The 57,671-nt window shown below is 71.1% G+C and carries 45 protein-coding genes, 2 tRNA genes, 2 pseudogenes and 1 riboswitch (1 of these 50 running past the window's edge); of the genes and pseudogenes, 31 read left to right on the top strand and 18 right to left on the bottom strand.

The window, feature by feature from the left end; genetic code table 11:
- The 4 genes from LN251_RS10755 to LN251_RS10740 all read right to left on the bottom strand — a co-directional run.
- Window positions 1–31 carry the 5' portion of a ribose-phosphate diphosphokinase gene (locus LN251_RS10755; RefSeq protein ID WP_458244230.1) on the bottom strand. It extends 950 nt beyond the left edge of the window, so only the first 31 of its 981 coding nucleotides appear in the window; it begins with the start codon at window positions 29–31; its stop codon lies beyond the left edge, outside the window.
- Window positions 32–106: 75 nt separating this feature from the next.
- Entirely contained in the window at window positions 107–1,555 is a 1,449-nt protein-coding gene (gene glmU, locus LN251_RS10750) for a bifunctional UDP-N-acetylglucosamine diphosphorylase/glucosamine-1-phosphate N-acetyltransferase GlmU (RefSeq protein ID WP_458244229.1), read from the bottom strand.
- 122 nt (window positions 1,556–1,677) lie between these two features.
- A tRNA-Gln gene (locus tag LN251_RS10745) sits at window positions 1,678–1,753 on the bottom strand.
- A 14-nt stretch (window positions 1,754–1,767) separates the two neighbouring features.
- Window positions 1,768–2,628 carry a hypothetical protein gene (locus LN251_RS10740; RefSeq protein ID WP_458244228.1) on the bottom strand — a complete coding sequence of 287 codons (861 nt, stop codon included), beginning with the start codon at window positions 2,626–2,628 and terminating at the stop codon, window positions 1,768–1,770.
- Window positions 2,629–2,795: 167 nt separating this feature from the next.
- Between LN251_RS10740 and LN251_RS10735 the strand changes: the two genes are divergently transcribed.
- On the top strand, window positions 2,796–4,115 hold the full coding sequence (locus tag LN251_RS10735) for a sensor histidine kinase (protein WP_458244227.1): 1,320 nt from the start codon (window positions 2,796–2,798) through the stop codon (window positions 4,113–4,115).
- 38 nt (window positions 4,116–4,153) lie between these two features.
- Here the strand turns inward: LN251_RS10735 and LN251_RS10730 are convergent, their stop codons facing one another.
- Both LN251_RS10730 and LN251_RS10725 read right to left on the bottom strand, forming a co-directional pair.
- Entirely contained in the window at window positions 4,154–4,648 is a 495-nt protein-coding gene (locus tag LN251_RS10730) for an SUKH-3 domain-containing protein (RefSeq protein WP_458246696.1), read from the bottom strand.
- A 94-nt stretch (window positions 4,649–4,742) separates the two neighbouring features.
- Window positions 4,743–5,291, bottom strand: coding sequence for a YwqJ-related putative deaminase (locus LN251_RS10725; protein WP_458244226.1), 549 nt, complete (start codon window positions 5,289–5,291; stop codon window positions 4,743–4,745).
- A 309-nt stretch (window positions 5,292–5,600) separates the two neighbouring features.
- Here LN251_RS10725 and LN251_RS10720 point away from each other — a divergent pair, with 309 nt between their 5' ends.
- The 3 genes from LN251_RS10720 (at window position 5,601) to LN251_RS10710 (ending at window position 10,755) form a co-directional block, all read left to right on the top strand.
- Window positions 5,601–6,644, top strand: coding sequence for an SMI1/KNR4 family protein (locus LN251_RS10720; protein WP_458244225.1), 1,044 nt, complete (start codon window positions 5,601–5,603; stop codon window positions 6,642–6,644).
- Between the two features lie 8 nt (window positions 6,645–6,652).
- The gene (locus LN251_RS10715) at window positions 6,653–9,598 is read left to right on the top strand and encodes an SUKH-4 family immunity protein (RefSeq protein ID WP_458244224.1); all 2,946 of its coding nucleotides are present in this window, start codon (window positions 6,653–6,655) and stop codon (window positions 9,596–9,598) included.
- Window positions 9,599–9,867: 269 nt separating this feature from the next.
- Window positions 9,868–10,755 carry a cellulose-binding protein gene (locus LN251_RS10710; protein WP_458244223.1) on the top strand — a complete coding sequence of 296 codons (888 nt, stop codon included), beginning with the start codon at window positions 9,868–9,870 and terminating at the stop codon, window positions 10,753–10,755.
- A gap of 66 nt (window positions 10,756–10,821) precedes the next feature.
- On the opposite strand, the gene LN251_RS10705 is transcribed toward LN251_RS10710, so the two are convergent.
- From LN251_RS10705 to LN251_RS10695, 3 genes are all read right to left on the bottom strand, one after another.
- Entirely contained in the window at window positions 10,822–12,435 is a 1,614-nt protein-coding gene (locus tag LN251_RS10705; RefSeq protein WP_249839852.1) for a sodium/solute symporter, read from the bottom strand.
- Window positions 12,432–12,866 carry a DUF485 domain-containing protein gene (locus tag LN251_RS10700; RefSeq protein ID WP_458244222.1) on the bottom strand — a complete coding sequence of 145 codons (435 nt, stop codon included), beginning with the start codon at window positions 12,864–12,866 and terminating at the stop codon, window positions 12,432–12,434. The genes LN251_RS10705 and LN251_RS10700 overlap by 4 nt, the downstream gene beginning before the upstream one ends.
- Before the next feature lie 208 nt (window positions 12,867–13,074).
- Complete coding sequence (locus LN251_RS10695) at window positions 13,075–14,580, bottom strand: MFS transporter (protein WP_458244221.1); 1,506 nt, start codon at window positions 14,578–14,580, stop codon at window positions 13,075–13,077.
- Between the two features lie 412 nt (window positions 14,581–14,992).
- Between LN251_RS10695 and LN251_RS10690 the strand changes: the two genes are divergently transcribed.
- From LN251_RS10690 to mfd, 3 genes are all read left to right on the top strand, one after another.
- Complete coding sequence (locus LN251_RS10690; RefSeq protein ID WP_058924873.1) at window positions 14,993–15,781, top strand: ABC transporter ATP-binding protein; 789 nt, start codon at window positions 14,993–14,995, stop codon at window positions 15,779–15,781.
- The gene (locus tag LN251_RS10685; RefSeq protein ID WP_458244220.1) at window positions 15,778–18,357 is read left to right on the top strand and encodes an ABC transporter permease; all 2,580 of its coding nucleotides are present in this window, start codon (window positions 15,778–15,780) and stop codon (window positions 18,355–18,357) included. The genes LN251_RS10690 and LN251_RS10685 overlap by 4 nt, the downstream gene beginning before the upstream one ends.
- Before the next feature lie 244 nt (window positions 18,358–18,601).
- Window positions 18,602–22,132 (top strand): transcription-repair coupling factor, encoded by a 3,531-nt coding sequence (gene mfd, locus LN251_RS10680; RefSeq protein WP_458244219.1) that lies wholly within the window; start codon window positions 18,602–18,604, stop codon window positions 22,130–22,132.
- Between the two features lie 106 nt (window positions 22,133–22,238).
- Here mfd and LN251_RS10675 read toward each other — a convergent pair whose 3' ends face one another.
- Window positions 22,239–22,430, bottom strand: coding sequence for an antitoxin (locus LN251_RS10675; protein ID WP_458244218.1), 192 nt, complete (start codon window positions 22,428–22,430; stop codon window positions 22,239–22,241).
- A 244-nt stretch (window positions 22,431–22,674) separates the two neighbouring features.
- On the opposite strand from LN251_RS10675, the gene LN251_RS10670 reads away from it, so the two are divergent.
- Window positions 22,675–23,349 (top strand): HNH endonuclease family protein, encoded by a 675-nt coding sequence (locus tag LN251_RS10670; RefSeq protein WP_458246695.1) that lies wholly within the window; start codon window positions 22,675–22,677, stop codon window positions 23,347–23,349.
- A gap of 116 nt (window positions 23,350–23,465) precedes the next feature.
- Here the strand turns inward: LN251_RS10670 and LN251_RS10665 are convergent, their stop codons facing one another.
- Together LN251_RS10665 and LN251_RS10660 are read right to left on the bottom strand one after the other, a co-directional pair.
- On the bottom strand, window positions 23,466–24,194 hold the full coding sequence (locus tag LN251_RS10665; RefSeq protein WP_458244217.1) for a hypothetical protein: 729 nt from the start codon (window positions 24,192–24,194) through the stop codon (window positions 23,466–23,468).
- A gap of 127 nt (window positions 24,195–24,321) precedes the next feature.
- Window positions 24,322–25,020 (bottom strand): hypothetical protein, encoded by a 699-nt coding sequence (locus tag LN251_RS10660; RefSeq protein ID WP_458244216.1) that lies wholly within the window; start codon window positions 25,018–25,020, stop codon window positions 24,322–24,324.
- A 208-nt stretch (window positions 25,021–25,228) separates the two neighbouring features.
- Here LN251_RS10660 and LN251_RS10655 point away from each other — a divergent pair, with 208 nt between their 5' ends.
- The 15 genes and pseudogenes from LN251_RS10655 to LN251_RS10585 form a co-directional block, all read left to right on the top strand.
- Window positions 25,229–27,418 (top strand): N-6 DNA methylase, encoded by a 2,190-nt coding sequence (locus LN251_RS10655; protein WP_458244215.1) that lies wholly within the window; start codon window positions 25,229–25,231, stop codon window positions 27,416–27,418.
- Window positions 27,419–27,558: 140 nt separating this feature from the next.
- A complete protein-coding gene (locus tag LN251_RS10650; RefSeq protein WP_458244214.1) occupies window positions 27,559–28,302 on the top strand; it encodes a hypothetical protein in 744 nt (247 codons plus the stop codon).
- A 38-nt stretch (window positions 28,303–28,340) separates the two neighbouring features.
- Entirely contained in the window at window positions 28,341–29,837 is a 1,497-nt protein-coding gene (locus LN251_RS10645) for a protein kinase domain-containing protein (RefSeq protein ID WP_458246694.1), read from the top strand.
- A 141-nt stretch (window positions 29,838–29,978) separates the two neighbouring features.
- Window positions 29,979–30,806 (top strand): glycoside hydrolase domain-containing protein, encoded by an 828-nt coding sequence (locus LN251_RS10640; protein WP_458244213.1) that lies wholly within the window; start codon window positions 29,979–29,981, stop codon window positions 30,804–30,806.
- 158 nt (window positions 30,807–30,964) lie between these two features.
- Complete coding sequence (locus tag LN251_RS10635) at window positions 30,965–31,612, top strand: SurA N-terminal domain-containing protein (protein ID WP_458244212.1); 648 nt, start codon at window positions 30,965–30,967, stop codon at window positions 31,610–31,612.
- A gap of 252 nt (window positions 31,613–31,864) precedes the next feature.
- On the top strand, window positions 31,865–32,884 hold the full coding sequence (locus tag LN251_RS10630) for a nucleoside triphosphate pyrophosphohydrolase (protein WP_458244211.1): 1,020 nt from the start codon (window positions 31,865–31,867) through the stop codon (window positions 32,882–32,884).
- 133 nt (window positions 32,885–33,017) lie between these two features.
- Complete coding sequence (locus LN251_RS10625; protein WP_458246693.1) at window positions 33,018–34,283, top strand: cytochrome P450 family protein; 1,266 nt, start codon at window positions 33,018–33,020, stop codon at window positions 34,281–34,283.
- Between the two features lie 155 nt (window positions 34,284–34,438).
- Window positions 34,439–35,410 (top strand): transglycosylase family protein, encoded by a 972-nt coding sequence (locus tag LN251_RS10620; protein WP_458244210.1) that lies wholly within the window; start codon window positions 34,439–34,441, stop codon window positions 35,408–35,410.
- Between the two features lie 195 nt (window positions 35,411–35,605).
- A riboswitch (cyclic di-AMP (ydaO/yuaA leader) is annotated at window positions 35,606–35,776 on the top strand.
- A gap of 3 nt (window positions 35,777–35,779) precedes the next feature.
- Complete coding sequence (locus LN251_RS10615) at window positions 35,780–36,460, top strand: transglycosylase family protein (protein WP_458244209.1); 681 nt, start codon at window positions 35,780–35,782, stop codon at window positions 36,458–36,460.
- A 399-nt stretch (window positions 36,461–36,859) separates the two neighbouring features.
- Complete coding sequence (gene eno / locus LN251_RS10610; RefSeq protein WP_058924887.1) at window positions 36,860–38,146, top strand: phosphopyruvate hydratase; 1,287 nt, start codon at window positions 36,860–36,862, stop codon at window positions 38,144–38,146.
- 108 nt (window positions 38,147–38,254) lie between these two features.
- Complete coding sequence (locus tag LN251_RS10605; RefSeq protein ID WP_458244208.1) at window positions 38,255–38,731, top strand: FtsB family cell division protein; 477 nt, start codon at window positions 38,255–38,257, stop codon at window positions 38,729–38,731.
- 23 nt (window positions 38,732–38,754) lie between these two features.
- A pseudogene (locus LN251_RS10600) lies at window positions 38,755–39,204 on the top strand (DUF501 domain-containing protein); the annotation flags it as partial.
- 153 nt (window positions 39,205–39,357) lie between these two features.
- Window positions 39,358–40,314, top strand: coding sequence for a Ppx/GppA phosphatase family protein (locus tag LN251_RS10595; protein ID WP_458246692.1), 957 nt, complete (start codon window positions 39,358–39,360; stop codon window positions 40,312–40,314).
- Between the two features lie 444 nt (window positions 40,315–40,758).
- Window positions 40,759–42,138, top strand: a complete 1,380-nt coding sequence (locus tag LN251_RS10590; protein ID WP_458244207.1) for an NAD(P)/FAD-dependent oxidoreductase — start codon at window positions 40,759–40,761, stop codon at window positions 42,136–42,138.
- Window positions 42,139–42,365: 227 nt separating this feature from the next.
- Window positions 42,366–43,652, top strand: a pseudogene (locus LN251_RS10585) (class I SAM-dependent methyltransferase); the annotation flags it as partial.
- A gap of 21 nt (window positions 43,653–43,673) precedes the next feature.
- Here LN251_RS10585 and LN251_RS10580 read toward each other — a convergent pair.
- Window positions 43,674–46,202: an ABC transporter permease gene (locus tag LN251_RS10580; protein ID WP_458244206.1), complete on the bottom strand. Its 2,529-nt coding sequence runs from the start codon at window positions 46,200–46,202 to the stop codon at window positions 43,674–43,676.
- Complete coding sequence (locus tag LN251_RS10575; RefSeq protein WP_362995751.1) at window positions 46,202–46,975, bottom strand: ABC transporter ATP-binding protein; 774 nt, start codon at window positions 46,973–46,975, stop codon at window positions 46,202–46,204. The genes LN251_RS10580 and LN251_RS10575 overlap by 1 nt, the downstream gene beginning before the upstream one ends.
- 416 nt (window positions 46,976–47,391) lie before the next feature.
- Here LN251_RS10575 and LN251_RS10570 point away from each other — a divergent pair.
- Window positions 47,392–47,475: transfer RNA gene (locus LN251_RS10570), tRNA-Leu, on the top strand.
- Window positions 47,476–47,622: 147 nt separating this feature from the next.
- On the opposite strand, the gene LN251_RS10565 is transcribed toward LN251_RS10570, so the two are convergent.
- Window positions 47,623–47,871 carry a hypothetical protein gene (locus tag LN251_RS10565; protein WP_458244205.1) on the bottom strand — a complete coding sequence of 83 codons (249 nt, stop codon included), beginning with the start codon at window positions 47,869–47,871 and terminating at the stop codon, window positions 47,623–47,625.
- An 856-nt stretch (window positions 47,872–48,727) separates the two neighbouring features.
- On the opposite strand from LN251_RS10565, the gene LN251_RS10560 reads away from it, so the two are divergent.
- The 6 genes from LN251_RS10560 (at window position 48,728) to LN251_RS10535 (ending at window position 54,667) form a co-directional block, all read left to right on the top strand.
- Entirely contained in the window at window positions 48,728–48,943 is a 216-nt protein-coding gene (locus LN251_RS10560; RefSeq protein WP_203237716.1) for a hypothetical protein, read from the top strand.
- A gap of 52 nt (window positions 48,944–48,995) precedes the next feature.
- Entirely contained in the window at window positions 48,996–49,214 is a 219-nt protein-coding gene (locus tag LN251_RS10555) for a hypothetical protein (RefSeq protein ID WP_058924895.1), read from the top strand.
- A 152-nt stretch (window positions 49,215–49,366) separates the two neighbouring features.
- Window positions 49,367–51,277, top strand: a complete 1,911-nt coding sequence (locus LN251_RS10550) for a hypothetical protein (RefSeq protein ID WP_458244204.1) — start codon at window positions 49,367–49,369, stop codon at window positions 51,275–51,277.
- Between the two features lie 319 nt (window positions 51,278–51,596).
- Window positions 51,597–52,274: a hypothetical protein gene (locus tag LN251_RS10545; protein ID WP_458244203.1), complete on the top strand. Its 678-nt coding sequence runs from the start codon at window positions 51,597–51,599 to the stop codon at window positions 52,272–52,274.
- A 167-nt stretch (window positions 52,275–52,441) separates the two neighbouring features.
- A complete protein-coding gene (locus LN251_RS10540) occupies window positions 52,442–53,662 on the top strand; it encodes a 4-hydroxybenzoate 3-monooxygenase (RefSeq protein ID WP_458244202.1) in 1,221 nt (406 codons plus the stop codon).
- A gap of 111 nt (window positions 53,663–53,773) precedes the next feature.
- Window positions 53,774–54,667, top strand: coding sequence for a Bax inhibitor-1/YccA family protein (locus LN251_RS10535; protein WP_458244201.1), 894 nt, complete (start codon window positions 53,774–53,776; stop codon window positions 54,665–54,667).
- A 71-nt stretch (window positions 54,668–54,738) separates the two neighbouring features.
- Here LN251_RS10535 and LN251_RS10530 read toward each other — a convergent pair whose 3' ends face one another.
- Window positions 54,739–54,969 (bottom strand): DUF4287 domain-containing protein, encoded by a 231-nt coding sequence (locus LN251_RS10530; protein WP_058924900.1) that lies wholly within the window; start codon window positions 54,967–54,969, stop codon window positions 54,739–54,741.
- A gap of 104 nt (window positions 54,970–55,073) precedes the next feature.
- Here LN251_RS10530 and LN251_RS10525 point away from each other — a divergent pair, with 104 nt between their 5' ends.
- Window positions 55,074–55,385, top strand: coding sequence for a hypothetical protein (locus tag LN251_RS10525; RefSeq protein WP_458244200.1), 312 nt, complete (start codon window positions 55,074–55,076; stop codon window positions 55,383–55,385).
- 3 nt (window positions 55,386–55,388) lie between these two features.
- Here LN251_RS10525 and LN251_RS10520 read toward each other — a convergent pair whose 3' ends face one another.
- Window positions 55,389–56,165, bottom strand: coding sequence for a hypothetical protein (locus tag LN251_RS10520; RefSeq protein ID WP_203237857.1), 777 nt, complete (start codon window positions 56,163–56,165; stop codon window positions 55,389–55,391).
- A gap of 279 nt (window positions 56,166–56,444) precedes the next feature.
- Window positions 56,445–57,665, bottom strand: a complete 1,221-nt coding sequence (locus tag LN251_RS10515) for an acetyl-CoA C-acetyltransferase (protein WP_458244199.1) — start codon at window positions 57,663–57,665, stop codon at window positions 56,445–56,447.
- Window positions 57,666–57,671 lie beyond the last annotated feature (6 nt).

Genomic DNA, 57,671 nt, shown 5'->3' with positions numbered 1-57,671 from the left:
TCTTCTCGCCGGTCGTCTTGATCCCGGTCACAGCTGTCTCCTCAGAGGTATCTCAACTGGGTGTGCACTTATCACGGTACGCCGTGTCGAAGGCGTCCGTTTCCGGTCAGTCTTCGCTCTCGACCTGCCGAGACGCCGCCTCGGCCGCCTTCGCCGCCGCGCTGCCCGGACGCTTACGAGCCACCCAACCCTCGATATTCCGCTGCTGACCACGGGCCACGGCCAGCGAACCGGGCGGCACATCCTTCGTGATCACGGACCCGGCGGCGGTGTACGCACCGTCCCCGACCGTGACAGGAGCCACAAACATATTGTCCGAGCCGGTACGACAATGCGACCCGACGGTGGTGTGGTGCTTCTCCTGCCCGTCGTAGTTCACGAACACGCTGGCAGCACCGATGTTCGTGTACTCACCGATCGTCGCGTCGCCCACGTACGAGAGGTGAGGCACCTTCGTACCCTCACCGATCACGGCGTTCTTGGTCTCCACATACGTACCGATCTTGCCCTTCGCACCCAGCCGCGTCCCCGGCCGCAGATACGCGAACGGCCCCACGGTCGCCTCCGGCCCCACCTCCGCACCGTCCGCCACCGTGTTGTCCACCCGCGCCCCGGCACCCACCCGCGTGTCCCGCAGCCGGCTGTTCGGCCCCACCTCCGCGCCCTCGCCCAGATGCGTGGAACCGTGCAACTGCGTCCCCGGATGCACCACCGCGTCCTGCTCGAACGTCACGGTGACATCCACCCACGTCGTCGCCGGATCGACCACCGTCACACCGGCCAGCATCGCCCGCGTCAGCAGCCGGTCGTTCAGGATCCGCCGCGCCTCGCTCAGCTGCACACGGTTGTTGATGCCCGCGATCTCCCGGTGATCGCCCGCCACACAGGCCCCCACCCGGTGACCCGCCTCCCGCAGGATGCCGAGCACGTCCGTCAGATACTCCTCGCCCTGACTGTTGTCCGTACGGACCTTCTTCAGCGCGCCGAAGAGCAGCTGACCGTCGAACGCGAAGACACCCGAGTTGATCTCACGGATCGCCCGCTGGCCCTCGGAGGCGTCCTTGTGCTCCACGATCCCGGTGACGGCACCCGTGGCCGCGTCCCGCACGATCCGGCCGTAACCGCTCGCGTCCGGCACCTCGGCGGTCAGCACCGTCACCGCGTTGCCGTCGGCGGCATGCGTCGCGGCGAGCCGCCGCAACGTCTCACCGCTCAGCAGCGGAGTGTCCCCGCACACGACGACCACCGTGCCGTCCACACCGCCGCCGAGCGACTCCAGCGCGATCCGCACGGCGTGACCGGTGCCGTTCTGCTCCGCCTGCACCGCGGTGCGTACGCCGGGGTCGATCTCGCCGAGGTGCGCGGCCACCTTCTCCCGCGCGTGCCCGACGACGACCACCAGGTTCTCGGGGTCCAACTCACGGGCGGCGGCGAGCACATGGCCGACGAGGCTGCGGCCGCAGATCTCGTGCAGGACCTTCGGTGTGGCCGACTTCATACGGGTGCCCTCACCCGCTGCGAGAACGACGACGGCTGCCGGGCGAATGGCGCTCACGGGGTGGCCCTTCGGCTGTGGAGGAGGTGGGGACATCCGAAGGATACCGGGGCGTTTCCTGGGTGACATGAGAGCGGGCCCTGGCGGTGCTGTCAGGGCCCGAACCTAGGTCTTGTGTGCTGTGGCTCCCCCGCAAGGATTCGAACCTTGTCCTGCTGGTACCAAAAACCAGTGTGCTGCCAGTTACACCACGGGGGACAGCGACTCAGACCTTACCGGAGACGCGCTGCGCTGCCAGCAACTATCCCTTTCCACCAGCCTTCGATGCGGCAGTACAGCTCCGCTCCGCGCAGGACCCGAACGACGAGGCAGCCGCGGTAGTCGTCGCCGATGTTCTTGCGCACGGTTTTGGGGTTGTGCTTCTTCAGCGTCGTCTTCTGCAGAGCGGATGGATCGACGCCGACGACGCCGGCCCAGTACCTCTCGGCACCCTCCACGTCAGCGCTCTCGTGGATCATGACCCGATACACGAGGCGCTCACGAGGCACGCCGAGCAGATCGAGCCAGGCGAGGAAGACTTCGATCACGGCCGGATCGCTGTTGACGAAGTTGACCACCTCGCGGCGCTGGTACGGCTTGCTCTTCTGCCCCTCGGCCCAGTAGAGCGCGACGCCCGCCATGAAAAGGTCCCGGTCGGAGAGCTCCCCGACCTCTTGCCTCGCCTCGTCCTTGACGCGTCTGCGTTCCTCGTCCTGCACCTCGCGCAGCCGGGTCAGCCCGGCATGCATCAGCTCCCGCTGTTCCTCGGGTGTGTACCGGGGCTCCGGTTTCGGCAAGTCCCGTACCCAGAGTGAGACGGAACTCCTGGAGCACCCGAGCTCGGCCTCGATTCGGTCGTACGTCCAGCCCTGGAGGCGGAGTTCGCGGGCTCTGGCTCGTAGGTCGTCCTTGGCGTTGGGGCGTTTCGTCCAGGCGGGCGGGGGCTCGCCCTGCAGGAGGCGGTTGAGGATGTCGTTGTTGTGGACGTGGAGCCGGTCGCGGATCTGGCGTCGGCTGAGGCCCTCGCGGCGAAGCGCCAGCGCTTGTTGCCGGAGTCCCTCGAAGTCGGCGTACTTGCCGCAGGAATGTGCCATACGCATACCGTCCGGGCGGAATGATTGCTTCCGGTGTCGAACGGTGAGCGATTCAGCAGTTCGAGGGAAAGCGGGTCGATTCGTGCTCGTCCGGTCACGGAATGTGGTGTAGGCCAGTCGTGGAAACTCGCCGGAAAACCGGCCGGGAACGCCCGTAGGCTGGAGGCATGACCACGACGGGGGAAGACCACGCCGCGGCCCGGGGAGGGCCGTGGTGGTGGGCGAGGTGGCGCAGCGCGGCGTTGGATGTGGGGCTGGCGCTGGCGTCGGCGTTGGAGTGCGCGTTCGAAGGTGTGCGGTTCGCTCGGGATGCGGGGATTCCGGTGGCGGCGGGGGTCGTCTTCGGGGTGCTGGCCGGTTCGGCGCTGTTGGTGCGCCGGCAGTGGCCGATCGCCGTGGTGCTGGTGTCGATCGCCATCACGCCCGCCCAGATGGGTTACCTGATGGGCATCGTCGGGCTGTACACGCTCGCCGCCTCGGAGTTGCCGCGCCGCATCATCGGTTCCCTGGCCGGTATGTCGCTGGTCGGCATGCTGATCGTGATGTTCGTGCGGGTGCGGCAGGACATGGCGCGGGGGACGTGGGACCTGGGTGACTGGTTCGTGCCGTTCGCGGCGATCACGACGGCGATCGGGATGACGGCGCCGCCGTTGCTGCTGGGTCTGTACGTGGGGGCGCGGCGTCGGCTGATGGAGAGCCTGCGGGAGCGTGCGGACAGCCTGGAGCGGGAGTTGATGTTGCTCGCGGAGCGTGCGGAGGAGCGCGCGGAGTGGGCGCGGAACGAGGAGCGGACGCGGATCGCCCGGGAGATGCACGACGTGGTCGCGCATCGGGTGAGTCTGATGGTGGTGCATGCCGCCGCGTTGCAGGCGGTCGCCCGGAAGGATCCCGAGAAGGCGGTGAAGAACGCCGTTCTGGTGGGGGACATGGGGCGGCAGGCGTTGACGGAGTTGCGGGAGATGCTCGGGGTGCTGCGCAGCGGGGACGGTGCCGGGGCGCGGCGGGGTGAGCCGTCGGTGCCGTTGGCGGCGGTGGGGGTGGCGGCCGCGGTGGCGGCTTCGCGGGTCGTGGAGGAGGGGGAGGGGCCTTGCCTCTCCGAGTTGGAGGAGTTGATCGGGCAGTCGGCGGCCGCGGGGATGGTCGTGGATCTGTCGGTGGAGGGGGATGTGCGGTCGTACGCGGCGGAGATCGAGCAGACGGCGTACCGGGTGGTGCAGGAGGCGTTGACGAACGTCCACAAGCATGCGGCGGGGGCGAAGACGCATGTGCGGTTGGCGCATCGGGGGTCGGAGATCGCGATGCAGGTGGAGAACGAGCCGCCGCCGGAGGTGGGGTCGGCGTCGGCGCGGTTGCCGTCTGGGGGGAACGGGCTGGTGGGGATGAAGGAGCGGGTGGCCGCGCTGGGCGGGGTGTTCGTGTCGGGGCCGACGGATGCGGGGGGTTTCCGGGTGTCGGCGGTGATTCCGGCGGTGGTCGCGGCGGTGTGAGGTCCTTGGTCGTCGCGGCGCTGTTGCCGGCTGGTGGGTCAGCCTGCGGTGAGGCGGACGGGTTCGATGCCGGAGACGAGGCCGGCGAGGGCTTGGTCGATGTCGGGGCCGAGGTACCAGTCGCCGGTGTGGTCGAGGGCGTAGACGCGGCCTTCGGCGTCGATGGCGAGGAGGGCGTCGGTGTCGGTCTCGGTGCCGAGGGGGCTGACCTCGGTGTCGAGGGCGCGGCCGAGGTCGCCGAGGGTGCGGGCCATGTGGAGGCCGTGCAACGGGTCGAGGTGGATCGCGGTGGGGGCGATCTGGCGGCCGGGTCCGGTGGGGGCGAGGTGGAGGCCGCCGAATTCGGCCCAGGCTTCGACGGCGGCGGGGAAGAGGGCGTGCCGGTGGCCGGCGGGCGACTGGTGCTCCCGCAGGGTGTCGGCCCAGATCTCGGCCTGCTTTATGTCCCAGCGTCCGGGTTGCCAGCCGGCGGCGCGCAGGGCGGCGTCGACGGGTACGGGGAAGCGCGTGGTGGAGGTGCGGTCGGGGTGCATCTGCCCTTCGATCGTCGAGGTCATGGACCGGCCGCGGGGGCCGTCTTGCGGGTGTGGGGTGGGGGGTGGCCGTCTGTCGCCGTGGGCGGCGGGGTCAGTCGCCGGTCGCCGTGGGGTCGACGATGCGTACGCCGAAGTGGGCGCTGAGGGCGGTACAGGCGCGGCAGGGGGTGGCGAAGCTGCCGTGGAGGGGGTCGCCGTCCTCGCGGATGCGGCGGGCGGTGAGTTTGGCCTGCTTGAGGGCTTTGCGTGCCTCGCCGTTGGTCATGGGTTTGCGGGCGGCGCGTTTGCTGCGGGCGGCGTCGGTGGTGGCGATGTGGCGGGAGATGAGGATCGTCTCGGCGCAGCGGCCGGTGAAGCGGTCGCGTTGGTCGCTGGTGAGGGTGTCGAGGAAGTCCTGGACGAGGGGGTGCAGTGCGGGGGGTTCCTCGCCGCGGGCGGCGGTGCCGGTGAGGGTGGTGCCGCGGACGGAGAGGGCGGCGGCGACGGTGGGGAGTATGCCGTCGCGGCGGTGGTGGAGGGTGGGCGCGGGTGCGGTGTCGGTGGCGCTCCAGCCGATGCGGGGGTCGCCGGAGCGGCCCGTGTGTGCTGCGGTGTGCGGTGCCGTGTGCGGTCCCGTCTGCGTCGCGTTCATGATCGTCATCCCCTCCCGAGCGTCCCCTCGGAAGGGACAGAGTGCCAAACTCCGTTGCCGCTGCGGTAGCTGGGGCGGTGCGACACGCCCGGGTTTGGGCGGTGTGTAAGGGCGGGGTGACGGCTGGTCACGGAAGCGGAGGGCGGCTGACCGGTGCCCGGTGACCGGTGTCGTCGTACCGCATAGGCTGTCGCCACCGCGTTCCATGCGGCTGCCGCGTGCCGTGCGGTTGACGCGTGGAGACAGTCAGACATACGGGGTGTGGTGGCCGGAGGTGGCCACCAGGGTCCGTACAGAACGCCGCAGGGGGCAACCGCCATGACGACAGGTCGGCTCGGGGCACCGCCCAGCCGCCAGGCTGGGCAACAAGCCGCGCCGCCGAACGCGGCCTATGCCGGGCAGGTCGTGCATTTCCCGGATCCGGTCCGGGCGGCGCGTCACCCGAGAGGGGTACGTGTCGATGAGCACGGTTACCCCGACTTCTCCCCTTATGCGCGTGCCGCCGCGGAGATCGCGGAGCCGCCGGAGGGTTTCGGTGTCGACGAGCTAAGGCTGACGGACTACGTCTCGGCGAACGCGGTCCTGGCGGCTTCCGGGCACGACCTGTGGGACACGGTGGCGTCGGTGGCGACGCCGCACGGCTGGACGTGGCATCACGTGGTGGGGTCGCGGCGGCTGGAGTTGGTGCCGGTCGAGGTGAAGGCGTTGCTGCGGCATCACGGCGGGATCGCGACGGCGGCGGTGGACCACGGTAAGCGGGGCACGCGGCCGTTGCAGGAGACGCGGCCGGCGCACTTCGGGCTGCCGAAGTCGGGTGTGGCGGTGACGGAGGCGCAGGTGCAGGGGGTCGAGGAGGACCTCGGGTACCGGCTGCCGGGTGCGTACCGTTCGTTCCTCAAGGCGGCGGGCGGGTGCGCGCCGGTGGGGACCGCGCTGGACGCGGAGTTGGGTCTGCTGATCGACCAGCCGTTCTTCACGGTGCGCGACGAGGCGGCCGTGAACGATCTGGTTTACGTCAACAAGTGTCTGCGTGACCACCTGACGAAGGATTACCTGGGGGTCGCGTTCGTGCAGGGCGGGTTGCTCGCGGTGAAGGTGAAGGGCGAGCGGATCGGCTCGGTGTGGTTCTGCGCGTACGACGACGCGCGGGACGTGGATCCCTCGTGGGCGCCGTCTGACCGGGTGGAGCGGCTGCTGCTGCCGTGCGGTGAGGACTTCGACGCGTTCCTGTCCCGACTGGCGGGTTCTCCGCCGGAGTTGGAGACGGTGGCGAATCTGATGGTGGACGGCGGTTTCGCGCGTGCGGTGCCGGTGTCCTCGTCGTCTTCGTCGTCTTCGTCGTCCGCGGTTGTGGGGGAGTGAGCTTCGCGATGGTGACGTTCGCGCAGGCGCAGGAGCGCGCGGAAGAGTGGATCAACGGTGACGTGCCGTCGTACCAGCATCGTGAGGTGCGGGTACGGGAGTTCGAACTGGGCTTCGTGGTGTGGGCGGAGGACCGTGCCGACGGTCCGCGCTCGGACGGTGGCGCGCAGCGGCTGGTGATCGCCCGGGACAGCGGCGAGGCGACGCTGTGGCCGTCTTTGCCGGTGGGCGAGGTGATTCGCCGGTACGAGGAGGAGTACGGCCGTCCGGAGGTCGATCCCGAACCGGCGCCGGCGTCGGCTGCTTCGGCGCGGGTGGATCTGAACCAGACGTCGTTCCTGCTGAGTCCGCCGGAGTGGTTGCAGGACGCGGCGGACAGGCTGGGGATCGCGGATCGGCGGGATGAGGCGGGGGCCGGTGCTGGTGCTGGTGCCCGTGCTGGTGCCGGGTCCGATGTCGAGGATGAGGTTCGTGCTGCTGCTCCTGGCGGTGGGGCGTTGGCCGAGACGCTGCCCGGGCCGGGTGCGGCGCCTGTTCCCGAGGGGGCGACTCCCTGGGCCGGGACCGACACCAACGCCGATGCCGGTGAGGACCGTTCGGTGCCGTTGCCGGCGACCGTCTTCGCTCCTCCCTTGAACGAGGCCGGGGACGACACGCCGCCGGACGCGGTGACCGAGCTGATGTCGAGGGGCAGCGCGCTTCCGCCGACGGTGGAGGGGGCGGCGGTGGGTGCTCCGGGTGCTCCGGGTGCTCCGGGTGCTCCGGGTGTTCCGGGTGCGCCGAGTTCTTCGGGGGTGCCGGGTTTTCCGGGTTCTCCGGGGGTGCCTTCCTACGGTTACCCGCAGGGCGCGGGCAGCACTGCCGCGCCGGCCCCGCCTGTGCCTGGTGCGCCTGCGCCTGCGCCTGTGCCGGGTGCGGTGCCGCCGCCTCCGCCCGGTGCCCCCTCCTACGGCTATCCGCAGGGCCCCGGCGTCGCGCCGGGTGCGCCCCAGCCGCCCGGCGCTCCGGGTGCGCCGGGAGTTCCGGGCGCCCCTGGGCGCTCGCTCGCGCCGAACGCCGGCGACATCGCCGACGCTGCGACCAGCAAGGCGGGACCTCCGCCGCGCCGGGCTACGACGCCGCCTCCGCCGCCCCCGCCGGGTGTCCCCGGGGCTCCGGGCGCGCGGGAGGGAAGCGCGCCGCCGCCTCCGCCCGGGCCGGGCGCGGGCGGGTATGTGCCCACGCAGCTCGTGTCGGCGCTCGGTCCCGTCGGACCGGAGGATGCCGTCGGACCGCACGCCCCGGGCACGCCGCCTCCGCCCAGCGCGCCGCAGCCTCCGGGCGCCCCCCAGCCGCCCGGTGCGCCGAACATGCCCGGCGGCACGCCTCCGGGCGGTGTCCACCACGCCGCCACGATGCTTGCCGACCCCAGCGCGATGGGGCCGGGTGGGGGCGCGCCGCAGCCTCCGGGCGCCCCTGGTGTTCCGAGTGCGCCCGGCGCACCCTCGGCTCCTGGCGCCCCGGGCGTACCGAACGCGCCTGGCGCATCCGGAGGGCCGGTCGCCCCGGGTATGCCGGGAGCGCCGGGCGCGTCCCAGCTTCCGAGCGCCCCGGGCATGCCGGGTGCCCCCGGCGCACCTCAGCCTCCGAGCGCCCCGGGCGCACCTGGTGCCCCCGGCGCGCAGGGCCCTTCCGGGGGCGCGCGAGGTGCCGTTCACCACGCGGAGACCGTGCTGGCCGCGCCGCCGGTGGGTGGCCCGGGCGCACCCCCGATGGGCCCGCCCGGCGCACCCCAGCCGCCGCAAGCCCCGGGCGAGCCGCCCATTCCGGGCGCACTCGGTACCCCGGGCGCCCCCGGCATGGCACCGCCCGCTCCCCAGCCGTCGATGCCCCCGGCCCCCGGCACCATGCCTCCGCCGGGGCAGCCCCTGCCCGGCCAGCAGCCGCCCGTGCCCGGGCAGCAGCCGGCGTACGGCTACCCGCAGCCTCAGCCCCAGGGGCAGCCGACGGTCGGCCCCGGCTATCAGGCCGTGTTGCGCTACCGCGCGCAGGACGGTTCGGAGCAGCAGTTGATCCGGCGTTCGGCGCCGGGCATGCCGCATCCGGAGTGGCAGATCTTCCACGAGCTGCGCGGTATGAACGTGCCGCCGGACCAGGTGCTGGAGCTGCACACCGAGTTGGAGTCGTGCGAGCTGCCGGGCGCGTACTGCGCGCGGATGATCCGGGAGCAGTGGCCGCAGGCGCGGATCACGAGCATCGCGCCGTACGGCACGGATCATGCGAGCCGGCAGCAGGGCATGCAGCAACTGCTGGCGCATCAGGGTGAGTTGCACCAGGTGGCGGACGGGCCCGCGCGGCCGGCGCCGGTGCGGGCGCCGTTGCCGCCGGTGCAGTCGGCTCCGCCCGTGCCGCCCGAGGCGATCGCGCAGGAGCTGGGCGGGGCGTTCGGGCCGGGGATCTTCCGGTTCGAGCAGCAGGCCGTGTCCCGGCAGGGCGTGCCGCCGATCGTGGCGCAGTCGCTGGTGGTGGCGGGGCTGCCGATGGACATGGGTCCGTTCTTCTGGGCGCAGGCCCAGCCGGGGCGGCCGGTGCCGACACTCGCCGAGCTGGCGCAGGAGCGCGGTGTGCAGCCTGCCTCGGACGCGGGCTCCTACCTCGTCATGGGCAGCGACTTTGGCAAGGCGATCTGTGTGCAGTACGGCTCGGCGAACATCGTCGCTGTGCCGGTGGAGGCGGGGCCCGGTGGGGCGCCGGTGCCGCCGCAGTTCGTGAACACCGGACTGCCCGAGTTCCAGCGCTGCCTGGCGCTGCTCGGGCGGATGTGGCGGCTGCGGTTCGGGCTGAACCAGGAGCAGGCGGGCCGCTGGACCGTCGACTTCCAGGCGCAGCTCGCCTCGCTGGACCCGGCGGCGTTGGGATCGCCGGAGAGCTGGTGGTCGGTGCTACTGGAGGAGATGTGGGACGGCCTGCTGTGACGTCCTGCTGACGCCCGCGTGAGCGGATACCTGCGTGAGCTGACGCCCGCGTGAGCGGACTTTCGGGCCGGGCCCGGTCGTTGTGACCGGGCCCGGCCCTTCTGCGTACCCACAGGCACGCCGATGCCGATGTGCGGTCATGCGCGTACGTGTCCGCGCCTGACCGTGACCCCTGGGCGGAGTGTCGCGTTATGAACACTTCCGTCCTATACCTCAAGATGTGCGCGCAATCATCTTTTCGTGTCCGTTCGGCGCAGAGGGGTTCCAGGATGAGCAGCGCATCGGTCTCGCCCCACGGCTTCGGGGTCGTACGGGGGCGCGGTTACCGGCCCGATCAGGTCGACGCCTACGCCGCCGCCCTCTCCCACGACCGGGACGCCGCCTGGGAGCGGGCCGCCCGTCTCACCGTGCTCGCCCGGGAGATGGAGGAGGAGGTGGCGCGGTTGCGGGAGGCGGTGGCGCGGCTCGGGCCGCAGGCTTACGAGTCGCTCGGGGAGGGCGCGCGGCACCTGTTCGAGCTCGCTCGGCAGGAGGCGGCCGCCGTGCGGGAAGGTGCACGTCAGGAGGCGCAGCGCCGGGCAGAAGAGGCGCAGGAGTGCGCGAACGGCGTGCGGGACGCGGCGCAGGCGCACGCCGATGCTGTGCGCGCCGATGCCGACGAACGCGCCCGTCAGTGCCTGATCGCCGCCCGCGCCGAGGCGGACGAGATCCGTGTCTCCGCCCGGCGTGAAGTGAAGCAGAGGCGTGGTAAGGCTCTGGGCGCGCTCCGGGACGTGCGCCGCCGCACCTCGGAACAGCTCGCCGAGCAGGCCAAGGAGCTCGCCGAGCGCTGGGAGGAGGTGGAGCGGGCGGAGGCCGAGCGGGTGGCCGCGGCGGCGGTGCGGGAGGCCGAACGGGTGGCGCTGGCGGAGGGGACGCTGTCGGAGGCGAAGCGGGCGTTCGGGGAGGCGGAGGAGGCCGGCCGCCGCTGCCAGGAGGAGGCACGCGCGCGTGCCGCCGAGATCCTCGCGGACGCGCGGCTGCGGGAGGAACGGATCGCCCGGGAGACCGAGCGGGTGCTGCGCGAGCACGGGGAGCGGTGGGACGACGTGCAGGCGCAGATGGACTACGTACGAAGCAGTCTCACGGCGTTGACGGGTTCGACGCAGGGGGAGTGAGAGCGGGTCGGGGGGCCGCCATCACGATGGCCGCCCCCCGGCCCGAGTTCGCGGGGTGGGTGTCGTTCAGGCGCCCCTGCGTACCGCCCCCGCCAGGATCCACCCTTCCACCGCCTCGTACTCGTGCCGCTCCTCCTCCGCGGTGCGCCGGCCGGACAGGACCGTTCCGAGCCAGCCGAAGGCGAAGCCGAGGGGGATGGTGAGCACTCCCGTCGTCGTGAAGTGGAACCAGTTGAAGTCGGCCTCGGGGAAGGCGGAGACGGGGGAGCCGGAGACGAGGTTCGTGCCCGGCATCACCACGAGCACGGCCAGGGTGCCGCCGATGAGGGTGCTGAGCAGGCCCGTCCGGGTGAAGCGGCGCCAGAAGAGGCTGTAGAGCAGGGCCGGGGCGATGGCGGAGGCGCCCAGGCAGAAGGACAGCGTCACCAGGGGCTGCAGGCTGCGGTGCTGGACCAGGGTGGCCAGCAGGATCGCCGGGACGCCCACCGCGAGCGCCGAGGCCCGGGCCAGCGCCATCTCGCGGCGGGCCGACAGTTTTCGCATGTGCGTGGCGAAGACGTCGTGGGCGAGGGAGTTGGCGCAGGCGAGGATCATGCCGGCGACGGACGCGAGCAGGGTCAGGAAGATCGCCGTGGTGACCGTCGTGAACAGGAACGTTTCCGCTGTGGAGACGTCGGGGCCGAACGCGGCCCGGGAACCGAGCAGGTAGGCCGTGTTGCCCTGCGGGTCGGCCTGGGCGATGACCGAACGTCCGATCAGCGCCGTGGCGCCGAAGCCGACGACCGTCATGATCAGGACGAACACGACGACGGACGACACCGCCCAGGACATCGACCGGCGCACCTGGCGGGCGCTGTTGGCGGTGTACATGCGCATCGTGACGTGCGGGAGGCAGGCGCCGCCGATGACGACGGTGAGTTCCGAGGTGATCATGTCCAGGCGGGGGTTGGGGCTGCCCGCGAACTGCACGCCGGAGTGCAGGAACCGGGAGCCGACCCCGCTCTGCGCGGCGGCGGCGTGGAAGAGGGCGCCGGGGTCCCAGTCGAAGCGGCTCAGTACCAGCAGGGCGACCACGGCTCCCGAGCCGAGCAGCATGACCATCTTCAGGATCTGGATGAGGGCCGTGCCCTTCATGCCGCCGATCGCCGCGTAACTGATCATCAGGGCGCCGAGCCCGATGATGCAGCCCGTCTTCAGCGCGTCGCCGGAGAAGCCGAGGATGAAGGCCAGCAGCTGCCCGGTGCCGGCGAGCTGGACCAGCATCAGCGGCAGCAGCGCGGCGATGGTGACCACGCACGCGGTGATGCGTACCGCGCGTCCGGGCATCCGCCGGGTCAGGGCGTCGCCCATGGTGAAGCGGCCGGCGTTGCGCAGGGGTTCGGCCAGCAGGAACATCAGCAGCATCAGGGACAGGGCGGTGCTGAGGGCCAGCACGATGCCGTCGTAGCCGCACAGGGCGATCACCCCGCCGGTGCCCAGGACGCTCGCCGCGGAGATGTAGTCGCCCGCGATCGCCAGGCCGTTGCGCATGGGGGAGAGGGAGCCGTAGCCGGTGTAGAACTCGTCGAGGTCGTCCCGGTCGGGGCCGGTCATCACGCACAGCAGCAGCGTGATGGTGGCGATGGCGGAGAACGCGACGAGGGACATCGCCTGCGCGTTGCCGCTGAAGCCGTTGGTCATCGCCGGGCCTCCCGCTTGGCATCCAGTGCGGCCTGCTTGCGGATGCGGTCCGCGATCGGGTCGACGCGACGGCGGGCCGTGCGCTCGTACAGCGCGATCGCCACCCAGGTGATGGGGATCTGCAGGACGGCGAGCAGCAGTCCGGCGGGCAGTCCGTCCACGACGCTGGTGGTCATCACCGACGGGGCGAAGGCGGACAGCACCAGGAAGAGGACGAAGTAGCCGAACGCGGTGAGCGCGGCGGTACGGCGCTGCCAGCGGTAGGCGCTGCGCAGCTCGCGCAGGTCGCTGTGGTGACCGAGGGGCTGGTGGGGCGGACGGGGCGGGGCGAAGCGCTCCGGCGGGGCGAAGCGCTCCGGCGGGACGCTGTGCGGTTGCCACGGGTAGGTGGCGTCGTACGCAGGGGATGGGCCGTAGGGCTCATGGGACATCCCGGTGCTCCTTGCGTGGCTCGGGTCCCGTACGGGACCGCAGGGAGGTGGGGGGCGGGCGAGCCACGCACGTTACTAGCCAGTTCGGGGGTGCGCGAGGTTTTCCACAAACTGGCCGGTCGGTACGCGCTTACTACGCTGAGCTGCGGTGTTACCCGCGTTAACCCATCGATCGGGTGGATGATCGGGCGGAGATCGCCCCCTGGCGTCAGTCCTTGAGCACCGGAAAACGCCGTGGCGCCACGAGCAGCAGCACCAGGAAGGCGAGCGCCGCCGCGCACCCGGCGCCGACGTACACCGCGTGCACCGCGTCGGCGATCGCGCGCCGGGTCGCCTCGGGCGCGCCGTCGCCGTCCAGCCCCCGCGTCACCGCGTCCAGGTCGCCCGCGCCGCCCAGGCGGGAGGCCAGCACCCCGTTGGCCACCGCGCCGAACACGGACGCGCCGATCGTCTGGCCGGTCTGGCGGCAGAAGAGCACCGACGCCGTCGTCGTCCCGCGCTCCGCCCAGCCCACCGTTGACTGCACCCCGACGATCAGCGGAAGCTGGAACAGCCCCAGCGCCGCCCCCAGCAGCAGCATCAGCAGCGCGGGCTGCCAGGCGGCGCCCGGATACGGCAGGAACGGGAACGCGAACAGGATCAGCGTCGCCGTGCCGATGCCCAGCAACGCCGTGTTCCGGAAGCCGATCCGGCGGTACACGTGCTGGCTGAGCGCCGCCGACACCGGCCAGCTCAACGTCCATACGGACAGCACGAATCCGGCCGCCACGGGCGCCAGGCCCAGCACCGACTGCGCGTACGTCGGCAGGAACACGCTCGGCGCCACCATCAGCAGCCCCAGCGCGCCCAGCGCCAGATTGACCGCGGCGATCGTCCGGCGCCGCCACACCCACCCCGGGATGATCGGCTCGGCCGCCCGGCGTTCGACCACGACCACGACACCGGCCAGCGCCAGTCCCGTACCGAACAGCGCCGCGGACGGCGCCGACAGCCACGGCCAGGCCACCCCGCCCTGCACCAGGGCCGTCAGCAGCACACCGCCGCAGGCGAACACGGCGCACGCGCCCGCCCAGTCGATCCGCGGGCGGCCGGCCGACTGCCTTTCGGGTTCGTGGAGATGGCGCACGATCAGCCACAACGCCACCGCCCCGATGGGCAGGTTGACGAGGAAGATCCAGCGCCAGTCGGCGTACGCCGCCAGGACCCCGCCCACGCCCGGACCGGCCACCGCGGACACCGCCCACACCGTCGACAGCTTGGCCTGGATCTTCGGGCGCTCCTTGAGCGGATACAGGTCCGCCGCCAGGGTCTGGACCGTGCCCTGCAGAGCCCCGCCGCCCAGGCCCTGGACGATGCGGAAGGCGATCAGCGCTCCCATGTTCCAGGCCCCCGCGCACAGCAGCGAGCCGAGCAGGAACACCGCCGCGCCCGCCACCAGCACCGGCTTGCGGCCGAAGGTGTCGGAGAGCTTGCCGTACACCGGGAGCGTGACGGTGACGGCGAGCAGATAGCCGGAGAAGAGCCAGGAGAAGTACGAGAAGCCGCCGAGGTCGCCGACGATCTGCGGCACGGCCGTGGAGACGACGGTGGCGTCGAGGGCGGCCAGGGCCATCGCGAGCATGAGCGCGGCGACCACGGCGCCTCTGCGTCCGGTGGACGCGGGTGGCCGCTCCCGCGCCACCTCGGCCCGTATGCCGGTGTCCCCCTGGTCCACGAGATTCCTTCCCCTTGCATCTATCCGCCGCGGGACAGCTTCCCACTTGAGCCTCACGTAGCGGCAGGGTGCAGGCTCGGTGGGCCGGTGGGTGGAGCGAACCCCGAGACCGTCTCCACCCGTCGGTGGACCGCCCCTAAGGGTTCCTCCGTACTACGGCTCGGGGAGGGTTCGTCCCGCTGGAGGACGAGAAGGCCGGGGTGCCGTCCTTAACCTGGCTTTACGCCGCTGGGGGGCGGTGAACCGAACCGGCGGGGGTGGGGTTTTCCCCCGTACAAGAGGGTGCCGGGCACCAGCGCGCCGGACCCCTCCGCGGGACCAGACTCATCGTCGAAGCAGTTCGGGACCCACACCGGCTCGCACCGCACAGGGGCCGGGCGACTCATTCAATGACCGACATAGGAGATACGCCATGACATCGGCCGTGACCATTCCCAGGCACGGGGGCACTGGAGGGCGTACGGCCGTTGCCGCGCGAGCGCGGCAGGTCGTCAAGGCGTACGGGGCCGGCGAGACCCGCGTCGTCGCCCTCGACCACGTCGACGTGGACATCGCCCGCGGACAGTTCACCGCGATCATGGGGCCCTCGGGCTCCGGCAAGTCCACGCTGATGCACTGCCTCGCCGGGCTAGACACCGTGACCTCCGGGCAGATCTACCTGGACGAGACCGAGATCACCGGCCTGAAGGACAAGAAACTCACCCGGCTGCGGCGCGACCGGATCGGGTTCATCTTCCAGGCGTTCAACCTGCTGCCCACGCTGAACGCGATCGAGAACATCACGCTGCCCATGGACATCGCCGGCCGCAAGCCGGACCAGCAGTGGCTCTCGCGCGTGGTGGACACCGTCGGCCTGTCCGACCGGCTCAAGCACCGGCCCACCCAGCTCTCCGGCGGCCAGCAGCAGCGTGTCGCCGTGGCCCGGGCCCTGGCCGCCCGCCCTGAGATCATCTTCGGTGACGAGCCGACCGGAAACCTCGACTCGCGCGCGGGTGCCGAGGTCCTCGGCTTCCTGCGCAGGTCCGTCGACGAGCTCGGGCAGACCATCGTGATGGTCACGCACGACCCGGTGGCGGCGTCGTACGCGGACCGGGTGCTGTACCTCGCCGACGGCCGGATCGTCGACGAGATGCACCGGCCGACCGCCGAGGCCGTCCTGGACCGCATGAAGGACTTCGACGCCCGGGGACGTACGTCATGACCGTCCTGAAGACCTCCCTGCGCAACTTCTTCGCGCACAAGGGGCGCATGGCCCTGTCGGCCATAGCCGTCCTGCTGTCCGTCGCCTTCGTCTGCGGGACGCTGGTGTTCACGGACACCATGAACACCACCTTCGACAAGCTGTTCCAGGCCACCTCCTCCGACGTCACCGTCAGCGCCAAGGGCGCCTCCGACAGCGGTGAGACGACCTCCGACAACGGCAGGCCGCCCGTCATGCCGGCCTCCGTCCTGAGCAAGGTGCGCGCCGCCCAGGGCGTGAAGTCGGCCGAGGGGACCGTCTTCTCGACCTCCGTGACCGTCGTCGACGCCGAGAAGGACAGCCTGTCGCCCTCCAGCGGCGCCCCCACCATCGTCGGCAGCTGGAACAGCAACGACGCCCGCACCATGAAGATCACCTCCGGTACGGCGCCCAAGGGCCCCGACCAGGTGATGGTGGACCGCGACACCGCCGACAAGCACCACCTGAAGCTGGGCGACGAACTCGCCGTGATCAGCGCCGTCGGCACGCACGACGCGAGGATCTCCGGCATCGCCGACTTCCAGGTCACCAACCCCGGCGCGGCGATCTTCTACCTGGACACCAGGACCGCCCAGCAGACCCTCGTGGGCAAGACCGGTGTCTTCACCAACGTCAACGTCACGGCCGCCTCCGGGGTGAGCGACCCGCAGCTGAAGAAGAACGTCCTCGCCGGACTCGGCAGCGGCTACAAGGTGCAGACCGCCAAGGAGACCGCCGACGCCAACCAGAAGGACGTCGAGGGCTTCATGAACGTCATGAAGTACGCGATGCTCGGCTTCGCCGGGATCGCCTTCCTCGTGGGCATCTTCCTGATCATCAACACCTTCTCCATGCTGGTCGCCCAGCGCACCCGGGAGATCGGCCTGATGCGGGCCATCGGCTCCAGCCGCAAGCAGGTCAACCGGTCGGTGCTGGCCGAGGCGCTGCTGCTGGGCCTGGTCGGGTCCGTCCTCGGGGTCGGCGCGGGGGTCGGCCTCGCGGTCGGCCTGATGAAACTCATGGGCTCCATGGGCATGCACCTGTCGACCAGCGATCTGACGGTCGCCTGGACCACCCCGGTGGTCGGATTGATCCTCGGTGTCGTCGTCACCGTCCTCGCGGCCTACCTGCCCGCCCGCCGGGCCGGCAAGGTCTCCCCGATGGCCGCCCTGCGCGACGCCGGCGCCCCCGCCGACGCCAAGGCCGGCCGCATTCGGGCCCTGGTGGGCGTGCTCCTCACCGGCGCCGGCGGCTACTGCCTCTACCTGGCAGCGGGTGTCAGCAAGGCCGCCGACGGCTCGCTGTGGCTGGGCCTGGGCATCGTCCTCTCGCTCATCGGGTTCGTCGTCATCGGCCCGCTCCTCGCGGGCGGTGTGGTGCGCGTCCTGGGCGCCGTACTGCTGCGGATGTTCGGTCCGGTCGGCCGCATGGCCGAGCGCAACGCGCTGCGCAACCCGCGCCGCACCGGCGCCACGGGCGCCGCCCTGATGATCGGGCTCGCGCTGGTCGCCTGCCTGTCGGTGGTCGGCTCCTCCATGGTCGCCTCCGCCACCGACCAGCTCGACAAGACCGTCGGCACGGACTTCATCATCCAGTCCGACAGCGGGCAGCTGGTGACCCCGCAGGCGGTCAAGGCGGTCAAGGACACGCCGGGGCTGGCGCGGGTCACCGAGTACCGCTCGATGAAGGCCGACTACACCACGCCCGACGGCAAGCTCCTGAAGGACACCGACATCACGGCGGCCGACCCGACGTACGCGACCGACCTGCGCACCAAGACGGTCGCCGGCAACCTCAAGGACGCCTACCGGCCGGACTCCATGTCCGTGCACGAGAAGTTCGCCAAGGCCCACGGCATCCACCTCGGCTCGACGATCAAGGTCGCCTTCCAGGGCGGCCGCACCGCGAACCTGACCGTCCGGGCGATCACCAGCAGCGACGTCGTGATCGACCAGGGCGCCAAGTACATGTCCATCGCGACGCTCGCCAAGTACGTCCCCGCCGACAAGATGCCCCTCGACCAGCTGGTCTTCGCCACCGCCGACAAGGGGCAGCAGGACGCCGCGTACAAGTCGCTGAAGTCCGCGCTGCACGACTACCCGCAGTACAAGGTGCGCGACCAGACCGACTACAAGCAGGCGCTGAAGGACCAGATCGGCCAGCTGCTGAACATGATCTACGGCCTGCTCGCCCTGGCGATCATCGTCGCGATCCTCGGTGTGGTGAACACCCTGGCCCTGTCGGTGGTGGAGCGGACCCGGGAGATCGGCCTGATGCGGGCCATCGGCCTCTCCCGCCGCCAGCTGCGCCGCATGATCCGCATGGAGTCGGTCGTCATCGCCCTCTTCGGCGCCCTGCTGGGCCTGGGGCTGGGCATGGGCTGGGGCGCGACGGCCCAGAAGCTGCTCGCCCTGGAGGGCCTGAAGGTCCTCGACATCCCGTGGCCGACGATCATCGCGGTGTTCCTCGGCTCGGCCTTCGTGGGCCTGTTCGCCGCCCTGATCCCGGCGTTCCGGGCGGGCCGGATGAACGTCCTGAACGCCATCGCCACCGAATAGCCACCGCATACGGGGGTTGCGGGGGAGCGGCCCGGCGCCGGGGAGTCTTGGGGGACTCGCCGGCGCCGGGCCTGTTCGGCGTTCGCAGACCGGGCCGCCACCGCAACGCAGGGCACGGAGGGAGCCGGCGTTGTCCACAGCACCGGCGCCCCCGCGAAGCGCGACGTACGCTGGAGGTACCCCCGGCCCGCAGCGCGCGTCGGGCGATTCGCGTTGCCCACCCCCCGGACGAAAGCCGCCCAGAATGAGCCTGCACGGTCTGCTCGACGCCGTCGTCAAGGACCCCGCCCTCGCGGAAGCGATCAAGGCGGGCGCCGACGGCAACCGCATGCACGTCGACCTGGTCGGCCCCCCGGCGGCCCGCCCCTTCGCGGTCGCCGCGCTGGCCCGCGAGACCGGCCGCCCGGTACTGGCGGTGACGGCGACCGGCCGGGAGGCGGAGGACCTCGCGGCCGCCCTGAGGTCGCTGCTGCCGCCCGACGGCGTGGTGGAGTACCCGGCCTGGGAGACCCTCCCGCACGAGCGGCTGAGCCCCCGCAGCGACACCGTCGGCCGCCGCCTGGCCGTGCTGCGCCGGCTCGCCCACCCCAGCCCCTCCGACCCCGAGACCGGCCGGGTCTCCGTGGTCGTCGCACCCGTACGATCCGTGCTGCAACCGCAGGTCAAGGGCCTCGGCGACCTGGAGCCCGTCGCGCTGAGGACCGGGCAGACGGCCGACCTGAACGAGATCGTCGAGGCCCTCGCCGCCGCCGCGTACGCGCGCGTGGAACTCGTCGAGAAGCGCGGCGAGTTCGCCGTACGAGGCGGCATCCTGGACGTCTTCCCGCCCACCGAGGAACACCCCCTGCGCGTGGAGTTCTGGGGCGACGACGTCGAGGAGATCCGCTACTTCAAGGTCGCCGACCAGCGCTCCCTGGAAGTCGCCGAGCACGGGCTGTGGGCGCCCCCCTGTCGTGAACTCCTGCTGACGGACGACGTCCGCGGGCGTGCGCGTGCCCTCGCCGAGGAGCACCCCGAGCTCGGCGAGCTGCTCGGCAAGATCGCCGAGGGGATCGCCGTCGAGGGCATGGAGTCGCTCGCCCCCGTCCTGGTCGACGACATGGAGCTGCTGGTCGACGTCCTGCCCAAGGGCGCCATGGCGCTCGTGTGCGACCCCGAGCGGGTCCGCACGCGCGCGTCCGACCTGGTCGCCACCAGCCAGGAGTTCCTCCAGGCGTCCTGGGCGGCCACCGCGGGCGGCGGCGAGGCGCCCATCGACGTCGGCGCGGCCTCCCTGTGGTCCATCGCGGACGTCCGGGACCGGGCCCGCGAGCTGGACATGATGTGGTGGTCGGTGTCGCCGTTCGCCGCCGACGAGGAACTGGACGCTGACACCCTCAAGCTCGGCATGCACGCCCCCGAGACCTACCGCGGCGACACCGCCAAGGCCCTCGCCGACACCAAGGGCTGGCTCGCCGACGGCTGGCGCACGGTCTTCGTCACCGAGGGCCACGGCCCGGCGGCCCGCACGGTGGAGGTGCTGGGCGGCGAGGGCATCGCGGCCCGCCTGGACGCCGAGCTGGGCGAGATCTCCCCGTCCGTCGTGCACGTGGCGTGCGGCTCGATCGACTACGGCTTCGTCGACCCGGCCCTCAGACTCGCGGTCCTCACCGAGACCGACCTGTCCGGGCAGAAGGCGGCCGGCAAGGACGGCGCCCGGATGCCGGCCCGCCGCCGCAAGACCATCGACCCGCTCACCCTGGAGGCGGGCGACTACATCGTCCACGAGCAGCACGGCGTGGGCCGCTACATCGAGATGGTGCAGCGCACCGTCCAGGGCGCCACCCGCGAGTACCTGGTCGTCGAGTACGCCCCCGCCAAGCGCGGCCAGCCCGGCGACCGCCTCTACATCCCCACCGACCAGCTGGAACAGATCACCAAGTACGTCGGCGGCGAGGCCCCCACCCTGCACCGCCTCGGCGGCGCCGACTGGACCAAGACCAAGGCGCGCGCCAAGAAGGCCGTCAAGGAGATCGCGGCCGACCTCATCAAGCTCTACAGCGCACGGATGGCGGCGCCCGGCCACGCCTTCGGGTCCGACACCCCCTGGCAGCGCGAACTCGAGGACGCCTTCCCCTACGCCGAGACCCCCGACCAGCTCACCACCATCGCCGAGGTCAAGGAGGACATGGAGAAGACGGTCCCCATGGACCGCCTGATCTGCGGCGACGTCGGCTACGGCAAGACCGAGATCGCCGTGCGCGCCGCCTTCAAGGCCGTCCAGGACGGCAAGCAGGTCGCGGTCCTGGTGCCGACCACCCTGCTGGTGCAGCAGCACTTCGGGACGTTCTCCGAGCGCTACTCGCAGTTCCCGGTCAACGTACGGGCGCTCAGCCGCTTCCAGACCGACACCGAGGCCAAGGCGGTCCTGGAGGGCCTGCGGGAGGGCTCGGTGGACGTCGTCATCGGCACCCACCGCCTGTTCTCCTCCGAGACCAAGTTCAAGGACCTGGGCCTGGTCATCGTCGACGAGGAGCAGCGCTTCGGCGTCGAGCACAAGGAGCAGCTGAAGAAGCTGCGCGCCAACGTCGACGTCCTGACGATGTCCGCCACCCCGATCCCGCGCACCCTGGAGATGGCCGTCACCGGCATCCGCGAGATGTCGACCATCACCACCCCGCCGGAGGAGCGCCACCCGGTGCTGACCTTCGTCGGCCCCTACGAGGAGAAGCAGATCGGTGCCGCCATCCGCCGCGAACTGCTGCGCGAGGGCCAGGTCTTCTACATCCACAACCGGGTCGAGTCCATCGACCGGGCCGCGTCCCGCCTGCGCGAGATCGTCCCCGAGGCACGCATCGCCACCGCCCACGGCCAGATGTCGGAGTCGACGCTGGAACAGGTCGTCGTCGACTTCTGGGAGAAGAAGTACGACGTCCTGGTCTCCACGACGATCGTCGAGTCCGGCATCGACATCTCCAACGCCAACACCCTCATCGTCGAGCGCGGCGACAACTTCGGCCTCTCGCAGCTGCACCAGCTGCGCGGCCGGGTCGGCCGCGGCCGCGAGCGCGGCTACGCCTACTTCCTCTACCCGCCGGAGAAGCCGCTGACGGAGACCGCCCACGAGCGGCTCGCCACGATCGCCCAGCACACCGAGATGGGCGCCGGCATGTACGTGGCGATGAAGGACCTGGAGATCCGCGGCGCCGGAAACCTCCTCGGCGGCGAACAGTCCGGCCACATCGCGGGCGTCGGCTTCGACCTGTACGTGCGGATGGTCGGCGAGGCCGTCGCGGACTACCGGGCCTCCCTGGAGGGCGGCGTGGAGGAGGAGCCGCCGCTGGAGGTCAAGATCGAGCTCCCGGTCGACGCCCACGTCCCGCACGACTACGCCCCCGGCGAGCGCCTGCGCCTGCAGGCCTACCGTGCCATCGCCTCCGCGAACACCGAGGAGGACGTCAAGTCGGTCCGCGAGGAACTCGTCGACCGCTACGGCAAGTTGCCCGAGCCGGTGGAGAACCTGCTGCTCGTGGCCGGCCTGCGCATGCTCGCCCGCGCGTGCGGCGTCGGCGAGGTCGTCCTGCAGGGCAACAACATCCGCTTCGCGCCGGTGGAGTTGAGGGAGTCCCAGGAACTGCGCGTCAAGCGCCTCTACCCCGGCACCGTCATCAAGCCGGCGGCGCACCAGGTGCTGGTGCCGCGACCGAAGACGGCGAAGGTCGGCGGGAAGCCGTTGGTCGGGCGGGAGTTGCTCGGGTGGGTCGGGGAGTTCCTGACGTCGATCCTCGGATCGTGACCCTCCCGCACCTGTTCTGAACAGACGTCAGGCCACCCGCCCCACGGGGGCGGGTGGCCTGAACGTCAGTGTGCGGAAGGCCGTTCGCGTGGCCGTGCGCGCCGGTCTACGGCTGGTCGGGGCGTTCGCGGTCGCGGTCCATGCCGAGCTGCTCCTCGAGCCTCTGCTGGCCCTGGTCGACCTGACTGTCGTACTTGTTGCCCGTCCTCTCGTTGACCTTCTTCTCCGCGGCGTCGGACATGTCCCCGGCCTTGTGCTGCGCCATGCGGTTGCTCTTGAACCTGTCGAAGATGCCCATCCAGAGCTCCTTCCAGAGGTGACTCAGAATCGACGATACGACCGGTATGAGGCAAATGCCCACTCGTGGAGCGCCTGGCCGGAACCCTGCGTGCCCCTCGTGCGTGCACCCGCGCGCCCTGTCGCTACGGTGTGCGCACAGTCGTACAGGGAAGACGCCCCGTGCGGGGGCCGACCGGGGTGGCAAAGGGGAGGGACGCGACGTGAGGCGTCTGAGGGGCGGGACCGCGGCTGCCGTCGTGCTGATGGTCGCCGTGACCGGGTGCAAGGCGGAGACGAACACCGGGTCCGGCGGGCCGCAGGAGACCGGGGGCGGCGGCGCCGCGCTCACCGCTGCCGAGTCGCTGACCGTCAAGGGCCGCGCGCCGAAGACGGGCTACTCGCGGGAACGGTTCGGCACCGCCTGGGCCGACACCGACTCCAACTCCTGCGACACGCGCGACGACATCCTCAAACGGGACCTGGACGAGGTGAGGTTCACCGGCGGCCGCTGCAAGGTGTCGTACGGCGTACTGGAGTCGGACCCCTACTCCGGCAAGAAGGTCACCTACCGGCGCGGCCGCAGCCTCGTCGACATCGACCACGTCGTCGCGCTCTCCGACGCCTGGCAGAAGGGCGCCAAGTACTGGGACGCGGGCAAGCGCATCGCCCTCGCCAACGACCCGCTCAACCTCATAGCGGTGGACGCGAGCACCAACCGGGCGAAGGGCGACGGCGACACGGCGACGTGGCTGCCCCCGAACAAGGCGTACCGGTGCACGTACGTCGCCGCCCAGGTCGCGGTGAAGAAGAAGTACCAGCTGTGGGTGACCGCCGCCGAGAAGGCCGCCATGGAGAAGGTGCTCAGGACCTGTCCCGGGCAGAAGCTCCCCGCGGGCGGCAACCCGACCGATGCCCCGGCGCGGTTCCACGCGGGCTGACCTCGGCCCCCGCGGTTCCGCGGTTCACCGGGTGCAGGCCGCGGCCCGGCAGGGTGCGCGAGCCGGTGGGCGCGCACGGCCTGCCGGGCCGCGGTCGACACGTGAGGTGATGCGGATCAGGCGGTCTTCAGGTCCTTCAGCGACGTGAGGAGCCGGCCCGTCAGCTTCTTCGCGGTCGCGGCGCCGTTGTCGCCGCCCGCCGTGGACAGCACGGTCACCACGGCGTTGCCCGAGCGGGCCGCGACCAGCGTGGTGCCGTTCTGCCAGGCACCGCTCGTCAGCGTCATGGTGTAGGCCTCGTCGCCGAGCCCGGCCGTCGCGGCGCCCGCGACCTTCACCTTGGCGTGCGCGTCCGTGTCGGTGAACGTGGCGCACTCCGCCGCGACCGACTGGAGCCGCTTCATCACGTCTTGGGCCGTGGAACCCTGGAACTCGTCGATCTCCTGGGCCATTTCCTCGGTCTTGTCCTGGTTGACGTAGTCGTCCTGCGCGAACGACACGCCGCCCTCGTAACCGGTCACCTGGATCCAGGACGTGGCCTCCAGCTTGGTGCAGTCCGGCTTGGCGGTCTTGCGGGCCGACGGGGACAGGAAGTGGCCGCCGCTGTCCGACGCGCCGTCGGCCTCGAGGGTGAACCCGGCCGGGAAGGCCGCCGCCGGCGCCAGCGCCTTCTTCAGCTCCGTACCCGTGGCCAGACCGGCGTTGAGGTCCTTGGCCTTGGCCGGCTTGGCGTTCGCACCCGTGTCGGCGGACGAGCCGGAGGACGAACCGGAGGAACAGGCGGTGAGGGCCAGGGGGAGCGCCGCGACGGCGAACAGGCTGGCGGCACGGGGCGAGAGACGCATGACAGTCCTTCACGTGGTGGTGTGGGAGGGGAGGTGAGCGTGAGCGTGGGGGGCGGAGGACAGGGACGGGGGCGGGGACGGGGCGGCGGCGATCGCGGGGCCGGCGACGGGAGTCGGCCCGGTCCGGTCAGGCCTTCTTCCAGTCCTTGCAGCCCGTCGTCTTGAAGTAGCCGTCCGAGGCGCTGATGGTGACGACGGCGGTGCCGCTGACGTTGTTGTTGGCGATGATGGAGTTCATGTCGCCCTTGGCGTCCTTGGTGCGCTCCCAGTAGCAGGAGTCGTCGGTGTTGCCGGTGGAGCGGTAGGTGCCGGGCGCGATGTCGGCGCCGACCCGGAACATGCCGCCGTCGCCGGCCATCCGGGAGGCGGACGCGCCCTTGGCCTTCGCCTTGAGGTCGACGGCCTCCCAGTCCTTGCAGCCGTTGGACTTGAAGATCTTGTCGGTGGCCTTGACGGTCACGTAACTGGCGCCGGTGACGTTGTCGTTGGCCAGGATCGAGTCCATCTCGCCCTTGGCGTCCTTGGCGCGCTCCCAGTAGCACATGCCGTCGCTGTTGCCGGTGGTGCGGTAGGTGCCGGGCTTGATGTCCTTGCCGATCCGGTACTCGCCGTCCCCCGCGAAGGCGGCCTTCTTCTGCGTGGCCTTCGCGCCGGCGTCCTTGCCCTTGGCGGTCTTCTTGCCGTCGGAGTCGTGACCGGCGGACGCCGAGGAGCCCTTGCCGTTGGTGTCGTGGCCGTCGCCGTTGTTGCCGGCGTTCGCCGACACGGCACCGATGACGACGATCCCGACGACGGCCCCCAGTGCGACCTTGCCCTTCATGCCCATGGCTGTGTCCCCCCTCGGACGGTGCGACCGCCTCCTCATCGGCGGCCGCTGTTCGATGGGTCAATAAGAGCAGAGCTTGTGAACCGAGTCAACACGGTTCACGGAATTCGATGTGTACACGGGCGTGAAGGGGTAGATCTTGCCTGCGTCGGTATGCTCGGCTCACACGCAGAGGTCGGGATACGGGGACGACGAGGGGAGCCGACGGGTGCAGGACAACGCGACAGAGGTGACCGCCGCCGGGATCGCCCGGCTGGCCGGTGTCGGCCGCGCCGCCGTCAGCAACTGGCGCCGCCGCCACGCCGACTTCCCCAAGCCGGTGGGCGGTACCGAGACCAGCCCCTCCTTCGCCCTCGCCGAGATCGAGGCCTGGCTGCGCAAGCAGGGGAAACTCGCCGAGGTCCCGCTGCGCGAACGCGTCTGGCAGCAGCTCGCCGGGCACCCCGAGGGGCCGGTCACCGCGCTCACGCACGCGGGATGCGTACTGCTGCTCATCCACGACCGGCCGACGGTGTGGCTGGAGGTGAGCTCGGGGTCGGACGAACGCCTTGCTGCGATGCTGCCGGGGGCGCTGGAGCAGGTGCTGGTGCCGCGGTTCGGCACGCGGCCCGGGAACGGCCCGGCAGCTGTGAACGCTCCGGGGGCTGTGAACTCGCCGACCTCCGCCAACCAGTCACCCCGGACGAGCACGCCGCACGCTGTGAACACGACACCGCCGGTTCACGCCGTGAACACGCCCTCAGCCGCTCACGCTGTGAACACCTCGCCGGCAGTTCACACCCCCACCGGTCCCCAACTCCTCCCCTCCGCCCCCCTCCTGCGCGGCGCCGCCGAACTCGCCGCCGACCTGGGCGCCCGGCAGGCGTTCGAGTTCCTCCTCGGCCGGCATCTCGACGCCAACCCGCGCCAGTACACGCTCACCCCCGCCGAACTCGCCGGCCTCATGGCCGACCTGGCCGGCCCGGCCCGTACCCTCCTCGACCCGGCCGCCGGCACCGGCGCCCTTCTGCGCGCCGTCTCCGCCCGCCCCGACCAGGAGCTCTACGCCCAGGACGACGCCACCGACCTCGCCGCGCTCACCGCACTGCGTCTCGCCCTGCACACCCGCGCCACCGTGCGCGCCGCCGCGGGCGACACCCTGCGCGCCGACGCCTTCCCCGACCTGCGCGCCGACGCCGTCCTGTGCCACCCGCCGTTCAACGAGCGCAACTGGGGGCACGACGAACTCGCCTACGACCCCCGCTGGGAGTACGGCTTCCCCGCCCGCAACGAGTCCGAACTCGCCTGGGTCCAGCATGCCCTGGCCCGCCTGCGTGACGGCGGCACGGCCGTACTGCTCATGCCGCCCGCCGCCGCCTCCCGCCGCTCCGGCCGCCGTATCCGCGCCGACCTGCTGCGCCGCGGCGCGCTGCGCGCCGTCGTCGCGCTGCCGATCGGCGCGGCACCGCCGTACAACATCCCGCTCCACCTGTGGGTGCTGCGCCGGCCCGACAAGGCGCCCGCGCAGCCCGAGGTGCTGCTCGTCGACACCGGGCAGTACGCCACCGAGGGGCGCGGCGGGCCCGACTGGCGGGCCGTGCGCGAGGCCGTCCTCGACGCCTGGAGCGCCTTCGACCGGGCGGGCACCCTCCGGGAGGAACGCCCCGGTCTGACCCGCTCCCTGCCCGTCATCGACCTCCTCGACGACGACGTCGACCTCGCGCCGGCCCGCCACCTGCCCCCGCCGGCCGCGGCCGACGGCACCGACGCGCTCACCGCCGTACGCGAGCGCCTCGGCGACACCCTGCGCCTGACCGTCGACCTCACCCCGCCGCCCGCGGCCCCCGCGCAGCCCGCGCCCCGCTGGCCGTTCACGACCGTCGGTGAACTCGCGCGCGGGGGAGCCCTGGTGATGCGTACCGGCGGAAACGGCGGGCACGCGCGCGTGCCCGTTCTCACCGACCACGACGTCCTCGCCGGTACGACGCCCTCCGGCACGCTCCCCGAGAGCGACGAGGAGGCCGTGCTGACGGAATCGGGCGACGTCGTCGTACCGGTGCTCGGCGGTGGCGCGGTGGCGCGCGTGATCGACGACGCGACGGGGGGCGCCGCCCTGGGGCGCAACCTCGTGCTCCTGCGCCCTGATCCCGCGGCGCTCGACCCGTGGTTCCTCGCCGGCTTCCTGCGCGGCACCGCCAACAACCGTCAGGCCAGCAGTTATGCGTCCACGGCCACGCGCCTGGATGTGCGCCGGCTCCAGCTGCCCCGGCTCGCGCTCGACGAACAACGGCGCTACGGCGCGCGTTTCCGCGCACTCGACGAGTTCGAGCGGGCGCTCAGGCGCGCGAACCGGCTCGGGGACCAGCTCGTGCGCGGGATGTACGACGGGTTGACGGACGGGACGGTGACACCCGGCTGAGACGGCCGGGAACCACGCGCCGCGCAGGGAGCCGATCAGCACGACAACGGTTCGGTACAAGCCGGACCGGTTGTCCTTGTCGGCCTATACGCTCGGACACGGCACACACGTCCGCCCCCACCAGGCCTCCAGGAGCAGCCATGCAAGGCCCCGGCTACGCGCCGCCTCCGCCGAAGCGACCCTCGACGGGGGCGCTGGTCGTGCTGCGCGTGATCTTCGTGGCCGTGCCGATCCTGAGCATCGGGTTCCTGGCGTGGGTGGCGACGCTCCGCGCGGCGATCGTGACGCGCCGGGCCGTCGAGTGGTGGGTCTTCGCGGCCTCGGTGGTGGCCCTCGGCACCAGTTTCGCCTTCCTCAGCACCGACCACACCGACGACTTCAGCACGCCGAACGGCAACATCGGCATGAGCATCCTGCTGCTGAACGCCGTCGCCTGCGCCGGGTACTTCCTCTTCGCGGACATACGCCACTTCAGCCGGCTCGGCGGAACGTACGCCGGGCCGCCGATGACGCCGGGGTACGGATACCCGCACCCGTCCTCGCCGTTCACCGCGGCGACCGTGCCGAGCACCCCTCAGGCGCCGTACGCCCCGCCTCCGATGCCCCACACGCCCGCGCCCCACACGCCCGCGCCCCACACGCCCGCGCCCCACACGCCCGCGCCCCACACGCCCGCGCCCCACACGCCCGCGCCCCACACGCCCGCGCCCCACACGCCCGCCTCCCACACGCCCGTGCCGCAGCCGCCCGCGACCGCCCCCGCGCCGCCGCAGTGGCCCGCGCCCGCCCGCATCGACCAGGTGCGCGCCGAACTCGACGAACTCAGCGACTACTTGCGCAAGCACCCCGGCGGGAGCGACGGCGACCACGAGGGCGGAAGGTGACCGTGACGGCAGGACGCGTCGTCGCCGGCCGGTACGAACTGTCCACGCTCATCGGGCAGGGCGGCATGGGACAGGTCTGGACGGCCTACGACCAGCGGCTCGACCGGCGTGTGGCGGTGAAGCTGCTGCGCCCCGACAAGGTGGCCGGGCAGGAGGCCGACGAACTGCGCCGGCGGTTCGTGCGCGAGTGCCGGGTGACGGCTCAGGTCGACCACCCCGGGCTCGTCACCGTGCACGACGCGGGCAGCGAGGGCGAGGAGTTGTTCCTCGTCATGCAGTACGTCGACGGCGCGGACCTCTCCGACCACCTCGCCGAGCACGACCCGTACCCCTGGCAGTGGGCCGTCGCCGTGGCCGCGCAGCTGTGCGCCGTGCTCAGCGCCGTGCACGCCGTGCCGATCGTCCACCGCGACCTCAAGCCGCGCAACGTGATGGTCAAGCAGGACGGCACGGTCACCGTCCTCGATCTGGGCGTGGCCTCCGTCATGGACGCCGACACCACCCGGCTCACCCACACCGGCACGCCCATCGGCTCGCCCGCCTACATGGCGCCCGAGCAGGCCATGGGCGGCGCGGTCGGCCCGTACACCGACCTGTACGCGCTCGGCGTGCTCCTGCACGAACTGCTCAGCGGCGACGTCCCGTTCGCCGGCTCCACGGCGCTCGGCGTGCTGCACCGGCACCTGTACGAGCCCCCGGTGCCCGTGAGCCGTGTCCGCCCCGAGGTCCCGGAGCCGCTCGAAGCGCTCGTCCTGCGCCTTCTCGCGAAGGACCCGCAGCACCGTCCGGCGTCCGCGCAGGAGGTGTACGAGCACTTGGCGCTGCTCCTGCCCGCGCGCGGGACGCCCACAGGGGCGCCCCTCGACCCCACGCGCCCCTTCCTGCGCCCGCACGCCCCCTGGCCGGATCGCGCGCGCACGCCCGCGCCCCAGCCCGCCCCTGTCACGCCCGCCCCCGAGAGCGCCGAGAAACCCGACGTGGCGCGCGCCGTCGACGAGGTCAAGCGCCTCCTCGGCGAGGGCCGCATCACCCAGGCCGTCGACATCCTCGGCGCGATCCTGCCCGCCGCCGCGGAGCAGCACGGCGAGCACTCCCCGGTCGTGCGCACCCTGCGCAAGCAGTACGCGGCCACGCTCATGGACGACGGCCAGTACCGGCGCGCGCTGCCCGAACTGCGCCGCCTCGCCGACGAACGCGCCGCCGAGGCCGGGCAGGCCGACCCCCAGTCGCTGCGGTTCCGCTACGACGCCGCCCAATGCCTGGAGGCGCTCGGTGATCCGGCGGGGGCGCTCGCGGAGTACCGCGCGCTGCTGCCGTACTACGAGAACCAGTACGTGTCGGCGGGCGACCCCGAGCTCTCCCACGAGGTCCGCCGCCGCATGGGCCACCTCCTTCTCGCCCTCGGCGACCGCCCCGCCGCGCACGACACGCTCGCGCGCCTGCTGATGGACGTCGAGCGCCTGCGGGGCCCCGGCCACCCGCTCGCGGCCGAAATCCGTCGCACGCTGCAGTGGCTCGGGCAGGTGCGCGGCTGAAAGGAGGCACGATTTTGCCGTGCCGTGAGGGAATCTTGTGAACCAGCGGGGCTTCTGTTTCCCGAACGCATGAACGGCCCCGGATACGTTGCGATTCGTTTTCGCCAGGCACGACGCCAGGCACAACCAGGGGTGGGGATCATGGCCGGCCACCGGCAGTCGAAGAAGCGCAGATACATCACGTGGGCCGTCGCCGGCGCCGCCGTCGTCGCCGGGGCGGGTGTGGCCGCGCAGACCTCCATGGCCGCCACCACCTGGCCCGCGCAGAAGACGTACACCGGGCGCGCCTTCGACACCTGCGCCGCGCCCTCCCTGTCCGCGATGAAGGCCTGGCACACCGGCTTCTACGGCGCCGCGGCGGTCTACGTCGGCGGCAGGAACCGCGGCTGCTCGCAGCCCAACCTCACCGCCTCCTGGGTCAAGTCCGTCAGCACCCTCGGCTGGAAGCTCATCCCGATCTACGTCGGCGCCCAGCCGCCCTGCCAGTCCGGTTCCAACCCCGAGAAGCTCACCGCCACGACCGCCGCCTCCCTCGGCAAGACCGACGCGGACGACGCCGTCGCCAAGGCCTCCGCGCTCGGCATGAAGGCCGGCAGCCCGATCTACCTCGACATGGAGTCGTACGACATCACGAACACGTCGTGCACCAACGCCGTGCTCACCTATGTACGCGCCTTCGACAAGGAACTGCGCGCCAAGACCTACCGCGCCGGCTACTACGGCTTCACCAGCTCCAGCGCCAAGGCCGTCGCGAACGCCACCGACAAGACGGACCTGCCGGGCAACCTCTGGTACGCCCTGTGGGACAAGCAGAACACCACGACGGCGGACTGGCCGTTCGGCTCGACCCAGTACACCGGCCACAGCCGCGGCCACCAGTACCTGGTCAACAGCAAGGAGACGCGCAACGGCTACACGATCACCGTGGACCGCGACGCGTGGGACGCCCCGGTGGCCATCACCGGCTGAGCCCACCTGAAGCCTCCCGGGCGCGGCGGTGCCCGAAGCCGCGGTGAATCGTTGGTCGAATGGGTCGGTCGAATGGGTTGGCCACAGCCGTCCCACTGCCTAACATCGATCATCGCAAGACTTTGTGCACCGTCGCACAATCTCCTCGGGAGGCTTCCTTGCACCGCCGCCGTCGCACCGCGCTCCTGCTCACCGCCGCGATCGCCGCCGCGGCACCCGTCCTCACCGCCTGTGGAAGCGACTCGCATCCCGGCGCCGCGGCCGTGGTCGGCGGCCAGCGGATCACCGTGGCGCAGCTGGAGAACCGGGTCAACGAGGTCCGCACCGCCCAGCGCGCGGCCGTGGCGAACGACGCCCAGTACAAGCAGGCCGTCGCCCAGACCGGCAGCCTCACCCGCGACACCCTGCACAACATGGTGCTCGACCGGGTACTGCACCGGGCCGCCCAGGACAACGGCGTGAGCGTCACCACCAAGGAGATCCAGCAGATGCGCAGCGGCCTGGAGCAGCAGGTCGGCGGCTCCAAGGCGCTGGAGACGGCGTGGCTGCAGCAGTACGGCGTGGCCCCCAAGCGCCTCGACGACAACCTCCGCCTCCAGCTGGAGGCCCAGAAGCTCGCCCAGACCCTCGGCACCGACACCAGCAAGCCGGCCTTCTGGGGCGCTCTGGCCAAGGCGTCCAAGGAACTCCACGTGGACCTCAACCCGCGGTACGGCGCCTGGAACGTCCAGAAGAGCAGCCGTGTCGACGCGGAGACACCGTGGGTGCGGGAGGTCACGACGGCGGCCTCGAAGGGCACCGCGTAGCCGGAGGAACGGTCCGGCAGCGAGAGCGGGCGCCCTGCGGACGCCGCCGCCGTGGACTCCGGGCCCCTGTGGACGCCCGCCGCCGTGGACTCCGGCTCCTGTGGACGCGGGCCCCCGCGAACCCCGGCTCCTGTGGACGCGGGCCCCCGGCGAACCCCGGCTCCTGTGGACAACCGCCTGAGGACGGCCGCCGGCGGCCCCTGCCTGTGGACAACTCGTGGGGCTGTCGGTGACGTGCGTTAGCTTCGAATCGTGAACGCAACCAGCTTCGACCCCGCCCCGGACCCGGCTTCCGACCAGGACCCCGACCAGGCCCTCGCCACCGGCCGCGTCGTCCTGCTGACCACCAGCCACCGCGTCGCGCCCGGCCTCCTGTCCTGGCCCGCCTGGCAGGTCCTGCACTCCGCCGATCGCGTGCTGTGCGCGGACGGCGCCCACCCGCAGCTGCCGTATCTGCGGGATGCGGGCATACGGGTCGACGACGCGTCCCCGACGGCGGAGGACCTGGTGGCCGCCTGCACCGGCGGCCGCACCGTGGTCGTCGTCGCCACGGGTGAGGGCGAGCCCGCCCTCACCGACGGTCTGGCCCGCCTCGCCGGCTCGGGCCGGGTGAGCATGCCCGAGCTGGAACTCCTGCCCGCCTCCTACGACCTCCCCGGCGCCCGGCTGCTGGACCTCGTCCAGGTCATGGACCGTATCCGCGCCGAGTGCCCCTGGTCCTCCCAGCAGACCCACAAGGGCCTGGCCAAGTACGGCATCGAGGAGGCCTACGAACTCGTCGAGGCGATCGAGGACGGCGACCGAGACGAGCTGCGTGAGGAACTGGGTGACGTCCTGCTCCAGGTCGTCTTCCACTCCCGCATCGCCGAGGAGGACCCGGACGCCCCCTTCTCCATCGACGACGTCGCGGGCGGCATCGTCGCCAAGCTCATCCACCGCCACCCGCACGTCTTCGGCGACGAGACCGCCTCGACCCCGGAGGAGGTCAAGGAGCACTGGCTGCGCACCAAGGCGATCGAGAAGCAGCGGGAGTCGGTGACGGACGGCATACCCCTCGGGCAGCCGGGCCTCGCCCTCGCCGCGAAGCTCGCCTCGCGGGTGCGCACGGCCGGGCTGGAGGTGCCGCTGCCCACCGGGCAGGGCATCGGGTACGAGCTGCTGGCGCTGGCGGCGCGGGCGGAGGCGGAGGGAGTGGACCCGGAGGCGGCGCTGCGGGTGGCGGCGAGGGCTTATCGGGACGCGGTCCGGGCAGCGGAGGGGCTCGACGCGTAGTGCCGTCGCCGCGGGAGCGGTACCGCGGGGCCGCCGGCGCGGGCCGGCCGGGCGCGAGGGCGGCCCGCCGGGAAATCCCGGATACGGTCGGGGAGTGACCGACCGGCCCAGCCCCGACACCCCCGCCCCCGCGATGCCCGACCTCTTCACCTGGGAGTTCGCCACCGACCCCTACCCCGCCTACGCCTGGCTGCGCGCGCACGCCCCCGTGCACCGGACGACCCTGCCCAGCGGGGTCGAGGCCTGGCTGGTCACGCGGTACGCCGACGCCAAGCAGACCCTCGCCGACCACCGGCTGTCCAAGAACCCGGCCCACCACGACGAGCCCGCCCACGCCAAGGGCAAGACGGGCATCCCCGGTGAGCGCAAGGCCGAGTTGATGACGCATCTGCTCAACATCGACCCGCCCGACCACACCCGGCTGCGGCGTCTCGTCTCGAAGGCGTTCACGCCTCGCCGGGTGGCCGAGTTCGCGCCACGCGTCCAGCAGTTGACCGATCAGTTCATCGACGGGTTCGCGGCGAAGGGTGAGGCCGACCTCATCCACGAGTTCGCCTTCCCGCTGCCCATTTACGCGATCTGCGACCTGCTCGGCGTCCCCCGCGAGGACCAGGACGACTTCCGGGACTGGGCGGGCATGATGATCCGGCATCAGGGCGGCCCCAGGGGCGGGGTGGCGCGGTCGGTGAAGAAGATGCGCGGCTATCTCGCCGACCTCATCCACCGCAAGCGCGCCGTCCTCCCGGACACCCCCGCCCCCGGTGAGGACCTCATCTCCGGTCTGATCCGCGCCTCCGACCACGGCGAGCACCTCACCGAGAACGAGGCCGCGGCGATGGCGTTCATCCTGCTCTTCGCGGGCTTCGAGACCACCGTCAACCTCATCGGCAACGGCACCTTCGCCCTTCTCACCCACCCCGAGCAGCGGAGCCGCCTGCAGACCTCCCTCGCGGCGGGCGAGCGCGGCCTGTTGGAGACCGGCGTGGAGGAACTCCTGCGCTACGACGGCCCGGTGGAGCTCGCCACATGGCGGTTCGCGACCGAGCCGCTCACCATCGGCGGACAGGACATCGCGGCCGGCGACCCCGTCCTCGTCGTACTCGCCGCCGCCGATCGCGACCCCGCCCGCTTCACCGACCCCGACACCCTCGACCTGTCCCGGCGTGACAACCAGCATCTGGGGTACGGCCATGGCATCCACTACTGCCTCGGCGCCCCGCTGGCCAGGCTGGAGGGCCAGACCGCCCTCGCGACGCTTCTCACCCGGCTGCCGGACCTCCGACTGGCCGGGGATCCGGGGGAGTTGAGGTGGCGGGGCGGGCTCATCATGCGCGGACTGCGCACACTGCCGGTCGAGTTCACCCCGGTCGAGGCGTCGCGGCCGACCGCGCAAACATGACACGCGTTCAACTATGTGATCTTCACGTGATCTACGCGGCATTAACTTGTGACAAGTGATCGGTTGCCGCTACGTTCACGGATCAACAGCGGCGCGAAGGTTTGGCCCAAGCTTCACGCGCCGCGGTCACTGCTGTCTCGCGAAAGGCCCTCCGCATGCTCTCCGGGAACGGTCGTCACCGTCGCCCCCGCCAGGCTCCGGCTCTCCTCGTCGCGGCCGGAGTGACCGGCTCCGCCATCGCGATCCCGCTGTTCGCGGCAGGCGGCGCCAGCGCCGCCGACGGGACCACCTGGGACAAGGTGGCGCAGTGCGAGACGGGTGGCTCCTGGAGCGAGAACAGCGGCAGCGGCTTCTACGGCGGTCTGAAGCTCTCTCAGGCGGACTGGGAGAAGTACGGCGGCCTCGACTACGCCTCCCGGCCCGACCTGGCCAGCCGCAACCAGCAGATAGCCGTCGCGGAGAAGCTTCTGGACGCCGAAGGCGTCGGCGCCTTCCACACCTGTGGGCTGACGTCGGGACTGAGCAAGGACTCCGGTTCGGCTGACGTGGACACCGGCATCGGGGACGGCTCGTCCGACTCATCCGGTTCGTCGGACAGTTCGGACTCCACCGGTTTGTCCAATTCGTCGGGTACCGCGTCGAGCGACCCCTCCGACGGTTCCGCCTCGTCGGACGCGTCCGGTTCGCCCTCGGCCACTCCCGGCTCTTCTTCTCATTCCACCGGTAAGTCGAGCAAATCAGGCAAGTCGGCCTCGCCCTCCACCTCCGCCCCGAGTGACTCTCAAGAGGCCGGCGGCTCTTCCGGTGACCGGTCGAAGAGTGACGAGTCGGACAATTCCCGGCAGGCGCTGGGTTCCTGGAGCCTCGTCGACACGGGAGCGGTCGACTCCACGACCGCCGACGGCGGCACTGGCAAGCACCGCGGAGTCAGCGCCGACGAAAGCGGCGTGAAGCCCGCCGGGCGCGACTCCTACACCGTGCACACCGGCGACACTCTCGCCTCCATCGCCGACTCCCTTGACGTGGACGGCGGATGGCGCGCCCTCTACGACGCGAACAAGCAGGCCATCGGTACCGACCCGAACCACATCTTCACCGGTCAGACCCTCGATCTCCCTGCCGAATAGGGCCAAATGAGGCGGGAGTTCACGTCACACTTCGCGCTGAATGTCCGGTTTGGTGAAAGTGTGGGATGAGTCTCAGAGGCCCTGATCGTCTTTGAAATTCAGCGGATTCCGTGTCTACGGTCGTGACCGCTCGGCAACCCGAGCCCCGTCTGCCGCAACGCCGAATCCTGCCAGCGGCCGTACGGGAACAGTCGTCGCTTCACAGCGCCGTAGGCAGGAGCGGGGGACCCAAGGTAAGTGCCCCACCGGGTGGTTGACGGTGGTGGCTCGGGGTGTAGCCGCGGCTCGCGAGAGCGAGTCCGCGGCCGGGCAACTCAACCGGCCCGAACCCGACAGCTCACCTCGCAGGCGTCGGTGAGGGGATCCACCATGCTGTTTTCCAGCAAGGGCAAGCACCGTCGTCCGTCCAAGGCCACCCGCGCCGCCGCGCTCGCCGGTGTCACCGGTGTCGCCATCGCCGCCCCGCTGATGGCGGCCGGCAACGCCTCCGCCGCCACCGCATCCGAGTGGGACGCGGTCGCCCAGTGCGAGTCGGGTGGCAACTGGTCCATCAACACCGGCAACGGCTACTACGGCGGTCTGCAGTTCTCCGCCTCCACCTGGGCCGCGTACGGCGGCACCGCCTACGCCGCGCAGGCCAACCAGGCCTCCAAGGCGCAGCAGATAGCCGTCGCCGAGAAGGTTCTCGCCTCCCAGGGCAAGGGCGCCTGGCCGGTCTGCGGCACGGGCCTGTCCAGCGCCGCCTACAACGGCTCCAGCGCCTCCACCGGCTCGTCGAGCAGCACCACCCGCTCGACCACCGAGCAGCAGGCCTCGCGGTCCTCCGAGCGTCCGGCCCCCAAGAAGTCGACCAAGACCGTCACCACCCCGACCGGCAAGAAGGTCAAGAAGGGCGACGGCGAGTACAAGGTCGTCAAGGGCGACACCCTCAGCTCCATCGCCACCGCGCACAAGGTCAAGGGCGGCTGGAAGAAGCTGTTCGACCTGAACAAGGGCATCGTCCAGGACGCCAACCTGATCTACCCGGGTCAGCAGCTGCACCTGAAGTAAGGCACAGCCGACCTACAGGCCCCGCACATCCGTGTCCCCCACCGTGGAGGTGCGTGAGGGCCACCCCCGTCCCCACGGGCTCCCCGCTCCGGTGCGTCTTCCCCCGTACGCACCGGAGCGGGGCTTTTCTCTGCCCGCCGCCTGTCCGGCGCCTGCCCGCCGCCTGCCCGCCGTCTGTCCGGCGCCTGCCCGTGGCCGGCGCGTCGTCGCCCGGGATACATGCTGTGTTCACCCGCCTTTGTTCCGCACGTGAACAATAGGTACCGTCTGTCCTTGTCCACGGGACGGTCGGTCGGCTGGCCGATGGCCCCGGGGCGGTTAGGCTCTAGTCGCAAGGCCGAGGTAGGGCCTAAAAAGGCCCGCGTGCCCCGCACAACCAGCGTCACATCCAAGAAGGAGATGCTCGTGCCGTCCATCGACGTCGTCGTAGCCCGGGAAATCCTCGACTCGCGAGGGAACCCCACCGTCGAGGTCGAGGTCGGCCTCGACGACGGCAGCACGGGTCGTGCCGCCGTCCCGTCCGGTGCCTCCACGGGCGCCTTCGAGGCCATCGAGCTCCGCGACGGTGACCCCAACCGCTACAAGGGCAAGGGCGTCGAGAAGGCCGTCCTCGCCGTCATCGAGCAGATCGGCCCGGAGCTGGTCGGCTACGACGCCACCGAGCAGCGCCTGATCGACCAGGCCATGTTCGACCTGGACGCCACCGACAACAAGGGCTCGCTCGGCGCCAACGCCATCCTCGGCGTCTCGCTCGCCGTCGCCCACGCCGCCTCCGAGGCCAGCGACCTCCCGCTCTTCCGCTACCTGGGCGGCCCGAACGCGCACCTGCTGCCGGTGCCGATGATGAACATCCTGAACGGCGGCTCGCACGCCGACTCCAACGTGGACATCCAGGAGTTCATGATCGCCCCGATCGGCGCGGAGACCTTCTCCGAGGCCCTGCGCTGGGGCGCCGAGGTCTACCACACGCTCAAGTCCGTGCTGAAGTCCAAGGGCCTGGCCACCGGCCTCGGCGACGAGGGCGGCTTCGCCCCGAACCTGGGCTCCAACCGCGACGCCCTGGACCTGATCCTCGAGGCCATCAAGCAGGCCGGGTACGTCCCCGGCGAGCAGATCGCCCTCGCGCTCGACGTCGCCGCCTCCGAGTTCTACAAGGACGGCAAGTACCAGTTCGAGGGCAAGGACCGCTCGGCCGCCGAGATGACGGAGTACTACGAGGAGCTCGTGGCGGCCTACCCGCTCGTCTCCATCGAGGACCCGCTGTTCGAGGACGACTGGGCCGGCTGGAAGGTCCTCACGGACAAGCTCGGCGACAAGGTGCAGATCGTCGGCGACGACCTGTTCGTCACCAACCCCGAGCGCCTGGCCCGCGGCATCGAGGAGGGCACCGCCAACGCCCTGCTGGTCAAGGTGAACCAGATCGGTTCGCTGACCGAGACCCTGGACGCCGTGGAGCTCGCCCAGCGCAACGGCTTCAAGTGCATGATGTCCCACCGCTCCGGCGAGACCGAGGACGTCACCATCGCCGACCTCGCCGTCGCCACCAACTGCGGCCAGATCAAGACCGGCGCCCCGGCGCGCTCCGAGCGCGTCGCCAAGTACAACCAGCTGCTGCGCATCGAGGAGATCCTCGACGACGCCGCGGTGTACGCCGGCCGCAGCGCCTTCCCGCGCTTCAAGGGCTGAGCCGCAAAGGGTCAATCCTGCGCCAGTCGTACGTACGTCCCCGTACCGGTCCCGTACCGTGTGCGGGGACGTACGCACGTGTGAACGGCATGAACGGGAGGCGCGGACATGGCCGTGAAGGACCGGGACCGGTTCTCCACCGCGACCAGGCTCAGGCTGCTCGGCGAGCAGACGGCGGCCCGGGTCTACCGCTCCCAGACCAAACGGCAGGCCCGCCGCTCCCGGCTGACGGGCCGGGCCGCGCTGCTGGCCCTGGTGCTGTGCACCCTCGTCGTGGCCCTCGCCTATCCGATAAGGCAGTACGTCTCCCAGCGCGCCGAGATCTCCGACCTGGAGCGCCAGAAGCAGCAGGCCGAGGAGCGGGTCGAGCAGCTGCGCGACCTCAAGGCGCGCTGGAAGGACGACTCCTACGCCGAGCAGCAGATCCGGCAGCGGCTGCACTATGTGATGCCGGGCGAGACGGGATACGTCGTCGTCGACCCGGACCGCGCCAGGCAGTCGCGCGCCGGACTGGGCGCCGCCGACCGCCCGTGGTACGCGAACTTCTGGGACGGGGTCGACAAGTCCGACGCCTCCGACCAGTGACCTGAGCAGAAAGACAGTTCTCCGTGGAAACGCCTCCGCCGCCCACCCCGCGCACCGAGCCCACCGACGCCGACGTCGAGGCCTTCAAGCAGCAGCTCGGGCGGCCGCCGCGCGGGCTGCGCGCGATCGCCCACCGCTGCCCGTGCGGGCAGCCGGACGTCGTGGAGACGGCGCCCCGGCTGCCGGACGGCACGCCCTTCCCGACGACGTACTACCTGACGTGCCCGCGCGCCGCCTCGGCCATCGGCACGCTGGAGGCGAACGGCGTCATGAAGGAGATGACGGAGCGGCTGCAGACCGACCCGGAGCTGGCCGCCGCGTACCGGGCCGCGCACGAGGACTACATCCGGCGCCGGGACGAGATCGAGGTCCTGGAGGGCTTCCCGAGCGCGGGCGGCATGCCGGACCGGGTGAAGTGCCTGCACGTGCTGGTGGGTCACTCCCTCGCCGCGGGCCCGGGCGTGAACCCGCTGGGCGACGAGGCGATCGCGATGCTGCCCGAGTGGTGGCGCAAGGGCCCGTGCGTGCAGCGGCTGGCGGCTCCCGACCCGGCCGACGAACTCCCCGGCGAGGAGGCCGAGGAGGACCCGACCGTGATCCGCAGCGGCTTCTTCTCGGCCCGGCCGATGACGCCCAGGGGCTTCACCCGGGTCGCCGCGGTCGACTGCGGCACCAACTCCATCCGGCTGCTGGTCGCCGACGTCAACCCCGGCACCGGCGAACTGCTGGAGCTGGACCGGCGCATGACGATCGTGCGGCTCGGTCAGGACGTGGACCGCACCGGCCGGCTGGCGCCGGAGGCGCTGGAGCGGACGTTCGCGGCCTGCCGTGAGTACGCGGAGGTGATCCGCGACCTGGGCGCCGAGAAGGTCCGTTTCGTGGCCACCTCGGCCTCCCGGGACGCCTCCAACCGGGACGACTTCGTGCGGGGCGTCGTCGACATCCTCGGCGTCGAGCCCGAGGTGATCTCCGGCGAGCAGGAGGCGGAGTTCTCCTTCACCGGCGCGACCAACGAGCTGAAGGGCCGCGACGACCTCGCCCGGCCCTACCTGGTCGTGGACATCGGCGGGGGGTCGACGGAGTTCGTCGTGGGGGACGACCACGTGCGGGCCGCGCGCTCGGTGGACGTCGGCTGCGTGCGGATGACCGAGCGGCACCTCGTGGTCGACGGCGCCGTCAGCGACCCTCCCTCCGAGGAGCAGATCGCGGCCGTACGCGCCGACATCGAGCGGGCCCTGGACCTCGCCGAGGAAACGGTCCCGCTCGGCGAGGCGCGGACCCTGGTCGGGCTCGCCGGCTCGGTGACCACGGTGTCGGCCATCGCCCAGGAGCTGCCCGCGTACGACTCCGCGCGCATCCACCACTCCCGTGTCTCGCGCGAGCGCGTCCGCGAGATCACCGACCGGCTGCTGCGCTCCACCCACGCCGAGCGCGCGGCCGTCCCCTCGATGCACCCCGGGCGCGTCGACGTCATCGCCGCCGGGGCTCTCGTCCTGCTGTCGATCATGGAGCGGACGGGCGCCGAGGAGGTCGTCGTCAGCGAGCACGACATCCTCGACGGCATCGCGTGGTCGGTGGCGTAGGTCTCGATTGTTACCGATGGGTAGCTCTCTGACGAGCAGGTCGGATAGCGTATGAGCGTCACGGAGGGGCCTTCGCGGGCCCCTCTGCGATGTGTCCTCCGGAAAGTTCGTGAAGTTCTTCACAAGGAATTCCGTCCCCGGAGACCATGAAACGGTCCCGGTTGGGCCTTTCGAGGGCCCAAAGGCCCCTTGAACATGTTCAGAATCGTGGTATGAAGAGGGTCCCGGAGGTTCTCGCGAAGGGGTGTTTCGGAGGGCTCACCGCACCTCCGCGGGCCCAGAGAGGCAGCTCACGCGGCATTGACAACGGGTCGTAACGGACCCGGCCCGAGGGCCGGCGACATGACCTGTGGCACGTGGGTCGCGGAGAATAACACACCCCCTGTCCGAGCTTGTGAAGGGGCGCACGAGCTACCCCCCTCAGGCGGGTGGATACTCGATGCCATGAGCACCACGGAGCGTCCCAGGATCCTCGTAGTAGGCGGTGGGTACGTAGGCCTGTACGCAGCTCGGCGCATCCTCAAGAAGATGCGCTACGGCGAGGCGACCGTCACGGTCGTCGACCCCCGGTCGTACATGACCTACCAGCCCTTCCTCCCCGAAACGGCAGCCGGCAACATCTCCCCGCGCCACGTCGTCGTCCCGTTGCGACGCGTGCTGCCGAAGGCGGAGGTCCTCACCGGCCGCGTCACCACCATCGACCAGGACCGCAAGGTGGCCACGATCTCCCCGCTGGTCGGTGAGGCGTACGAGCTGCCCTTCGACTACCTGGTGATCGCGCTCGGCGCGGTCTCCCGCACCTTCCCGATCCCCGGCCTCGCCGAGCAGGGCATCGGCATGAAGGGCATCGAGGAGGCCATCGGCCTGCGCAACCACGTGCTGGAGCAGCTGGACAAGGCCGACTCCACCACGGACGAGGAGATCCGCCGCAAGGCCCTCACCTTCGTCTTCATCGGCGGCGGCTTCGCCGGCGCGGAGACCATCGGTGAGGTCGAGGACATGGCCCGCGACGCGGCCAAGTACTACAAGAACGTCTCCCGCGAGGACATGCGCTTCGTCCTCGTGGACGCCGCCGACAAGATCCTGCCCGAGGTCGGTCCCAAGCTGGGCGCCTACGGCAAGGAGCACCTGGAGAGCCGCGGCGTGGAGATCTACCTCTCCACCTCGATGGACTCCTGCGTCGACGGTCACGTCGTGCTGAAGAACGGCCTCGAGGTCGACTCCAACACGATCGTGTGGACCGCCGGTGTGAAGCCCAACCCGGCGCTGGCCCGCTACGGCCTGCCGCTCGGCCCCCGCGGTCACGTCGACTGCGAGCCGACCCTCCAGGTCAAGGGCACCGACTACATCTGGGCCGCCGGCGACAACGCCCAGGTCCCGGACCTCGTCGGCCGCAAGGCGGGCAACGAGAACGCCTGGTGCCCGCCGAACGCCCAGCACGCGCTGCGTCAGGCCAGGGTCCTCGGCGACAACGTCATCTCCGGCCTGCGGGGCTTCCCGCAGAAGGACTACAGCCACGCCAACAAGGGTGCGGTGGCCGGTCTCGGCCTGCACAAGGGCGTCGCGATGATCGTCATGGGCAAGATGAAGATCAAGCTCAAGGGCCGTCTCGCCTGGTACATGCACCGTGGCTACCACGGCATGGCGATGCCGACCTTCAACCGCAAGATCCGCGTCTTCGCCGACTGGACCCTCGGCATGTTCCTCAAGCGCGAGGTCGTCTCCCTGGGCGCCATGGAGAACCCCCGCGAGGAGTTCTACGAGGCCGCCAAGCCCGTCCCGGCGGCGGCGAAGCAGGAGAAGACCGAGGCCAAGGCCTCCTGACCGGAGTCCCGGTCGCCGCACGAACCGAAGGACCTCCCGCCATCCGTGGTGCGGGAGGTCCTTCGGCGTTCCGGACGGCGGGCTCGGACTCTCCGTGGGCGACCCAAGTAGGTGGTCCCTGCACCCTTTTGCATATTCGTGACGGCTCCGGGGGACTGCACAATCGCCCGGGTTTTGTTTACGTGGTGCTGGGCATTCCGGGATCGCCTGTCACGGAGGTGTGCGCCATGGCCGACGCCGCGTCGCGGCTGAAGAGCCTCGTCGAGCAGTTGCTGGGAGCGCCGTTGCCGGTGCGCATCCGCGCCTGGGACGGTTCGCAGGCGGGGCCGCCGGACGCGCCCGCCCTGGTCGTGCGCAACCGCCGCGCCGTGCGCCGCCTGCTGTGGAAACCGGGGGAGCTGGGGCTCGCGCGGGCCTGGGTCGCCGGCGACCTGGACATCGAGGGGGACCTGTACGCCGCCCTCGACCTCATGGCGGAGCTGGTCTGGGAGCGCGGGGAGGACGCCCGCGGCCTGGTGCAGATGCTGCGGGACCCCGAGGTACGGGCCGCCGCACGCGGCCTGGTGCGGATCGCCGGGCTGCCGTGGCCACCCGCGCCGCCCCGCGAGGAGGTCCGCAGAGCCCACCACCTGCACACCCAGCGCACCGACAAGCGCGCCATCAGCCACCACTACGACGTCGGCAACGACTTCTACGAGATCGTCCTCGGCCCGTCGATGGTCTACTCGTGCGCCTACTGGCCCGCCCCGGACGCCACCCTGGAGCAGGCCCAGCACGACAAGCTCGAACTCGTCTGCCGCAAGCTCGGTCTGACGCGGGGACAGCGGCTCCTCGACGTCGGATGCGGCTGGGGCTCCATGGCCATCCACGCGGCACGCGAGCACGGCGTGCACGTCGTCGGCATCACGCTCTCCCACGAACAGGCCGCCTACGCCCGCAAGCGCGTCGCCGACGAGGGGCTGACCGACCGGGTCGAGATCCGGGTGCAGGACTACCGGGACGTCGCCGACGGGCCCTACGACGCCATCTCCTCCATCGGGATGGCCGAACACGTGGGCGCGGACCGGTACCTGGAGTACGCCGAGACCCTGCGCCGGCTGCTGCGGCCGGGCGGACGGCTGCTCAACCACCAGATCGCGCGCCGGCCGCAGCGCGACGAGTCGGCGTACGACGTCGACGAGTTCATCGACGCCTACGTCTTCCCCGACGGCGAGCTCGCGCCCCTCGGCACGACCGTCACCCAGCTCGAGCGCGCCGGGTTCGAGGTGCGCGACGTGGAGTCCCTCCGCGAGCACTACGGTCTCACCCTGCGCTGGTGGGTGGCCAACCTGCAGGCCCAGTGGCCACGCGCGATGCGGCTCGCCGGGCCGGGGCGGGCCAGGGTGTGGCGGCTGTACATGGCCGCCTGCGCCCTCGCCTTCGAGCACAACCGCATCGGCGTCAACCAGGTGCTGGCCGTACGGACACCGGAGGACGGCGGGTCCGGAATGCCGCTGCGGGCCCGGGCCTGGGGAGCGCACCCCTCGTATGTGCCGCTACTCCGACTTGATCGCCGTCAGCATGTTCAGGCGGGCCGCGCGCCGGGCCGGCCACAGTGCCGCCAGGATGCCGACCGTCGCCGCGAGCAGGAGGAAGACGGCCATCCGCGCCCAGGGCAGGACCAGTTCGTACGTTGCCATCTTGGTGCCGAGCAGCTCGCCGGCCGCCCAACCGAAGAAGACGCCCAGTCCGATGCCGAGCACCCCGCCGAACAGGGAGATGACCAGGGACTCCAGGCGCACCATGCGCTTGACGCCCTTGCGGTCCAGGCCGATCGCGCGGAGCATGCCGATCTCCTGCGAGCGTTCGAAGACCGACATGGCCAGGGTGTTGATGACACCGAGGACGGCCACGATCACCGCCATGGCCAGCAGGCCGTAGAGCATGTTCAGCATCAGCGTGAACATCTGCGCGATGTCGTTGGACAGGTCCTGCTTGCTCTGGACCTTGATCGCCGGGTTGGTGCCGAGGGCCTTCTCCAGCTTGTCCTTCGTGGCGCTCGACGCCCCGTCGGCCGTCCTGACCAGGACCTGCATGTCGCCCGGGTCGGTCGTGTGCGGGGTGACGACCGCCTTGTCGAGCAGGATGCCCCGGATCAGTTCGTTGCCCTCGTAGATCCCGGACACGGTCAGGCGGGACGACTTGCCGTCCTCGTAGTGCGCCGTGAAGGCCGAGCCCGCCTTCCAGCCGTGCGAACGGGCGGTCTCCTTGTCGACGACGACCTGGGTGCCGTCCACCTTGAAGGTGCCCTGGTCGACCTTGAGGTCGGTCAGCTTCCCGATCGCGGCGCCGTTCACGCCGGTCAGGGACTCGCCCGTGCCGTCGATGCGCGAGTAGACGTTGCGCAGCGGGCTGGTGGCGGTGACCCCGCCGGTCGCGTTCAGCTTCCGGTCGACGTCCGGCGAGAGGTAGTTGCCGTTCGCCATGGAGACCACGTAGTCGGCGCGGATGGCGGAGGAGGCCATCTTGTCGATCGACTTCTGCAGGCTGCCCGCCATCACCGTCATGCCGGTGATGAGGGTGAGCCCGATCATCAGCGCGGAGGCGGTGGCCGCGGTGCGGCGCGGGTTGCGCACCGAGTTCTGGCGGGCCAGCTTGCCGGCGACGCCGAAGACCCTGAGGACCGGTGCCGCGGCCGCGATCAGCGGGCGTGACAGCAACGGAGTGAGGATGAAGACGCCGATGATGAGCAGGACCGCGCCGAGGCCCATCGGGGCCTGACCGTCCGAGCCGTCCATCGTCGTGGCGGCCAGGACCACCGCGACGCCCGCCGCGCTGAACAGCGCGCCCAGCGTGTTGCGCAGCACCAGCGACTTGGTCGTCGCCTGGGCGTGGATGCTGCTCATCGCGGCGACCGGCGGGATCTTCGCGGCCCGGCGGCCGGGCAGCCAGGCAGCCAGCATCGTGATGACGATGCCGACCACGAGGGCGGTCGCGACGGTGCCCGGCGTGATGACCAGCGGCCCGTCCGGGACGGTGGCGCCGAGGGTGCCCATCAGCGAGCGCAGTCCGGCGCCGATGCCGATGCCCGCGACCAGGCCCGTGACCCCCGCGACCGTGCCGACCACGAACGCCTCGATCAGCACCGACCGGGTGACCTGGCGGCGCGAGGCGCCGACCGCGCGCATCAGCGCGAGTTCCCGGGTGCGCTGGGCGACCAGCATGGTGAAGGTGTTGGCGATGATGAACGTGCCGACGAAGAGCGCGATGCCCGCGAAGACCAGCAGCCCCTGCTTGAGTCCGCTCATCGAGGAGGAGATCTGCTCGGCCTGGTCGTCGGCGAGCTTCTTGCCGGTGGTGGTCTCCACCAGCTTCGTGCCCAGCGCCTTGTCCAGTTCGGCCTTCAGCGCGGTCTGGGAGGTGCGGGCGGCGGCCGTCACGTCGATCTCGTCGTACGTGCCCGGCTTGCCGAAGAGCTTCTGGGCGGTGGCCGTGTCGAACAGGGCGAGGCTGCCGCCGGCGGCGACGTTGCCGTCGTCGGTGGTGAAGACGCCGCTGATCCTAGGGGTGAGGACCGGGCCGTCGACGGAGAGGCGGACGGTGTCGCCGACCGTGTACCCGGCGCGCCGGGCCGTCTTGGCGTCGATGGCGACCTCGCTCGCGCCATGCGGCGCGCGGCCGGACTTCAGCGGGTACCGGGCGTCCTTGTCGCCCCAGTAGTTCCCGCCCTGCGACTGGAAGCCGCGGCCGATGAGCTTGCCGTGCTTGTCGGCGATGGCGGTGAAGCCGTTGACGACGCCGACCGCGGAGGCGGCGCCCGGCACCTTCGCGCTCCGGTCGAGCATGGCCTGGGTCAGCTCGGGCGTCTTGCCGATCGTGTTGCCCTTGTCCTCCTGGGACTTGGCGGACACGGCGACGTCGACCCGGTCGAAGCCCTTGGCCGAACTGTTCTGGTAGGCGTCGGAGATGGTGTTGGTGAAGACCAGGGTCCCGGAGACGAACGCGACGCCGAGCATCACGGCGAGCACGGTCATCAGCAGTCTGGCCTTGTGCGCAAGCACGTTGCGCAGGGCGGTGCGGAACATCAGCTCGTACGGCCCTTCGCGTCGAACTGCTTCATGAAGTCGAGGACCGTCTCGGCCGTCGGGCCGTACATGTGGTCGACGATCCGTCCGTCCGCGAGGAACACCACCCGATCCGCGTACGCGGCCGCCACCGGGTCGTGGGTCACCATCACCACCGTCTGCCCCAACTCCCGTACGGAGTTGCGCAGGAAGCCCAGCACCTCGGCGCCGGAGCGGGAGTCGAGGTTTCCGGTCGGCTCGTCGCCGAAGATGATGTCCGGCTTGGAGGCGAGGGCGCGGGCGACGGCGACGCGCTGCTGCTGGCCGCCGGAGAGCTGGGAGGGGCGGTGCCCGAGCCGGTCGCGCAGGCCCACCATCTGGATGACGGTGTCCAGCCACTGCTTGTCCGGCTTGCGGCCCGCGATGTCCATCGGGAGGGTGATGTTCTCCAGGGCCGTGAGCGTCGGCAGCAGGTTGAACGCCTGGAAGATGAAGCCGATCTTGTCCCGGCGCAACTTGGTGAGCTGCTTGTCCTTCAGGGAGCCCAGCTCGGTCTCGCCGATGCGCACCGAGCCGGAGGAGAAGGTGTCGAGGCCGGCCACGCAGTGCATCAGCGTGGACTTGCCCGACCCGGAGGGGCCCATGATCGCGGTGAACTCGGCCTGCCGGAAGTCCACGGAGACGCGGTCCAGGGCGACCACCTGGGTCTCGCCCTGTCCGTAGATCTTCGAAAGATCCGTGGCGCGTGCGGCCACGGTCGCGGTGGACCGGTCGGCGACGGGTGTGGTGGTCACGGGAAGGGACTCCTCGCGGGGACGACGTCGGGAAGGGACGTGTTCCATGGTGGTCGCCGCACAGGCCCGTGTAGTCAGTCGCAGTTCCGGTTCCGGGGGGCGACTCGGGTCTGATCCGGTGCCGCGGTGTCATACCTGGGGATGACGGGAGACCCTGACGGCCGGGCAGGGCGCAAGCGCTTGCTCGGGCCGGCGTCGAGAACCGGTGGAGCACCCTCGTTCGGGCGGTGAAATTCCGTCATTCCGCATGCGTGCGCGGGCGTCTCGCGCAAGGCTGTTGGCAAGTGCGGATGGCGTGTTCCACGTGCTGATGCACCCTCAGACGTCAATAAAATAAGACAACATCGCTCCGTGGGGCCGCTGTTCGGGGGAGGCGTCCCGATAGGCTCGGAACCTCGACGCGGAGCCCATGGCCTGCCCGGATGGTGGAATGCAGACACGGCGAGCTTAAACCTCGCTGCCCCTTCGCGGGCGTGCCGGTTCAAGTCCGGCTCCGGGCACTACCGCGCCCACGGGACGAAGCGTTCCGTGGTCGGTCGTCACGCTTCGTGTGCGGCGCGGCCTCCGGGCGCGGCTCACGGTTCGCGCGCGGATCGGTCTCCGCGCGCGGCTCGGCCGTCGTGTACGGCTCGGTCTTCGCGTACGGCTCAGCCTTCGTACACCGTGAGGACGGCGCCGTCGACCTCTATCCGGCGGCCCGGGCGCAGCCCGCCGCGCAGTCTCTCCAGACAGCTGTGGAACAGCTCCAGTTCCTCGGCGTCCAGGATCGCGGCGGCCAGGTCCACGAGTTCGGCCACCGCTCCTTCCGTGAGCACCTCGGGCAGTTCGCCCGAGAGCAGGACGACCGATTGGCCGGCGGGTCCGCGGACCACGGCCGTGGCCGGTCCGCCATGCACGAACAACACACTTCCCCCCAGGGGCCCGGCGTGGTCGTGGGGCGGCTCACGCTTCTCGGGCAGGACGAGAGACTAGCGGGGGATCTCGGTGCTTTCGGGCGAGTTGAATTCTTTTTCCGACTTGACGGACTCGGCGCGTCCGGGGGCCGTACGGTGCCCGTCCGTGCTCACCGGATGGCGCGAGTCGGCTCGGCCGGCCGTCACTTCTCCGGCGGGCCCGGCGTCACTTCTCCGGCGTGCGGGGGGCCGAGCGGTCGAGCAGTGACTCCACGAGGGCGGTCACATGCCGGCGGTCGTCGGCCGAGAGCTTCTGCACGCTGGCGATGAGCAGGTCGACCTCGGGGTCGGTGGCGCCGGCGTCCGACCCGGCGGTGTCCGGGCTGCCGTAGACGTGGATGCCGCAGGCCCTCGGCGGCGGCGCGGCGCACGGTGTCCAACGGCAGCTCCAGCCCCTTGGACAGTCCCTCCAGGGTGGCCGACTGGGGCATGCGGACGACGCGCTCGGTGGTGGCGAGGTGGTGGACGGTGGAGCGGGGGACGCCGCCGCGGCGTGCGACATCGCCGTAGGACCAGCCCTTGTGGTCGAGGCGGTCACGGATCAACTGCTGCAGTGCGTTGGCCACGGGTGGGTCACTTCCTGCTGGCTGTGTCGGCTGGACCGTCCATGTCGGGGCCGATTCTACGGTCGTGGCCCCGGGGCGCCGAAAGGGTGATTCACCGAACGGGTTGCGCGACCGCCCCGCGAGGCCCTAGTGTCCAATCTCGTTGGACAGCCCGTCCGACCAGATTGGACAGAGTCCGGGGGGAACCTGACGCTGTCTGATCGGAAGTGCCCATCCCTGAGGGGGAATTGATCATGATGAACGCCCACGAGCTTGAGGCCGAGTCCGCGGAGCTGCTGCCGGGTCGCGAGGCCCTGGGTCGGCTGAAGTTCAGCTTCGGCAAGACGGTCAACGTCACCAAGCACGTCGCCCACATCTCGGCGCACAACGAGTCCGCGGCCCTCAACGACCACTCCTCGTGGTCCGTGGCCGACTCCGGTGCCGCCCAGAACATCATCGTCCAGCAGTAACGCTCGCGCTCCACCTCACCATCCACCCGAGAACACCGAAAGGACATCCGTCATGAGCATGGACATGCGCGAGCTGGACACCGAGAGCGCGGAGCTGCTGCCGGGCCGTGAGGCCCTGGGGCGGCTGAAGTTCAGCTTCGGCAAGACGGTCAACGTCACCAAGCACGTCGCCCACATCTCGGCGCACAACGAGTCCGCGGCCCTGAACGACCACTCCTCGTGGTCGGACGCCGAGTCGCAGGCGACGCAGAACATCACCGTCCAGCAGTAGCGGCACCCGCCACCGTGGCGGCCAGGGGGCGGACCGTGAGCACCTGACGGCCCGGTCCGCCCCCACGGCGCGTTCCGGGGGGAACCCGCCGCGCTTCCGGGGGGAAGCGGCGGGTCCGGGGAAGCGCCGAGGACTCTGGGGGGAGACCACACATGACAGTGCTCGGCAACGGTCCGACGGCGCTGTACGACACCGGGCCCGTGCCCGGACCCGGCGGCTGGCCGGTGACCTACGAGCAGGTCGCGACGGGCAAGCTGCCCGTCGTCGAACAGCCGCCGGAACCGGCCCCGCGGCTGAGCGCGGGGCTGCAACTGCACGGCGAGTACCAGGGGTCGGGCTTCACCGACCCCAAGTACATCGCCCGTCGGGGGGACGGGCAGGTCGTGCAGCTGTCCCGGTTGCTGTACCTGGTGGCGTCGAGCATCGACGGCGTCCGCGACGCCGAGACGATTGCCCACCGGGTCAGCGCGCGGTTCGGCCGCGAGGTCAGCGGCGACAACGTCCGCTACCTGGTGGAGAACAAGCTCCAGCCGCTCGGTGTGACGGTGCCCGCCGGCCAGGAGGACGACGAGGTCGACGCCCCGCGCTCCGACCTGCTGCTCGCCCTCAAGGGCCACCGGGTCATCTTCGACGAGAAGCGGACGGCGCGGATCGCGTCGGCCTTCGCCTGGCTGCACCGGCCGGCCGTCGTCGTGGCCGTCCTGCTGACGGCGGTGGCCATGGACGTGTGGCTGTTCGGCTTCTTCGGGGCGATCGAACCGGTCCTGCAGGTCCTCGACCAGCCGGTACTGATCCTCATCGTCTTCGTGCTGACGGTGGCCTCGCTCGTCTTCCACGAGTTCGGCCACGCCTCCGCCTGCAAGTACGGCGGTGCCCGACCCGGCTGCATCGGCTGCGGGCTGTTCCTCATCTGGCCGTCGATGTACACCGACGTGACGGACGTCTACCGGATCGGGCGGGGCGGGCGCATCCGCACCGACCTGGGCGGGGTGTACTTCAACGTCGTCTTCATGCTCGCCATGGCCGCGGCGTACTTCGCGACCGGGATGCAGTTCTTCCTGGCCGCGGTGTACCTGGGGCACTTCGAGATCCTCGAGCAGCTCATGCCGGCCGTCCGGCTGGACGGCTACTACATCCTGGGCGACCTCGCCGGGGTGCCGGACCTCTACGGCAAGATCAAGCCGATCCTGCTGAGCCTGCTGCCGGGCGCGAAGGGGGCGGCGGCCCGCCAGGAGGTCGCGGGGCTGAAGAAGTCGGCCCGGCACATCGTCGCCACCTGGGTGCTGACGATGGTGCCGCTGATCGTCGGCGAGCTGGGGTACGCGCTGTGGAACCTGCCGCGCATCCTGGCCACGATGACGCGGTCGCTGACCGAGCAGATCATCGGTACGGGGGCCGCGTTCGGGGACGGGCGGATCGCCGAGGGCCTGGTCGGGGTGATCGGCTGCGTGATGCTGCTGTGTCCCATGGCGGGTGTCCTCTACCTGTCCGTGAAGCTGGGCGGCCGGCTCTTCCGCGCCGCGAAGCGCTCCACGGCCGGCCGGCCCCGCCTGCGGATCGTGGTGTGCGCGCTCGCGCTGGCCGGGCTGACCGGGCTCAGCTACGCGTGGGTGTCCGGGATGACGCCGAAGCCGCTGCCGAAGCAGCCGCCGATCGCACCCATCCTGCAGCCGGGGGTGTCCACGGAGCCTCCGGGCCCCCAGGACGCCTCGACGCCGGGCGGGCACGGGTCGCACGACTCCTCCGGCATCGGCGCCTCGCTGTCGCCGTCGGCGTCGCCCGGCGCGTCCGGTCTGCACGGCAGTCCCTCGCCGGGAGCGTCGGCGAGCGCGTCCGCCGCGGCGTCGGCGTCGCCGTCGGCCTCGAAGTCGGCCCGGCCGGGCGGGAGCTCGTCGTCGTCCAGGACGGACGGCCCGGGGACCGGTCCGACCGCGACGTCCTCCGCTCCCGGCGGCGGCCCGTCCGGTCCGCAGCCGTCGCCGACCCCCTCGGAGAGCGTGCCGCCCTCACCCACCGAGACTCTCTCGTCACCGCCGGGCAGCGCGTCGCCGGCGGCGACCTGAGGGCCGCCACCGTGGCCTCGGCGGGGTGGACGTCCTCGCCCGGGCCACGGCGGCGAAACCACGGCACGGCGGTTCCGGGCGGGGCCACGCGGGCCCGGGACCTTCCGGGCGGGGGCGCGGGTCCCGGCGGCGTCAGGCCTCGGGCGCGGGCCCGTACGGCGGTTCGGTGCGGCGGCTTGGGGACGGGCCGCCGCACCGGCTTCCCCGGTGCGTGAACCTCCCCCCGTCGCGGCGCCCGTCCGCACCGCCGCGCATCAGCGGCGCCGCCTCCGTTTCACACAGTCCGTTCCGATCCTGATCCATCCACCGAGGAGATCCCTTGAGCAGCCATCGAAAAGTACGACCGGTCAGCAACCCGTTGACCCGCCGCGCCCTCGGCATAGGCCTGTTCGCCGCCGGCGTCGCCGGTGCCGCGACCGCCGTGCCGGCGCAGGCCGCGAGCGGGGTGACACATGCCGCCGTCGTCTCGGACCACGTCTTCAGCCACGTCGACCGGGCGCACCACACGCAGGCCCGCGACTCGTTCACCATCCGCCAGTTCGGCACGGTGAACGCCGCCAGCGCCCGCAACCAGGCCAACGCCGTCTCGGCCGGCTGCTCGGCCGACGACGCCTGCCGTTCCGTGGCGCTGTCCTTCCAGATCGTCACCGTCGCCGGCGAGCACGCGCACCTGCGGGCCGTGAACATCAGCGACGCCGCGAACAAGGAGTGCACCGGCTGCCAGACGCTGGCCGGCGCCTACCAGTTCGTCGTCTCCACGCCCCGGCCCCTCACCCTGGACGCCACGGCCCAGGGCAAGCTGGCCGACATCCACCGCCGGCTGGACGAGCTGACCAGGTCCTCCGTCTCCGCGGCCGACCTGAAGAAGCAGGCCGACTGTCTGGCCGCGGAGGTCAGCGCGGTCCTGAAGGACGCCGTCGCCAACGCCCCGAAGGGCGACGTGCAGCCCGACGTCACGCTCCACCGGCACCTGGACGGCTGGCCGCCGGCCGCCTGACCCCGCCGGACTCCGACCGCCGTGCCGCCCCCCCAGAGGCGCGGCGGTCGGCCATTGACATCCCGTGCCCGCGAGCGCAGACTCACGTCCAGCATTTAAGTGAACTAAATTTCACCACACGAACACAGGTGAAGCGAACCTCCGCGGCTACTCGAAGGGAACGCCCGATGCGTACCACCGTCGGCATCATCGGAGCCGGCCCCGCCGGTCTCCTCCTGGCCCGGCTGCTCCACAACGCCGGCATCGACTCGGTCGTCCTGGAGAGCCACGACCGCGCCTACGTCGAGCAGCGCCAGCGCGCCGGAATCCTGGAGCAGGGCACGGTGGACGTGCTGCGGGCGGCCGGCGCCGGGGAGCGGATGGACCGCGAAGGGCTCCGGCACGACGGCATCGAGCTGCGGTACGACAAGAAGCGCCACCGCGTCGACTTCCCCGCCCTCACCGGCGGCCGGTCGGTGATGGTCTACGCCCAGACCGAGGTGTGCAAGGACCTCATCGCCCTGCACCTCAAGGAGGGCGGTCCGCTGCTGTTCGAGGCGGAGGCGCTGGCGGTCGAGGGCGCGGACACCGACAGCCCGTCCGTGCGTTTCCGGCACGAGGGACGCGAGCAGGTGCTGGAGTGCGCGTACGTCGTCGGCTGCGACGGCTTCTGGGGGGTCGCCAGGAAGGCGGTCCCCGCCGAGCTGGTCCGCGTGTTCGAGCGCACGTACCCCTTCGCCTGGCTCGGTGTCCTCGCCGACGTGCCGCCCTCCCACGACGAACTCGTCTACGCCCGCCACGACCGCGGCTTCGCCCTGCTGTCCATGCGCTCCCCGTCGGTGTCCCGGCTCTACCTCCAGGTCCCCGAAGGCACGGACGCCGGCGACTGGACCGACGAGGAGATCTGGGACGAGCTGGAGCGCCGCTTCGAGACCGCGGACGGCTGGCGGCTGGAGCGCGGGCCGATCACCCAGAAGTCGGTGACACCGATGCGGTCCTACGTCCACGAGCCGATGCGCCACGGCCGTCTGTTCCTGGCCGGCGACGCCGCCCACATCGTCCCGCCGACCGGCGCGAAGGGGCTGAACCTGGCCGTCGGCGACGTCGTGACCTTCGCGCGGGCGCTGGCGTACGCGAAGGAGACCGGATCGGACGCGCTGCTCGACGCCTACTCCGAGACCTGCCTGCGCCGCGTCTGGCAGGCCGAGCGGTTCTCGTACGACATGACGACGATGCTGCACCCGGACCCCGCCGCCGCGCCGTTCGACGGCCGCCTCCAGCTCGCCCGCCTCGACCGGATCGCCGGCTCCCGGGCGGCCGAGACCGACCTGGCCGAGGGCTACACCGGCTTCTCCCTGGACGACGGCCGTGTGGGCCCCTCCGGTGAGGGGAATCACGGACCCGCGTAGCGTGTTGCGCAGCATGGCGAGGGAAAGATCCTCCCCAAGCACTAGAGGCATTTCTTTGCCTACCTATTACTCTTGAGCCAAGGCCGCGACGTGTGGCCATGGAGGAGTGAAATGAGGAGCAGAAACCCGGTCTTCTCGCGACGGGGGTTCAGCCGCGACAACGGCTACGCGGGCTTCAACACCGCGCCGCAGGCCGGGGGACCCGCTGTCGGCACGCAGGCCAACCCGTACGGACAGCAGTACGGCAACCCCTACGCGCAGAACCCGTACGCCCAGCAGGACCTGCAGTACGGCGCCCCGCCCCAGGCCCCGGCCACCACCGGCCGGATGACCATGGACGACGTCGTCCTGCGCACCGCGTCCACCCTCGGCACCCTGATCGTCACCGCCGCGCTCGCCTGGGCGCTGCTGCCGGTCGACGATGCCCACATCAACCGGTCGTACGGCATCGGCTTCGGCGCGATGATCGTCGGCATGGTGCTGGCGCTCGTGCAGTCCTTCAAGCGCACGGCGACGCCGGCGCTGATCCTTTCGTACGCCGCGTTCGAGGGTGTCTTCCTCGGCGTGGTGTCCAGCATCGTCGACAACCGCATCGCGAGCGGCGCGGCGATGCAGGCCGTGATCGGCACGATGGCGGTGTTCGCCGGTGTGCTGGTGGCGTACAGGGCGGGCTGGATCCGCGTCAACCGCCGCTTCTACGGCTTCGTGATGGCGGCCGCGCTCGGCTTCGTGCTGCTGATGACGGTGAACCTGCTGTTCGCGGTCTTCGGCGGCGGTGACGGGCTCGGCTTCCGCAGCGGCCCGCTCGGCATCTTCTTCGGCGTCGTCGGCATCATCCTCGGCGCCTGCTTCCTCGCCCTGGACTTCAAGCAGGTCGAGGACGGCATCGCCTACGGCGCGCCGAAGAACGAGGCGTGGCTGGCGGCCTTCGGGCTCACGCTGACGCTGGTGTGGATCTATATGGAGTTCCTGCGGATCATCGCGATCCTCAACAGCAGCGACTAGCCTGCGCCGGTCGTACGGCAAAGGGCCCCGGGTCGCCTGACCGGGGCCCTTCGTCATGTCGTGGTGCGCGCCTAGAGCAGTTTGCGCGCTGCCCTCCTCAGGTCGTATTCGTGGACGATCGCCTTCGCGTGGCCGTACGCGAGGTTGTGCTCGTGGCGGAGCCAGCTGACCTTTTCCTCGAAGCGGAAGAGGGCGGGGCCTTCTTCGACGGTGCGCAGCCAGTCGGATACTTCACGACCGGTGCAGTGGGGGATGCGGGCGAGCATGTTGCGGTGGGTCTCCTCGGAGAGGACGTGGGACATCGGCGCCTCCGGACGCAAAGGGGATGTAAGCCGGTCCTTCAGGTCACGGTGCCTGAGCGTTCGCCTGTTGGCAACAGTCCGGAGGTCCCGCGTACGCTCCGTCTGTGGTTGATACGACGCCCCTCACACGTGCCGTGGATCATTTCGCCGACCGTTTGCGGGCGGCGCCGCAGAGCCGGCTCCAGCGCGGGGCCGCCGCCGAGGCGCTGGAACTGGCCCGGGAGTTGGCCCGCCGGACGCAGGCCGTGGAGGAGCCGGGCACCCCGCTCCGGGAGATGCCGGACGCGGGGATGTTCGCGGCCGCGGACCAGATCACCGTCGCCGCACACGACTTGGCCCTCGTCCTTCAGGACGAGGGCCAGGTGGAAGAGGCGGTCGAGCTCGTGGGACAGGCCCAGCAGCGGGCCGGGGTCTGATCGCTACAGCGACGCTATGACCCGGTCCGCCAGGATGTAGACGTTCTCCTCGCCGCACGCGAACGTCAGCGTGTACGCGCCCGAGACGCCCGAACCGCCCAGCAGGACGGGGGTCTCGCCCGCGCGCAGGGCCGCCGCCAGGCGTTCGGCCGTCTCGCGGTGGCCCGGGGTCATGCACAGGGTGGTGCCGTCGGCGAAGACGTACACGTCCAGGGTGCCGAGCGGGCCCGGGCGGACGTCGGCCAGCTCGACGCGGGAGGCGGCGAGTTCCTCCAGAGTCGCCACCGTGCGCTCATGGTCGTTCACCACCGGCGACTGGACCGGGACGAAGTCCGGGTGGGAGGGGTGGCGGCGCCGGGCCGCGGCCAGTTCGGCCGAGTCGGCGGCGAACTCGTCGCCGTCCGTGGACGGCTCGGTCACCGACTCCAGCGGCTCCAGGCCCACGAAGTCGCTCTGCCGGGGCAGGAAGAGCTCGCTGTCCGGCAGGCCCAGCAGGGAGGGGGCGTCGGAGACGTCACGCGCCTCCTGCGCGGCCCAGAAGGCGCGTGCCTCGGCCAGTTCACGCTCGCGCTCCTCGGCGAGCGCCTCGGCGACGGCGGCGCGTATCTCGTCGGCCTCGGCGGACAGGCGGGCCGCCGGCACGAGGCCGTGCGGGGCGCGCTGTTCGGCGAGCTGCGTGTGCAGGGCGGCGACCTCACGGCGCAGCACCATGAGGGTGCGCAGGACGGCGACGCCCACGGCGCCCGTGGCGGCCGTGATGAGCAGCAAGGCGATCGGCATGGCGCTCACTGACGTACTCCCGGTTCAAAGTCGACCCCCGACTTCCTACATCAGCTTGAAGGGCGGACTAACCAGCTGTCAGTGCGTAACGTCACGAATCGGACAGGACTTTGGGCCTGGGGTCTCCGCCGTGACGGCGCTGACCTGCGTGGATCTCTCCGGTGAGGGAGATAGGTCACATCCTGGGGGAGATTGGATCACAAAACGGCCCGAAGTCCAGGGGTGTCCCGGACTCCGGGCCTGAGGCTCACGAGGTGTGCCCCGTTGGTTACGGAGGGCTCAGCTGAGGCGCTCGATGACCATCGCCATGCCCTGGCCGCCGCCCACGCACATGGTCTCCAGACCGAACTGCTTGTCGTGGAACTGGAGGGAGTTGATGAGCGTGCCGGTGATGCGGGCGCCGGTCATGCCGAAGGGGTGGCCGACGGCGATGGCGCCGCCGTTGACGTTCAGCTTCTCCAGCGGGATGTTCAAGTCGCGGTAGGAGGGGATCACCTGGGCGGCGAACGCCTCGTTGATCTCGACCAGGTCGATGTCGCCGATGGTCAGGCCGGCGCGGCTGAGGGCCTGCTTGCTCGCCTCGACCGGGCCGAGACCCATGATCTCGGGGGACAGGCCGGAGACGCCGGTCGACACGATGCGGGCGAGCGGGGTGAGGCCGAGCTCGCGGGCCTTGGTGTCGCTCATGATGACGACCGCGGCGGCGCCGTCGTTGAGCGGGCAGCAGTTGCCGGCGGTGACCAGGCCGTCGGGGCGGAAGACGGGCTTGAGGCCCGAGACGCCCTCCAGGGTGACGCCGGCGCGCGGGCCGTCGTCCTTGGAGACGACCGTGCCGTCGGGGAGGGTCACCGGGGTGATCTCGCGCTCCCAGAAGCCGTTCTTGATGGCTTCCTCGGCGAGGTTCTGCGAGCGGACGCCGAACTCGTCCATGTCCTGGCGGGTGACGCCCTTGAGGCGGGCCAGGTTCTCGGCGGTCTGGCCCATCGCGATGTAGGGGTCGGGGACCAGGCCGTCCTCGCGCGGGTCGTGCCAGGTCGTGCCCTCCTGCTGGGCCACCTCGGCGGTGCGGGCCTCGGCGTCGGCGAAGAGCGGGTTGTGCGTGTCGGGCAGGCTGTCGGAGTTGCCCTTGACGAACCGGGAGACCATCTCGACGCCGGCCGAGATGAAGACGTCGCCCTCGCCGGCCTTGATGGCGTGCAGGGCCATGCGGGAGGTCTGCAGGGAGGAGGAGCAGTACCGGGTGATCGTGCAGCCCGGCAGGTGGTCCATGCCCATCTGCACGGCCACGATACGGCCGAGGTTGTTGCCCTGCTCGCCGCCGGGCAGGCCGCAGCCGAGCATCAGGTCCTCGATGTCCTTCGGGTCCAGCTCGGGGACCTTGGCGAGGGCGGCCTGGATGATCGTGGCAGCGAGGTCGTCGGGGCGCAGGTCTTTCAGGGAGCCCTTGAAGGCGCGGCCGATGGGGGAGCGGGCGGTCGAGACGATCACGGCTTCGGGCATCACGGC

This window comes from Streptomyces sp. MAI_2237, assembly GCF_054189285.1.
This window is presented reverse-complemented; position numbering and strand designations above follow the sequence as displayed.

Bases quoted from the DNA above. Each gene is read 5' to 3' on its own strand.
- LN251_RS10675 (WP_458244218.1), bottom strand. From the start codon at position 22,430: ATGGGCATCTTCGACAGGTTCAAGAGCAACCGCATGGCGCAGCACAAG.
- LN251_RS10715 (WP_458244224.1), top strand. From the start codon at position 6,653: ATGGTGACGTTCGCGCAGGCGCAGGAGCGCGCGGAAGAGTGGATCAAC.
- LN251_RS10560 (WP_203237716.1), top strand. From the start codon at position 48,728: ATGATGAACGCCCACGAGCTTGAGGCCGAGTCCGCGGAGCTGCTGCCG.
- LN251_RS10555 (WP_058924895.1), top strand. From the start codon at position 48,996: ATGAGCATGGACATGCGCGAGCTGGACACCGAGAGCGCGGAGCTGCTG.
- LN251_RS10615 (WP_458244209.1), top strand. From the start codon at position 35,780: ATGCTGTTTTCCAGCAAGGGCAAGCACCGTCGTCCGTCCAAGGCCACC.
- LN251_RS10580 (WP_458244206.1), bottom strand. From the start codon at position 46,202: ATGTTCCGCACCGCCCTGCGCAACGTGCTTGCGCACAAGGCCAGACTG.
- LN251_RS10705 (WP_249839852.1), bottom strand. From the start codon at position 12,435: ATGACCAACGGCTTCAGCGGCAACGCGCAGGCGATGTCCCTCGTCGCG.
- LN251_RS10660 (WP_458244216.1), bottom strand. From the start codon at position 25,020: ATGGGCATGAAGGGCAAGGTCGCACTGGGGGCCGTCGTCGGGATCGTC.
- LN251_RS10720 (WP_458244225.1), top strand. From the start codon at position 5,601: ATGACGACAGGTCGGCTCGGGGCACCGCCCAGCCGCCAGGCTGGGCAA.
- LN251_RS10620 (WP_458244210.1), top strand. From the start codon at position 34,439: ATGCTCTCCGGGAACGGTCGTCACCGTCGCCCCCGCCAGGCTCCGGCT.
- LN251_RS10515 (WP_458244199.1), bottom strand. From the start codon at position 57,665: ATGCCCGAAGCCGTGATCGTCTCGACCGCCCGCTCCCCCATCGGCCGC.
- mfd (WP_458244219.1), top strand. From the start codon at position 18,602: ATGAGCCTGCACGGTCTGCTCGACGCCGTCGTCAAGGACCCCGCCCTC.
- LN251_RS10650 (WP_458244214.1), top strand. From the start codon at position 27,559: ATGCAAGGCCCCGGCTACGCGCCGCCTCCGCCGAAGCGACCCTCGACG.
- LN251_RS10640 (WP_458244213.1), top strand. From the start codon at position 29,979: ATGGCCGGCCACCGGCAGTCGAAGAAGCGCAGATACATCACGTGGGCC.
- LN251_RS10740 (WP_458244228.1), bottom strand. From the start codon at position 2,628: ATGGCACATTCCTGCGGCAAGTACGCCGACTTCGAGGGACTCCGGCAA.
- LN251_RS10550 (WP_458244204.1), top strand. From the start codon at position 49,367: ATGACAGTGCTCGGCAACGGTCCGACGGCGCTGTACGACACCGGGCCC.
- LN251_RS10590 (WP_458244207.1), top strand. From the start codon at position 40,759: ATGAGCACCACGGAGCGTCCCAGGATCCTCGTAGTAGGCGGTGGGTAC.
- LN251_RS10540 (WP_458244202.1), top strand. From the start codon at position 52,442: ATGCGTACCACCGTCGGCATCATCGGAGCCGGCCCCGCCGGTCTCCTC.
- LN251_RS10520 (WP_203237857.1), bottom strand. From the start codon at position 56,165: ATGCCGATCGCCTTGCTGCTCATCACGGCCGCCACGGGCGCCGTGGGC.
- LN251_RS10605 (WP_458244208.1), top strand. From the start codon at position 38,255: ATGGCCGTGAAGGACCGGGACCGGTTCTCCACCGCGACCAGGCTCAGG.
- LN251_RS10530 (WP_058924900.1), bottom strand. From the start codon at position 54,969: ATGTCCCACGTCCTCTCCGAGGAGACCCACCGCAACATGCTCGCCCGC.
- LN251_RS10690 (WP_058924873.1), top strand. From the start codon at position 14,993: ATGACATCGGCCGTGACCATTCCCAGGCACGGGGGCACTGGAGGGCGT.
- LN251_RS10625 (WP_458246693.1), top strand. From the start codon at position 33,018: ATGCCCGACCTCTTCACCTGGGAGTTCGCCACCGACCCCTACCCCGCC.
- LN251_RS10670 (WP_458246695.1), top strand. From the start codon at position 22,675: ATGGTCGCCGTGACCGGGTGCAAGGCGGAGACGAACACCGGGTCCGGC.
- LN251_RS10685 (WP_458244220.1), top strand. From the start codon at position 15,778: ATGACCGTCCTGAAGACCTCCCTGCGCAACTTCTTCGCGCACAAGGGG.
- LN251_RS10665 (WP_458244217.1), bottom strand. From the start codon at position 24,194: ATGCGTCTCTCGCCCCGTGCCGCCAGCCTGTTCGCCGTCGCGGCGCTC.
- LN251_RS10735 (WP_458244227.1), top strand. From the start codon at position 2,796: ATGACCACGACGGGGGAAGACCACGCCGCGGCCCGGGGAGGGCCGTGG.
- LN251_RS10535 (WP_458244201.1), top strand. From the start codon at position 53,774: ATGAGGAGCAGAAACCCGGTCTTCTCGCGACGGGGGTTCAGCCGCGAC.
- LN251_RS10710 (WP_458244223.1), top strand. From the start codon at position 9,868: ATGAGCAGCGCATCGGTCTCGCCCCACGGCTTCGGGGTCGTACGGGGG.
- LN251_RS10595 (WP_458246692.1), top strand. From the start codon at position 39,358: ATGACGCCCAGGGGCTTCACCCGGGTCGCCGCGGTCGACTGCGGCACC.
- eno (WP_058924887.1), top strand. From the start codon at position 36,860: ATGCTCGTGCCGTCCATCGACGTCGTCGTAGCCCGGGAAATCCTCGAC.
- LN251_RS10725 (WP_458244226.1), bottom strand. From the start codon at position 5,291: ATGACGATCATGAACGCGACGCAGACGGGACCGCACACGGCACCGCAC.
- LN251_RS10730 (WP_458246696.1), bottom strand. From the start codon at position 4,648: ATGCACCCCGACCGCACCTCCACCACGCGCTTCCCCGTACCCGTCGAC.
- LN251_RS10700 (WP_458244222.1), bottom strand. From the start codon at position 12,866: ATGTCCCATGAGCCCTACGGCCCATCCCCTGCGTACGACGCCACCTAC.